Annotated in this window: 59 protein-coding genes and 3 pseudogenes (1 of these 62 running past the window's edge); 27 read left to right on the forward strand and 35 right to left on the reverse strand. The window is 32.3% G+C overall.

Going from position 1 to position 57,671, the window contains the following annotated elements:
* Both KA909_RS02630 and KA909_RS02635 read left to right on the forward strand, forming a co-directional pair.
* Positions 1–378, forward strand: a 378-nt coding sequence (locus KA909_RS02630; protein WP_481906435.1) for a TniB family NTP-binding protein, incomplete at its 5' end; no start/stop codon positions are given.
* Positions 379–584: 206 nt separating this feature from the next.
* Positions 585–1,793, forward strand: a complete 1,209-nt coding sequence (locus tag KA909_RS02635) for an ApeA N-terminal domain 1-containing protein (protein ID WP_193839807.1) — start codon at positions 585–587, stop codon at positions 1,791–1,793.
* 140 nt (positions 1,794–1,933) lie between these two features.
* Here KA909_RS02635 and KA909_RS02640 read toward each other — a convergent pair whose 3' ends face one another.
* The 3 genes from KA909_RS02640 to KA909_RS02650 all read right to left on the reverse strand — a co-directional run bounded on the left by KA909_RS02640 (position 1,934) and on the right by KA909_RS02650 (position 3,188).
* Complete coding sequence (locus KA909_RS02640) at positions 1,934–2,035, reverse strand: type I toxin-antitoxin system Fst family toxin (RefSeq protein ID WP_000228874.1); 102 nt, start codon at positions 2,033–2,035, stop codon at positions 1,934–1,936.
* A 169-nt stretch (positions 2,036–2,204) separates the two neighbouring features.
* Entirely contained in the window at positions 2,205–2,552 is a 348-nt protein-coding gene (locus KA909_RS02645; RefSeq protein WP_193839806.1) for an ArsR/SmtB family transcription factor, read from the reverse strand.
* 18 nt (positions 2,553–2,570) lie between these two features.
* Positions 2,571–3,188 carry a CadD family cadmium resistance transporter gene (locus tag KA909_RS02650; RefSeq protein ID WP_002454671.1) on the reverse strand — a complete coding sequence of 206 codons (618 nt, stop codon included), beginning with the start codon at positions 3,186–3,188 and terminating at the stop codon, positions 2,571–2,573.
* A gap of 488 nt (positions 3,189–3,676) precedes the next feature.
* On the opposite strand from KA909_RS02650, the gene KA909_RS13450 reads away from it, so the two are divergent.
* Genes KA909_RS13450 through KA909_RS02665 form a run of 3 tightly spaced genes read left to right on the forward strand, consistent with a single transcriptional unit; the run spans position 3,677 to position 4,439 of the window.
* Complete coding sequence (locus KA909_RS13450) at positions 3,677–3,877, forward strand: hypothetical protein (RefSeq protein WP_193839805.1); 201 nt, start codon at positions 3,677–3,679, stop codon at positions 3,875–3,877.
* Positions 3,810–4,241, forward strand: coding sequence for an SHOCT domain-containing protein (locus KA909_RS13740; protein WP_228481696.1), 432 nt, complete (start codon positions 3,810–3,812; stop codon positions 4,239–4,241). The genes KA909_RS13450 and KA909_RS13740 overlap by 68 nt, the downstream gene beginning before the upstream one ends.
* Before the next feature lie 30 nt (positions 4,242–4,271).
* Entirely contained in the window at positions 4,272–4,439 is a 168-nt protein-coding gene (locus KA909_RS02665; protein WP_162837505.1) for a hypothetical protein, read from the forward strand.
* A 73-nt stretch (positions 4,440–4,512) separates the two neighbouring features.
* Here the strand turns inward: KA909_RS02665 and KA909_RS02670 are convergent, their stop codons facing one another.
* Complete coding sequence (locus KA909_RS02670; protein WP_021459086.1) at positions 4,513–4,650, reverse strand: hypothetical protein; 138 nt, start codon at positions 4,648–4,650, stop codon at positions 4,513–4,515.
* A gap of 290 nt (positions 4,651–4,940) precedes the next feature.
* Between KA909_RS02670 and KA909_RS02675 the strand changes: the two genes are divergently transcribed.
* Positions 4,941–6,659: an ATP-dependent nuclease gene (locus tag KA909_RS02675; RefSeq protein ID WP_193839804.1), complete on the forward strand. Its 1,719-nt coding sequence runs from the start codon at positions 4,941–4,943 to the stop codon at positions 6,657–6,659.
* A gap of 15 nt (positions 6,660–6,674) precedes the next feature.
* Positions 6,675–7,541: a DNA adenine methylase gene (locus KA909_RS02680; RefSeq protein WP_193839803.1), complete on the forward strand. Its 867-nt coding sequence runs from the start codon at positions 6,675–6,677 to the stop codon at positions 7,539–7,541.
* A gap of 134 nt (positions 7,542–7,675) precedes the next feature.
* Here KA909_RS02680 and KA909_RS02685 read toward each other — a convergent pair whose 3' ends face one another.
* Positions 7,676–7,771 carry a type I toxin-antitoxin system Fst family toxin gene (locus KA909_RS02685; protein WP_193839802.1) on the reverse strand — a complete coding sequence of 32 codons (96 nt, stop codon included), beginning with the start codon at positions 7,769–7,771 and terminating at the stop codon, positions 7,676–7,678.
* Positions 7,772–8,284: 513 nt separating this feature from the next.
* Between KA909_RS02685 and KA909_RS02690 the strand changes: the two are divergent.
* Positions 8,285–9,973 (forward strand): annotated as a pseudogene (locus tag KA909_RS02690) (IS1182 family transposase).
* A gap of 129 nt (positions 9,974–10,102) precedes the next feature.
* Here the strand turns inward: KA909_RS02690 and KA909_RS02695 are convergent.
* From KA909_RS02695 to KA909_RS02750, 12 genes are all read right to left on the reverse strand, one after another.
* On the reverse strand, positions 10,103–10,774 hold the full coding sequence (locus tag KA909_RS02695; RefSeq protein WP_228480700.1) for a DUF6994 family protein: 672 nt from the start codon (positions 10,772–10,774) through the stop codon (positions 10,103–10,105).
* Positions 10,775–10,994: 220 nt separating this feature from the next.
* Positions 10,995–11,216, reverse strand: a complete 222-nt coding sequence (locus KA909_RS02700; protein WP_031884145.1) for a hypothetical protein — start codon at positions 11,214–11,216, stop codon at positions 10,995–10,997.
* Positions 11,217–11,229: 13 nt separating this feature from the next.
* Positions 11,230–11,733, reverse strand: coding sequence for a DUF1643 domain-containing protein (locus KA909_RS02705; RefSeq protein WP_031884144.1), 504 nt, complete (start codon positions 11,731–11,733; stop codon positions 11,230–11,232).
* Between the two features lie 15 nt (positions 11,734–11,748).
* A complete protein-coding gene (locus KA909_RS02710; RefSeq protein WP_031884143.1) occupies positions 11,749–12,060 on the reverse strand; it encodes a DUF960 family protein in 312 nt (103 codons plus the stop codon).
* A gap of 86 nt (positions 12,061–12,146) precedes the next feature.
* Positions 12,147–12,497 (reverse strand): SAUGI family uracil-DNA glycosylase inhibitor, encoded by a 351-nt coding sequence (locus KA909_RS02715; RefSeq protein WP_174841446.1) that lies wholly within the window; start codon positions 12,495–12,497, stop codon positions 12,147–12,149.
* A gap of 134 nt (positions 12,498–12,631) precedes the next feature.
* Positions 12,632–14,275 carry a recombinase family protein gene (locus KA909_RS02720; RefSeq protein WP_174841445.1) on the reverse strand — a complete coding sequence of 548 codons (1,644 nt, stop codon included), beginning with the start codon at positions 14,273–14,275 and terminating at the stop codon, positions 12,632–12,634.
* A gap of 38 nt (positions 14,276–14,313) precedes the next feature.
* Positions 14,314–14,610 carry a hypothetical protein gene (locus KA909_RS02725; RefSeq protein ID WP_174841444.1) on the reverse strand — a complete coding sequence of 99 codons (297 nt, stop codon included), beginning with the start codon at positions 14,608–14,610 and terminating at the stop codon, positions 14,314–14,316.
* On the reverse strand, positions 14,588–15,979 hold the full coding sequence (locus tag KA909_RS02730) for a recombinase family protein (RefSeq protein WP_210129941.1): 1,392 nt from the start codon (positions 15,977–15,979) through the stop codon (positions 14,588–14,590). The genes KA909_RS02725 and KA909_RS02730 overlap by 23 nt, the downstream gene beginning before the upstream one ends.
* Before the next feature lie 173 nt (positions 15,980–16,152).
* Complete coding sequence (locus KA909_RS02735) at positions 16,153–17,781, reverse strand: DNA primase family protein (protein WP_193839797.1); 1,629 nt, start codon at positions 17,779–17,781, stop codon at positions 16,153–16,155.
* 1 nt (position 17,782) lies between these two features.
* Positions 17,783–18,253 carry a hypothetical protein gene (locus tag KA909_RS02740; protein ID WP_031884136.1) on the reverse strand — a complete coding sequence of 157 codons (471 nt, stop codon included), beginning with the start codon at positions 18,251–18,253 and terminating at the stop codon, positions 17,783–17,785.
* Between the two features lie 5 nt (positions 18,254–18,258).
* A complete protein-coding gene (locus KA909_RS02745) occupies positions 18,259–19,395 on the reverse strand; it encodes a DNA polymerase (protein WP_193839796.1) in 1,137 nt (378 codons plus the stop codon).
* A gap of 192 nt (positions 19,396–19,587) precedes the next feature.
* Complete coding sequence (locus KA909_RS02750; protein ID WP_210129942.1) at positions 19,588–21,105, reverse strand: hypothetical protein; 1,518 nt, start codon at positions 21,103–21,105, stop codon at positions 19,588–19,590.
* A gap of 176 nt (positions 21,106–21,281) precedes the next feature.
* On the opposite strand from KA909_RS02750, the pseudogene KA909_RS02755 reads away from it, so the two are divergent.
* Positions 21,282–21,656, forward strand: a pseudogene (locus tag KA909_RS02755) (GNAT family N-acetyltransferase); the annotation flags it as partial.
* Positions 21,657–21,985: 329 nt separating this feature from the next.
* Here KA909_RS02755 and KA909_RS02760 read toward each other — a convergent pair.
* From KA909_RS02760 to KA909_RS02770, 3 genes are all read right to left on the reverse strand, one after another.
* Positions 21,986–23,701 carry an ABC transporter permease/substrate binding protein gene (locus KA909_RS02760; RefSeq protein WP_210129943.1) on the reverse strand — a complete coding sequence of 572 codons (1,716 nt, stop codon included), beginning with the start codon at positions 23,699–23,701 and terminating at the stop codon, positions 21,986–21,988.
* Positions 23,688–24,929, reverse strand: coding sequence for a quaternary amine ABC transporter ATP-binding protein (locus tag KA909_RS02765; RefSeq protein ID WP_210129944.1), 1,242 nt, complete (start codon positions 24,927–24,929; stop codon positions 23,688–23,690). The genes KA909_RS02760 and KA909_RS02765 overlap by 14 nt, the downstream gene beginning before the upstream one ends.
* Before the next feature lie 140 nt (positions 24,930–25,069).
* Positions 25,070–25,822, reverse strand: a complete 753-nt coding sequence (locus KA909_RS02770) for a DeoR/GlpR family DNA-binding transcription regulator (RefSeq protein WP_193839793.1) — start codon at positions 25,820–25,822, stop codon at positions 25,070–25,072.
* A 147-nt stretch (positions 25,823–25,969) separates the two neighbouring features.
* Here KA909_RS02770 and KA909_RS02775 point away from each other — a divergent pair, with 147 nt between their 5' ends.
* From KA909_RS02775 to KA909_RS02800, 6 genes are all read left to right on the forward strand, one after another.
* The gene (locus tag KA909_RS02775; protein ID WP_193839792.1) at positions 25,970–26,725 is read left to right on the forward strand and encodes an ABC transporter ATP-binding protein; all 756 of its coding nucleotides are present in this window, start codon (positions 25,970–25,972) and stop codon (positions 26,723–26,725) included.
* Positions 26,715–28,340, forward strand: a complete 1,626-nt coding sequence (locus KA909_RS02780) for an ABC transporter permease subunit (protein WP_193839791.1) — start codon at positions 26,715–26,717, stop codon at positions 28,338–28,340. Before KA909_RS02775 ends, KA909_RS02780 begins: the two co-directional genes overlap by 11 nt.
* On the forward strand, positions 28,341–29,348 hold the full coding sequence (locus tag KA909_RS02785; protein ID WP_245339337.1) for an extracellular solute-binding protein: 1,008 nt from the start codon (positions 28,341–28,343) through the stop codon (positions 29,346–29,348).
* 13 nt (positions 29,349–29,361) lie between these two features.
* The gene (locus tag KA909_RS02790) at positions 29,362–30,447 is read left to right on the forward strand and encodes a 2-aminoethylphosphonate--pyruvate transaminase (RefSeq protein ID WP_193839790.1); all 1,086 of its coding nucleotides are present in this window, start codon (positions 29,362–29,364) and stop codon (positions 30,445–30,447) included.
* A 13-nt stretch (positions 30,448–30,460) separates the two neighbouring features.
* On the forward strand, positions 30,461–31,237 hold the full coding sequence (gene phnX / locus KA909_RS02795) for a phosphonoacetaldehyde hydrolase (protein WP_193839789.1): 777 nt from the start codon (positions 30,461–30,463) through the stop codon (positions 31,235–31,237).
* Positions 31,238–32,047: 810 nt separating this feature from the next.
* Positions 32,048–32,605, forward strand: coding sequence for a GNAT family N-acetyltransferase (locus tag KA909_RS02800; RefSeq protein WP_210129954.1), 558 nt, complete (start codon positions 32,048–32,050; stop codon positions 32,603–32,605).
* A 62-nt stretch (positions 32,606–32,667) separates the two neighbouring features.
* On the opposite strand, the gene KA909_RS02805 is transcribed toward KA909_RS02800, so the two are convergent.
* Together KA909_RS02805 and KA909_RS02810 are read right to left on the reverse strand one after the other, a co-directional pair.
* Positions 32,668–33,054 (reverse strand): VOC family protein, encoded by a 387-nt coding sequence (locus tag KA909_RS02805; RefSeq protein ID WP_204185389.1) that lies wholly within the window; start codon positions 33,052–33,054, stop codon positions 32,668–32,670.
* Between the two features lie 36 nt (positions 33,055–33,090).
* A complete protein-coding gene (locus tag KA909_RS02810; RefSeq protein WP_193839785.1) occupies positions 33,091–33,558 on the reverse strand; it encodes a bacillithiol transferase BstA in 468 nt (155 codons plus the stop codon).
* A 259-nt stretch (positions 33,559–33,817) separates the two neighbouring features.
* On the opposite strand from KA909_RS02810, the gene KA909_RS02815 reads away from it, so the two are divergent.
* Positions 33,818–34,591 (forward strand): inositol monophosphatase family protein, encoded by a 774-nt coding sequence (locus tag KA909_RS02815; protein WP_193839784.1) that lies wholly within the window; start codon positions 33,818–33,820, stop codon positions 34,589–34,591.
* A gap of 116 nt (positions 34,592–34,707) precedes the next feature.
* Here the strand turns inward: KA909_RS02815 and KA909_RS02820 are convergent, their stop codons facing one another.
* The 5 genes from KA909_RS02820 to KA909_RS02840 form a co-directional block, all read right to left on the reverse strand.
* Positions 34,708–35,451 (reverse strand): cyclase family protein, encoded by a 744-nt coding sequence (locus tag KA909_RS02820; protein WP_075108894.1) that lies wholly within the window; start codon positions 35,449–35,451, stop codon positions 34,708–34,710.
* A 260-nt stretch (positions 35,452–35,711) separates the two neighbouring features.
* Complete coding sequence (metE, locus tag KA909_RS02825; protein ID WP_193839783.1) at positions 35,712–37,961, reverse strand: 5-methyltetrahydropteroyltriglutamate--homocysteine S-methyltransferase; 2,250 nt, start codon at positions 37,959–37,961, stop codon at positions 35,712–35,714.
* Complete coding sequence (locus KA909_RS02830; RefSeq protein WP_193839782.1) at positions 37,958–39,796, reverse strand: bifunctional homocysteine S-methyltransferase/methylenetetrahydrofolate reductase; 1,839 nt, start codon at positions 39,794–39,796, stop codon at positions 37,958–37,960. The genes metE and KA909_RS02830 overlap by 4 nt, the downstream gene beginning before the upstream one ends.
* On the reverse strand, positions 39,750–40,925 hold the full coding sequence (metC, locus tag KA909_RS02835; RefSeq protein ID WP_210129945.1) for a cystathionine beta-lyase MetC: 1,176 nt from the start codon (positions 40,923–40,925) through the stop codon (positions 39,750–39,752). Before metC ends, KA909_RS02830 begins: the two co-directional genes overlap by 47 nt.
* Positions 40,922–42,025 carry a PLP-dependent transferase gene (locus tag KA909_RS02840; RefSeq protein WP_210129946.1) on the reverse strand — a complete coding sequence of 368 codons (1,104 nt, stop codon included), beginning with the start codon at positions 42,023–42,025 and terminating at the stop codon, positions 40,922–40,924. Before KA909_RS02840 ends, metC begins: the two co-directional genes overlap by 4 nt.
* Positions 42,026–42,825: 800 nt before the next feature.
* Between KA909_RS02840 and KA909_RS02845 the strand changes: the two genes are divergently transcribed.
* The 4 genes from KA909_RS02845 (at position 42,826) to ychF (ending at position 46,051) form a co-directional block, all read left to right on the forward strand.
* Positions 42,826–43,653 carry a ParB/RepB/Spo0J family partition protein gene (locus tag KA909_RS02845; protein WP_053030278.1) on the forward strand — a complete coding sequence of 276 codons (828 nt, stop codon included), beginning with the start codon at positions 42,826–42,828 and terminating at the stop codon, positions 43,651–43,653.
* 182 nt (positions 43,654–43,835) lie between these two features.
* Positions 43,836–44,717 carry a mechanosensitive ion channel family protein gene (locus KA909_RS02850; RefSeq protein WP_053030277.1) on the forward strand — a complete coding sequence of 294 codons (882 nt, stop codon included), beginning with the start codon at positions 43,836–43,838 and terminating at the stop codon, positions 44,715–44,717.
* Positions 44,718–44,738: 21 nt separating this feature from the next.
* A complete protein-coding gene (locus KA909_RS02855) occupies positions 44,739–44,942 on the forward strand; it encodes a DUF951 domain-containing protein (RefSeq protein WP_075108899.1) in 204 nt (67 codons plus the stop codon).
* Positions 44,943–44,953: 11 nt separating this feature from the next.
* The gene (ychF, locus tag KA909_RS02860) at positions 44,954–46,051 is read left to right on the forward strand and encodes a redox-regulated ATPase YchF (protein WP_193839779.1); all 1,098 of its coding nucleotides are present in this window, start codon (positions 44,954–44,956) and stop codon (positions 46,049–46,051) included.
* A gap of 111 nt (positions 46,052–46,162) precedes the next feature.
* Here ychF and KA909_RS02865 read toward each other — a convergent pair whose 3' ends face one another.
* Positions 46,163–46,354: a hypothetical protein gene (locus tag KA909_RS02865; RefSeq protein WP_011276869.1), complete on the reverse strand. Its 192-nt coding sequence runs from the start codon at positions 46,352–46,354 to the stop codon at positions 46,163–46,165.
* A 64-nt stretch (positions 46,355–46,418) separates the two neighbouring features.
* Positions 46,419–47,225 (reverse strand): glycoside hydrolase family 25 protein, encoded by an 807-nt coding sequence (locus tag KA909_RS02870; protein ID WP_075108900.1) that lies wholly within the window; start codon positions 47,223–47,225, stop codon positions 46,419–46,421.
* A 287-nt stretch (positions 47,226–47,512) separates the two neighbouring features.
* Here KA909_RS02870 and rpsF point away from each other — a divergent pair, with 287 nt between their 5' ends.
* Genes rpsF through rpsR form a run of 3 tightly spaced genes read left to right on the forward strand, consistent with a single transcriptional unit; the run spans position 47,513 to position 48,633 of the window.
* Positions 47,513–47,809, forward strand: a complete 297-nt coding sequence (gene rpsF, locus KA909_RS02875; protein WP_053030273.1) for a 30S ribosomal protein S6 — start codon at positions 47,513–47,515, stop codon at positions 47,807–47,809.
* 21 nt (positions 47,810–47,830) lie between these two features.
* Positions 47,831–48,343: a single-stranded DNA-binding protein gene (gene ssb / locus KA909_RS02880; protein ID WP_053030272.1), complete on the forward strand. Its 513-nt coding sequence runs from the start codon at positions 47,831–47,833 to the stop codon at positions 48,341–48,343.
* A gap of 47 nt (positions 48,344–48,390) precedes the next feature.
* Entirely contained in the window at positions 48,391–48,633 is a 243-nt protein-coding gene (gene rpsR / locus KA909_RS02885; protein WP_002447994.1) for a 30S ribosomal protein S18, read from the forward strand.
* Between the two features lie 240 nt (positions 48,634–48,873).
* Here rpsR and KA909_RS02890 read toward each other — a convergent pair whose 3' ends face one another.
* A complete protein-coding gene (locus KA909_RS02890) occupies positions 48,874–49,131 on the reverse strand; it encodes an XRE family transcriptional regulator (protein WP_193839777.1) in 258 nt (85 codons plus the stop codon).
* A gap of 216 nt (positions 49,132–49,347) precedes the next feature.
* On the opposite strand from KA909_RS02890, the pseudogene KA909_RS02895 reads away from it, so the two are divergent.
* Both KA909_RS02895 and KA909_RS02900 read left to right on the forward strand, forming a co-directional pair.
* Positions 49,348–50,090 (forward strand): annotated as a pseudogene (locus KA909_RS02895) (amidohydrolase family protein).
* A gap of 186 nt (positions 50,091–50,276) precedes the next feature.
* Entirely contained in the window at positions 50,277–50,525 is a 249-nt protein-coding gene (locus KA909_RS02900; protein WP_011276862.1) for a GlsB/YeaQ/YmgE family stress response membrane protein, read from the forward strand.
* A 346-nt stretch (positions 50,526–50,871) separates the two neighbouring features.
* Here the strand turns inward: KA909_RS02900 and KA909_RS02905 are convergent, their stop codons facing one another.
* Positions 50,872–51,105: a hypothetical protein gene (locus KA909_RS02905; RefSeq protein ID WP_193839775.1), complete on the reverse strand. Its 234-nt coding sequence runs from the start codon at positions 51,103–51,105 to the stop codon at positions 50,872–50,874.
* A 455-nt stretch (positions 51,106–51,560) separates the two neighbouring features.
* Here KA909_RS02905 and KA909_RS02910 point away from each other — a divergent pair, with 455 nt between their 5' ends.
* A complete protein-coding gene (locus KA909_RS02910; protein ID WP_210129947.1) occupies positions 51,561–52,190 on the forward strand; it encodes a LysE family translocator in 630 nt (209 codons plus the stop codon).
* A gap of 23 nt (positions 52,191–52,213) precedes the next feature.
* The gene (locus tag KA909_RS02915) at positions 52,214–52,792 is read left to right on the forward strand and encodes a histidine phosphatase family protein (protein WP_193839773.1); all 579 of its coding nucleotides are present in this window, start codon (positions 52,214–52,216) and stop codon (positions 52,790–52,792) included.
* Between the two features lie 241 nt (positions 52,793–53,033).
* Here the strand turns inward: KA909_RS02915 and KA909_RS02920 are convergent, their stop codons facing one another.
* The 4 genes from KA909_RS02920 to ahpC all read right to left on the reverse strand — a co-directional run.
* Complete coding sequence (locus KA909_RS02920) at positions 53,034–53,660, reverse strand: NDxxF motif lipoprotein (protein ID WP_053030267.1); 627 nt, start codon at positions 53,658–53,660, stop codon at positions 53,034–53,036.
* Positions 53,661–53,796: 136 nt separating this feature from the next.
* Positions 53,797–55,482 carry a hypothetical protein gene (locus tag KA909_RS02925; protein WP_210129948.1) on the reverse strand — a complete coding sequence of 562 codons (1,686 nt, stop codon included), beginning with the start codon at positions 55,480–55,482 and terminating at the stop codon, positions 53,797–53,799.
* Between the two features lie 185 nt (positions 55,483–55,667).
* Complete coding sequence (ahpF, locus tag KA909_RS02930; RefSeq protein WP_210129949.1) at positions 55,668–57,191, reverse strand: alkyl hydroperoxide reductase subunit F; 1,524 nt, start codon at positions 57,189–57,191, stop codon at positions 55,668–55,670.
* Between the two features lie 14 nt (positions 57,192–57,205).
* Positions 57,206–57,671: the 3' portion of an alkyl hydroperoxide reductase subunit C gene (gene ahpC / locus KA909_RS02935; protein WP_053030264.1), read on the reverse strand. Its footprint extends 104 nt past the window's final position; only the last 466 of its 570 coding nucleotides appear in the window; the start codon falls outside the window, past its right edge — the gene reads right to left on this strand; the stop codon is at positions 57,206–57,208.

Raw genomic sequence — 57,671 nt, forward strand, 5'->3', positions numbered from 1 at the left:
CAATTAAGAGCTATTTATGATGAACATAATTTAGCAATGATATTTATTGGTATGCCGGGCATAGAGAAAAAACTATCTCGTTATCCTCAACTATATTCGCGCATAGGTTTTGCGCATGAATTTGATAATCTAAGTAAAGATGAGACGCATCATATATTAGAATATAAGTGGCAAGATTTAGGATTTGATTTAAAACTCGAAGACTTTACTGATTATGAAGCAATAACGACGATTATTAAAATCACAAAAGGGAATTTTAGGCTGATTCATCGTTTATTTGCGCAGATAGACAGAATTATGGATATAAATGGTTTAGATAAAATAAGTACAGAAGTTGTAGAAACAGCTAGAGATAGTTTAGTTATAGGTATTCGATAATAGAAAAAGCAATGTACTTTAATATAGGACATTGCTTTTCTCATTTACTAGGTAAAATCATTCTCATATATCAAGTAAAGTAACAGTTGCTGTAAATTCAATAACTATATCTGTATGATTAGGGTGTACTCTAAAAGCACATACACTCTGAAATTAAATGATATAATATAAATACTATTTTATATTGGTAAGCAAGGAGTTTATTAATGAAATTAAAAAAAATTAGTAATACTGATACTTTTGAAATATCTGGAACATTAATTATATCTGATTTTAAGGAAGCTGGAATTTTAAAAAGTGATGGTAGTAATTATCAATTATTATTTAATACTGATATGGATTATGAAGAAAGAATAAACCAATGCCAATTTATTACTGCAAAAGGAGAAACATTGTATCTTAGAAACGGTATTTTATCGAGGCATACTATAAATTTTCCAGGAAGTAACGAATATGAGTATTTATTCACTCAAATTTGGGTATCTATTTCTCATACAGAGATTCCTAAAACTTTTGATAGCATAAGTGTTAAATTTAGTGATCTAAAAGAAAATATAAATCACATACCATTTGATATTAAAAGGGATCAAACAAATAATGAACATACTATTTCTATCGATAAAGCTAATCTAAAGAAAGAAATAATTTCATTGAATGAAGTTCGTCTTTCTTCAGCTTGTAAAATAAATCGTAAAAGAACTAGATTTAACGAAATCACCTTTCAATATGAGAATTCACTAAAACTTGAGTATAAAAACAATTTAACTAGTGATAAATGTATTTCAGATGCCCTTAATATTGCTTACATTTTTAGCTTTATAACTAATGAAAAACATAAAATTGAAAGTATCATATTGTATTCTAAAAAAGAAGCTTTTAGGGTTTTTGTAGATTTACCATTCAATTTTAAGGAGCACCATAAAACAAAAATTACGTACGTTACAAAAGATTTCCTTAATAAATATTTATCAAATATTTATTCTTTTTTTTATAATAATCATGATTCGTTTCAAGATATATTTTCAAATTATATTAAGTTAATGTATACGCCAAAATTTATTGAACATTATCTAGTTGACTTATTAAAAATAAATGAAGGTTTGCATAGAAGGCTCGTATCAAATCAGCAAATCATTTTAATAGATAGATATAAAGATTTATTTCACTCATTAGATAACGAGTTACAAAATTATTTAAAAAGCATTGTTAATTATGACGAAAAGTTACATGATTATTTGAAGGATTATAGACATTATTATTCTCATTATTTTCCACCATCAGAAAAACCTACATATCAAAAAGATAATATATTTAATATCTCCAATTTTGTTCTTCAACTTCATAAATCTTTTATAATGTTTAAGATAGGCATTCCCTCTAGTGAAATAGTATCTTTATTAAAGATCACTCACTAGTTAGTAATCAATAAACTATTTTTGCATTCCTCTACTAACCAGTGTTATAATTTAGATAACAAGAGCTTCGTGCATTATATGCACCAACCCCCTCACTATTGCGAGTAGTGAGGGGGTTTTTAGGTGTTGGCTAATATCGCCTATTTTTTCTTATTGTTACGTGTACGTAGCCAATGCGTAAATAACGCAACAATACAACCACTGATGACTGTGGTCGTGATGTGAACAAGAGCTTCGACCATCTGATATGCACCTCCTCTCTGCGTCTAAATTGACGCCTGAGAGATAGGCGACCTGTATATTATATCATCTGTACTAGATGAGTTACATATAACTTCCGATAAGTCATTTTATGTTATATCTTTGCTTATTTTATAGTATCAAGACAAGAAGAAACTCGTTTCACTCGTTTCAAAAACCCTCCTGACTTTTAGAGAAAAACTCTCTTATTTCATCGTCTTTAATAAAATAATATGCCATCTTTCCCTTTTTATAAAAATCAAGCACATCATTTTTATATAAAAGTCTTAAATGATGTGAAGTTGAAGCAACACTCATTTTCAATATCAAAGAAATATCACAAACACACAACTCATCTTCTTTAATCAAAGATAATATAATTTTCAATTTCTTCTCATCACAAATCTTTTCTAAAATGTTAAGTAATTTCTTAGATTTATCATCTTCTAAAAAACTTAAGGCATTGTTAACTTTATCCTCATGTACACAGATCACATCACAAGCATTTTTATAGCTCATATAAAATCACACCCTAAATTAAAATATAAATCCTAAAATTGTTTGAATAGTGTCATTTTCTATAATGATAAATAAACCTAAAGCTATATAAATAACAGCCATAATCCAACGACCAAATTTCTCAACAATTTCTCCAACTCCTGGAATATTAGCTAATTTTTGTGCAGTAAATACCAAGACGAAAATTAAAATTAAAAAGACAAACAAAGTAATTAATAAATTAGTAACACTTAATGTCACAAAATAGGGAACAAATACACCAATATTATCAGCGCCACAACTTGCTATCGTAATAATTGCAATCGTACCAACTAGTTTAGACAATCCTTTTTCATTCAATTCTTTTTTAGCTCTCTCTTCTCCGTCACTATCACCATAAATAGCCACTTTAATTCCTAAATAAATCGGTATTAACCCTAATAATCCTAATATCCATTTTTCAGGAACATAATTTAAGACAAAGGCAAAGAATAAACTTATGACAATCAATGTCACAGATCCTACATATTGACCAATATAAATATCGCGATATTCTTTCCTAGTCTTTGCTCTAGCAAAGAACATTAATAAAATCACTAATAAGTCTAATGCTGTCACAATATAAAGAATAGCAGCAGTTACAATAGTCTGAATCATAATTACACCTCATTCAAAAATATTTTTGAATATATTATAACTTATTTTTTTTAATAATCATAGGTGCTTTATTCCAATTGCTTTATTGACGTTGAGCCTCGGAACTTTTAACAAACTCAAAAAATAGTCGAATGGTTGGCATATAATCATGAATTTTAAATGTTTTCTTTAAACCAAAGATAATATGGAATCAATATGTTCACTCCTTTGGTATATTCGCTGATATTTTATGCGTGCCTTGAGTGGAGATTTTTTGAGTGGCTTTTTCAAAAAATACTACCCGTCCCTTGATGATTTCCAAACGGTTTTCAAGTGCCCCTTGCTGAGATGGCAGGAGGTTTGTTTAAATTCAAATGTTCTTATTTTGAATTTTAAGGGGGTATTTTAAAGAATTAGGTATAAATCATATAGTTTTTAACCTAAAAACATACATAAGCTCTTAAAACGCAAATATGAGCCAAATAAAGATATTGATTTGGAGCGTTCCCATGAAAATATTACGCTCAAAAATTGTGAAACCAAAAAATAAGCATAGGTCAGATATTCAATCTCCCGTTGATGAAACGGCAAAATATCCAATAAAAGATACAGATTATATGACAGATGATGAGGAAAAAGCAGATGAGGAAGCTTTTAGTATTATTGCTTTCTGGAATTGGGAACGTAGGAATTATTTTATTAAAAAATAGTTCAATAATCGGGCCATTTTGCGGTACAATGAATTGCCTTCTGCTACTAATATTAAAAACACTTTTTTGGGATACTAATACCTCATATGGTATAATTGTAAAACAAGAAAGAAGGAAAGGACTGACAAATTGTATGGGTATAGGAAATATGATGGGCGGAATGGGGTTCATTGGCATGATTTTTTGGATTATCATTCTTGGCTTGTTATTTTATGGTGTATATATATTAATTGCAAAAGCTTCAGAAAAACCAAAAGGTGTAAGATCAGATGATTCTTTACAAATTTTAAAGGAAAGGCTGGCCAAAGGGGAAATTAATGAAGATGAATATGAAAAATTAAAGAAAGTGTTAAAAAAAGATTAGGGATACTTTGAATGAAAGGGGAAATAAGCGATGAAAAAGAAGTTACCTTTAGTGCTGTCGTTTGTACTAGCTGGTTTAATCGTCATTGGACAAACTGGTTTTACCCAAGGTTCTGATTATGACCAGAGAATGGATAATATGATAAATGCATGCACGAACTTCATGCAGTCCTTTGATGATAACAAAGAAAATAAGTAGTAAAGTATATAAAAACACAATAACTACAAGGCACTGAACCCTTAAAATGGGAACTTAATAAAAACACTATGTTCTAGGCTGCTAATTCTCTGTATTTTACAGGGGATAAGTAGCCTAGTTTTTGTTTAATTTGTTTTGTTGTTTCCATATGTTCCATCATCATTTGTTGCATCTGCTGCATTTGCTCCATATTCATTTCGGGCATGTTCATTTCAGAACGTCCCATGTAGTAATAAGGGTAAAATCAATGTACTACATTGGGATAAACTTCTTATTACTAAAAAAGGAGCTTTGTATCATTTCAACAGCCTACTATCTTCTTATTTATTAGATAAACTTATTCTCATATAACAAGTAAAGTACTAACCACAATAATTTCAATGACTTATTTTGTTTGATTAGGGCGTAGTTAAAATAGACAAAAAATTTTTATTATAAGACTTATATTTAGTATCAATTTGTTTGTTATAATTGTTAAAAATAATACTAGGAGAAGATAACATGAGGTACTTTGCAGATACTTTAAATATTGAACAGTTTAGAAAATTAAAAAATGAAAGCATTTCTTTATCGAAAAAAATTAATGTTTTTTCTGGACAAAATGGAGTAGGTAAATCGAATCTTATGTCATTAATAGCTACAACATTCGGAAAAAGTAAGCAAAGAATTGGAAGTGGTAACTTTCAACCAGAGTTTTATGAATATTTTACTATTCCTAAAGATGAAAATTATAATGATTATAAAACTTATATAAAAATTGTAACTGATAGCCAAGATGAAGATTTTATTCAAAAAAGACACGGGTATAAAAACGATTCTAAAAGTGATCGTGGTATTAGAATAATACCTCGAGCAACAAACTATTATAGTAGCGACTTAACCATTAAAGATGTGAGTAAAAATACCAAAGAAAAATATTCTATTGGTCCTTCTGGTAGAATTCCAATACCAACTATTTTCTTAAGTTTATCAAGATTATATCCTGTTGGTGAGACAAACCTATCTAGTAAAAATATTACTCATAAAAACAAACTTTTCCAGAATCACTCTGTAAATAAATTTATAGAGTGGTATAACTGGGTTTTACCTGAATCCATCTCTTCTAATAAGACAAAAGCCACAATTTTAAATAAAGAAAAAATAGAAAGTGATGGAATATACGTTTCACCTGAAAATACTACAGAATCGACTCAGTCAGTCGGTCAAGATAATCTTAGAAGTATAATAAATGCACTTGTTGACTTTTACAATATTAAAATGAAAGAGAATGAGCATTACTCAGGAGGAATTCTTTGTATTGATGAAATAGATGCTTCATTACATCCAAGTGCACAAAAACGTCTCTTTTCTTTGTTAAATACTTTAAGTGGAGAGTTAGATTTACAAATATTTTTAACAACCCATTCTCTTACAATACTTAAACAGATAATTAATTTAAAAAAAACCAATCCTGAAGATTATAACTTAATCTACTTAATAGACCCTATAGAACCTAGAATAGTAAATATAGATTCTTATAAAGAATTAAAAGCAGACCTATTTGACAAAGAACTTGTATACCAACCTGATGTAAAATTCTATTGTGAAGATGAATACACAGAGTTTCTTTTCAAAGAATTAATACGAGCTTATAAATGCTTATTTCCTGATAAAACTAGTCAAGAAAATTATAATATAATACCAGTTCATTTGGGAGCAGATCATTTAATTAATTTGCCAAAACATGACAATCATTTCTACAAAGTAGGTATTATACTTGATGGAGATGCTAGAACAAATAAAAAATATTTACTTAATGACTATATAAATCATAAACATAAAATAGAAGGATTAAATACAAAAAAAACCAATAATAATCACTTAATGTTTTTACCTACTTTTTTAGCTCCTGAATCGTATATGTATTTTATTATTTCAGAGCTTTTTCATGATTCAAAATTTGATTCTTTTTGGACAGATATTTTAAATATACCAGAAACAAGATATTACACTAAAAGTAGAGTTCAATCAAAAATTCTTTCAAAAATAAAAATAAATGACACTACCTCTAATGAAGAGATAAAAAATGCTAATATAACAAAAATAATGAAAGACTTTATAACAAAAACACAAGCACTAGCTAATTATTATAAAATAAATAATAATGAGTTAATAGAATTCTTTAATAAAAAAAATGAAATCGTTACAAGCATTTCAAATAGTATAAAATCTAATTATTAAGGAGATATAGATCTTTTGAAGAATCATACACCTTTAAGATACCCTGGTGGCAAAAGTAAAACTTACTATTATATAAAAGAACTTATATATATTAATAATTGTAGAACTTATATAGAACCTTATGCCGGTGGTGCTGGAGTGGCAATAGCATTACTTTTAAATGGAGATATAGATAAAATTATGCTGAATGATTATGATAAAGCCATTTATGCGGTTTGGTACTCTATTTTAAATCATACAGATGAGTTAATAAAATTAATTAAAAATACAAATATAACTATAGAGGAATGGAATAAGCAAAAAAATGTCTATTCTCAAAAAGAAAAAATAGTGGACTTATTAAAGTTGGGTTTTGCTACACTATTTCTAAATAGAACAAATCGATCAGGTATATTGAAAGCGGGTGTAATAGGTGGAAAAAAACAGAATGGAAAATATAAACTAGATTGCAGGTTTAATAAAGAAGATATATGTAATAAAATAAGAAGAATTTCTAAATTTAAAAATAAAATAAAAATTTACAATTTAGATGCAGAAATTTTTATAAAAAATTCTATTACAAAAACTAAAAATAGTTTTACATTTTTTGACCCGCCATATTATAAAAAAGGCCCCGAATTATATACAAACTTTTATAGATACCAAAATCATAAAAGCCTTTCAAAAACTATAGATAGGTTTATGAAAGATAAATGTTGGATATTAACGTATGATAATTGTCATGAAATTTATGATATGTACAGTCATTTGGATTTCCAATTTTATTATATTAATTACTCTATATCAACACCAACTAAAGGATTAGAGTATATGTTTTATTCACCTAACTTAAAAAAAGGAAATATATCGAAATATTTAAACATACCGTTAAATAATTTATGAGAGGGCTATTATATAACTTTGCCTTTCTCTACTAACCAGTGTTATAATATGATTAACAAGAATTCTAGCGTGAATACGCTAATCCCCTCACTATTGCCGTAGTGAGGGGATTTTTTAAGTGTGGCTATAGTCGCCTATTTATCGTTGCGATTACGTAGCCAATGCGTAAATAACGTAACAATACAACCACTGATGACTGTGGTCGTGATGTGAATAAGAATTTCTAGCATGAATAACACCCCTTCTCAGCGTCTAAATTTGACGCCTGAGAGATAGGCGACTCTATTATTAAACCACTGTGAATATACAAGCATATCTACTTCCGATAAGTTGAATTAAGTAAGTTAATTTACCCTATCAAACTTTTGCTTCCACGATTGATGTGGTGAATCTAAATTATTCTATATAAAGATATAATTTTAAAATATCCAATAAGTTAAAAATATAAGACTAGCACTTTTATTAATGAGCAGAGGCTGGGACATAATTCCTAACAAAATAGCCAGTAAATGAGTTTATTATAAATTCATTTACTGGCTTCTTTATTTACGATACTACGTATTATTGGCTCGCTTTCTTAGGGGACAGCTTCAGCCTGTAGTCTTCAGCTTGTTCTGTTCCCTCAAGAGTCTCGCCAAAATACTTTGTATTTATATGTAATTTTACATTGAAATACTTTAAAAAAATAAGGCACTTTCGTATAATTTAATAAATGTCACTAAACTAAATTAACGAGGCGCCCTATGTATAAAGATTATAACATGACTCAACTTACTCTACCATTGGAAACTTCAGTTCTTATCCCCACAAATGATATTTCACGACATGCCAATGATATTGTAGAAACCATTCCTAAAACTGAATTCGATGAATTCAGACATCATCGTGGTGCAACCTCATACCATCCAAAAATGATGTTAAAAGTCATTCTATATGCCTACACACAATCTGTGTTTTCAGGACGTAAGATAGAAAAATGACTTAATGATAGCATTCGGATGATGTGGCTATCACAAAATCAAAAGCCTTCTTATAAAACGATTAATCGATTTAGAGTCAATCCAAACGTAGATGCTTTATTAGAATCATTATTTATTCAATTTCATAGTCAGTGTTTGAAACAACATCTTATAGATGATCAGGCCATTTTTATTGATGGTACGAAAGTTGAGGCGAATGCCAATCGATATACATTTGTATGGAAAAAGAGTATTCAAAACCATGAGACAAAGATGAATAAAGATTCTAAAGCACTCTATCATGAATGGGTAAAAAATAAAATCATACCTGAGATTAAAAAAGATCACGATAATGACTTAACAAAGGAAGAAATAGATTTGATTGGTAGTCATTTGGATAAAGACATCGAAGATTTAAATCAACATATCGATAATGAAAAATGTACTAAAACAAGAAAACAAATACGGCTCAAAAGAACTAAAATTAAACAATACAAAAAGAAAATTAATGAGTACTCTGAGCGAAAACATAGATACGACGTCCAAAAATCTATTTTAAAGGATAGAAATAATTATTCTAAAACAGACCATGATGCCACATTTATGAGAATGAAAGAAAATCATATAAAAAATGGACAACTCAAGCTAGGGTACTATTTACAAATAGCGACAAATTCTCAAATTGTTTTATCTTATAATGTGTATCAAAATCCGACTGATACAAGAACGATGATACCATTTTTTAATTCAATTCAAGAGACCTACGGTCATTTACCTGAATATATTGTAGCTGATGTAGGTTATGGTAGCGAACCCAATTATATAGCAACTATAGATGATTTTAATCGAATACCACTTATAACCTACGATATGTTTATAAAAGATAAAACTAAAAAATATAAAAGCGACATCTTTAACACTCAAAATTGGGATTATGACGAAATTAACGATGAATATATTTGTCCAAACGATAAGCGATTGGGTTTTAAAAGATATGCCTATCGCCATGATAAATATGGATTTAAGAGAGACTTCAAATTATATGAATGTGATGATTGTTCAGAATGTCCTCTAAAACACCAATGCATGAAATACAATTCAAAAACGAATAAAAAAATAATGAAAAATTATAATTGGGAATATTTTAAAGCCTAAATTAATAAAAAGCTTTCAGAACCAAAAATAAAAACCATCTACAGTCAAAGAAAAATTGATGTGGAGCCTGTTTTTGGATTTATGAAGGCTATTTTGGGTTTCACTCGAATGTCCGTTCGAGGGATAAATAAAGACAAAAGAGAACTAGGATTTGTGCTAATGACACTTAATATAAGAAAAGTAACAGCTCAACGAGCTGAAAATAATCAAAAAAATTATAAAAAAGACAATTTCTATATTATTTCAATAGAAATTGTCTTTTTTCACTTATCCAGAAACTTTATGTCCCGGACTCTGCTCTTTTTATTTTATACATAATAATCATTCATCAAGTCAACAGTAGTAGATAATTCTTTGCCATATTTTTTTATATAATTAAGTATATTCGTAATATAAGCATCTTCAAGCTCAATTTTTTTTGGAATTTCTTTTAAGCAATGTGACTTATCATATATTATATGGCAATGATAAGTCAATAACACCATATTTTAAGGTGGTGGGATCTTTATAGACGAAGTAATTCAATTGCATACGCTCTATAAATTGATAAAAAGTGCCAAATGACATTAGCCAATTTCGTGTTGGTTCTTGGTCATAAGCTTTCTGTAGTTTTAAATGAGCTGTATTTTCATAAAATAGTTTAATATCAAATAGAGTATAATCGATTCTATCTTTTAATAAAATTCCTCTTAGTTGATTAAGAGAGTTTTTTTGTACAGGAAAAGCTAAATGGCCCATTTTGTTTCCTCTAATAAGTTCTAAGTCATCTAACCATTTTTTATCACCTTTTCTATATTGGAAAAGTGGTTTCCATCCGATAAGAGCATCTAGGCTACATTTTTGATGATTAATACTAAGATAATAAGACTCTTTGATGTATTGTGATTCTTGCATTTCGTTATAGAAATCTTGCATTTCAGCTGCAAGAGCTTTATCAAAGCCATCAGGATCTACATATATAGATTCAATTAGAGATTTAAGTTTACGGAAAGAATTATCTCTCTTTAATTTATTATTTTTACGATAATATTCTGCGTCTTCTTTTATTATTTTCCAAAAATCGCTCTCGTATAACAAATTTATTAAATTAATATTATTTTGATACACATATTGTTTCATTAATCGATCTCTACCTTTTAATAGTACAATTGCTTGATAATATAATACTAGTTAATAGTGAATTTACTACATATTTCTTCATGTGAAAACTAATAATTTAATTGTACAATATTTTTAAATTTAAAAGTAATATTTCCTAAGTCAAATATTAATCAAAAAAATAAAGATAAGAGCATCCCTCACCACAAAAGTGAAGGATGCTTTGATTTTAATGTACATTTCATTTTGTTAAATAGTGATTAATAATATCTTGAAAATCATTGTTAAGTACCGTTGTTATAGAGTCATCATTCATAAAATCGTTATAAATCTTATTAAGAATTTCTTCATCTTCGATAGCTGTGAAATGATGCACTAATCCTTTTACAATTGAAGTGTAATTATGTGATGCTAAACAACTAGCAACTGTTCGCCAATCTGATTGTTTAGTTTCACGGTTCATAGATAATCCTCCCTTATTTCAATGTCCATTTTTGTCTCGCTTTAGGGTTGAGTGGGTGCATGATTTCATTCGTTATTGGATTAATGAGCTTTTTTACTTTCTTTTTATGAGGTTTTAACATTTCCATCACTTGTTCAACACGTTTTTCGACACCAGGACGTTTAGCATAAGCACCATAAGCTAGGATAATTTTTTCACTTTCAGATACTGCTTTCATAATATGAATATCTGTATGCTTATCATAGGGTTCTTTTATATGCTTAAGATTTTCAGGTGTTTTAATGTTCGAAAATAAATTAACAAGATAAACTGAACCATAATCGTTTTCAGATGATAATTGATTTAGAATTAGTACAGTTGTTAAGTCAAGAGATAATATTCCATCTAAATGAGGATACATCGTTATCACTGTACAAGTTGGCAATTTTCTATCCCATGTTTTTTTAAGTAAATAACGATGTTTTTCATCGTCACTGAAGATAGCTTTAGTTTCTATAATACTTGTAATTGCGTTCATACTCGTCTCTCCTTTTTAGTATTCTTCTGGCAAAAGCATCACATAATAAAAAGCGTCTATATCATCTTCACGAATGACGTAGACTTTCTTAGGTAATGCATTTTGATTTTTTACATAGTTTGTATAGTGATATTCCAATTTGTAGGCGGGTTGTTCTTGTTCATGTGTGACTGAGAGCATATTATTATCTTCTTGCAATCTAAAAATGTGTAAGTAGTCTGTCTGAGGTTGATTCTCTCTTTCTTTTACCATATTCCAAAGTAATATTTGAAGGTCTAGAGAAAGTTGTTCGCTAATGCCTCTTGTAATATATCGATTGATTTTCATATTATTTTACCTCATTCTGAATTTCTTTCATGATGATAATCGCTTGGCTAATAATCGTAACAGATATTTGTGCCACTTTGATCCAATTATTCATGACAATTACCTCCTTGTTTTAGTAAATGACGTTCATCGATAAGTGTGTTTTTAGTATCAGTGAGGTACAGAAAATCCATATCAAAATGATCTAAATAACCAATACTGATGAGTTGGTTGTTTGCATACATCAGAAATGGATAGATACTTAATTCGTGTAGCTCATTATTATAGTAGGTATAAGTTTCAAGTGTAAGATGCGCAAGGGGAGAATTATCAACGAAACGAGCAGGAAGTATATTTTCTGCTGCTTCATCTAGTGTTTCACATTCCCATTCCTCTTTATTAGATAATCGAAATAAGTGAGTCATATATTGTTTGAGTTCCTGAGTCATTGTTTTCATCATATAACCTCCAAGATATTTATAATGTGATGTAGTTGATGAGCTACATCATTGAGATAATATATATTTGAAGGGTGACTTGTTACGTTAGAAATAGTGACAGAAGTGACGATAGTGATATAGAAAAAAATGGTTTATAGACTAAATTCGAGGAAGAATGTTTCAGAATATATTTGAGATAAAAAAGAAGACGAACAATTGAGTAATTGTTCGTCTGGATTAATATTATTTAATAAGGTTGCTACGATATCTTTGTTGAATTTAAAAGTAATGTAAAACTGCTTTTTATTACCTTTATCTGCTTCAACATAGATATGATCGATGACTAAGTGATAAATATTTTTTAAAGAAGTTTTATTTGTGCTTTCTAGATTTTTAAATAAAACAGCAAAAATATCAATCACTGTATTTGTATCTATTTTTGGATGTTCCACTAGTTGTTTACGTTCTAGGTGTGTAATACTGTTTTCTAATTCGCGTATTTGTTGAGTATATTTAAGTAACGCTGGCTGAATTGATTCGATAATGCTGCTATCTTGTTCAGTAGCTTCAATTAAGTTATCGTATTTAGATCGCAACTCTTCTATTTGGAATTGTTTATTAGCAATTTCATGTTTAATTTGGGTAGTATCTGGTGTTCTTTTTGAGTTAACAGCATTGACCACTTTTTGAATTAAATCAGGTTTACGAATCAAATTCTTAATATTTTGAAATACATAGTCTTCTATGAAATCAGCACGAATATTTGGAGCTTCTTTACAATCAGAGCCTTTTTGTTTACGTGTTCGGCAGATATAGTAACGAAAACGGCGTTTACTCCCATCCTTAAGCGTATTTACAGTATTTGAAATGACGTAGTTCGCATTACAACTTTTACATTTTAACAAACCAGTAAGAAGGTTGTCTGTTTTGTTATTACCACGTTTATAACATTTTCTTGCTTTATGTTGCGCTTGAACTTTATTCCATAGTTCTTGAGACACAATGGCTTCATGCTTGCCTTCAGTAATAATAGGTTTATCATTATATCCTTTACGACCTTTTTTCTTCCAGTCAACATATTGATTATAAACAACTAAGCCACGATATACTTTATTTTTAAGAATATAAGATATAGAATCTTTGGAATGTGGCTTACCTAATTTTGTGACTTCATGTTTGTCATTTAATGTTTTAGCAATTGCAGTGTAATTCATGCCCTGACTATACATTTGATATATCTCTTTTACAATCCTACTTTCATGTTGATTAATAATTAAGTTACCATCAATACGATCATAGCCATAAGGTGTTTGGCCACCAACGGATTTTCCTTCGTTAGCCTTATTAGAAGAAGCGAGACGAATATTATCTTTTAATATAGCACGCTCGTATTCACCAAGAGACCCCATGATATTCAGCATTAATTTATGCATATCACTGTCTATACCAAGGTGTTCACTTACTGAATAAAAAGATACATTGTTTTTTTCACATTCTTCAACAATTTGAAGTATGTCCTTCATACTTCGACCGAGACGAGAAAGTTTCCACACGACTATTTTATCAAACTTATTCATTTTTAAATCTTTAAGCATTTGTTGTAAAGCGGGTCGGTTATTCATTTCGGCACCACTTATCCCGTTATCTATATAAGGAGATGTCATTTCATAATCATGTAATGTACAATACTTTTCTACTTCAGCAAGTTGAGCGGCAATAGAATAATTATCAACCTGTTTCAAAGAACTTACTCTAGCATAAGCGGCTACTCTAATTTTATTTGTGACTGTGTTCATTTTATCAAACCCTTATTTATTAATATTTTAACTATTTATCAAACTTTGAAAGTGGGAAGCGTATCAATATGTGAGTAATAATTCAGTTGTGATTGTTCTAAACTTGGATAATCTGAAATGTGACCCCACACTATGATGGGTATATTAGTAACGATTCCATATTTTATGTCGTTAATTAAGTGATCTACAGTAGTGTAAGCTTTAGTAACTTTAATATTTAAATTTTGACACTCTTCTTTTAACATATCGATATTATCGTCAGGCATTAGTTGTCTTTCATCTATTTCATTTTCATGAGCTAAAATAAGTACTTCACTTGGTTTTTGATACAACATTTATATCATCCTTTTCTTTTAATAGGTTAATTGGGTAGTCTTTTAGAAAGACACCTGTGATATTTTTATCTTGATCTACGGTTACTCGAGTAATCATTTCAGTTAGTTGGTCAAGATACAGTGTATAATTATTTAAAATATTTTTTGTGATTTTGTGAACGTTTATATCAGAATTAGATTGTTGATAGTAGTTCATTTTATATTGCCAGATTTCCAACTCGTTGATTTTCATTTTATAGTCCTCAATGCTGATTTGTTTTTTAGACAATTCTTCAATAAGGGTAGCTTTACTAAAATTAGGCTTACTTCGATGAATTTTAGTAGCCAATCTCTTTTGAACCATAGATTCTAAACATTGTAGTGTAGGCTTAGTTAGAATATTATCTTCAATAATGTCAATCGTTTGTTGATCTATCTCGGAGGCTACAAGATATCCCATATCACACTTTTTATAACCTACATTTTCATTCAGAGGACAAATGTAATACGTAATAGGATACGTCATATGCTTTCTCTTCATACGTATGGGTGTCATTGTCGTACCACAAATACATTTGATTTTCTTACGAAGTAAAACCATAGGGTGTTGATGTTTTAGTGTTTGTTTAGAAACGCGTATCGTTTCAGCTTGATGAAATATTGTCTCATCGATAATAGGTTTAAAGTTTCCTTTATATTCACCAAATTGATTGCGTATTAGACCAGCATACTTTGCATTAGTAAGAATACGCTTAACCTGTTTAGGTGTTCTATTAAATAATTCAATGTGATTATTAAGTGCTTGGGATATTTTTTTATAGCCCCAACCTTGTTGAATATATGAGTTAAAAACAAATTTAATTGTTGCAACCTTAGTTGGATCGATATCGAAGGATTTATTCTTATATATATAACCAAATGGCGCGTTTGTACCTAATAATTGATGATTCTTAGCTTTCAGTGCATTAGCTGAATTGACGTTTTCTGAGATAATTTTACTTTCTGTTTCACCAAGAATTGCTAAAAACCTTATCTTGAAAGCTTGAGTTTTATCAGATAAATCAAACTGACCATCACATAACGAGGTAATTAAAATTTGGTGCGTTTCACATAATTCCTGGAATTCTAAAAAATCATGGTAATTTCGATTCAAACGATTGATACGAAAAACAATAATATGTTGGCATTCATTGTTTCGTATCATATCTAACATAGACTGATAGCCATCACGTGTAGTAGTACGACCACTTTTTACATCGCTTAGAAATGTAACATCTTGAAGATGATGTTTATTTGTATAGGCTTGGATTGCTTTTATTTGAGATTTAACAGAATTTTCTATCTTCTTTTTATCTATGGATTGACGTGCATAACCAATAATTTTATCCATTGTAGGGCCTCCTTTCCAATATGATAATATACATTTAAATTTACATTTAATGAGCTCTAACTCCTTCTAAGAGAGTTAGAGCGACAATTTTATTCAGACTGTTCGTCGAGATATTCAATTATAATATCCGCTAACATATTTATAAGTTCTTCCACTTTTATCACCTTTCTTAGTTAGTTATTTTTAACGTCACTATCATCACTACTGTCACTTTTGAACTTAATACCTTTAACGACTGTTTTACCAGAAGATTTAGTTTTAGTATAATTAATACCTAGTTTTTGCATTTCAACACTAAATTCACGCCAGAATGCAATAGGTGATAATAAATGAGTTACATTATAGTTATGCATCTCTGACCACGATTTGAAAGTGGCTATCAATTCGTTGCCCAATATATTACTATTATTAGAATTAATGTCTAAGCAATTTCTTATGAAGTCCATCATAGGTGAAATTTCATTAAAATATTTTTGCTTAATTACATTCATACTTTTAGAAGTTGTAAATTGATAATCGTTTTGATCTAAGCGACGTAACCCGTCTAAAGCCCAATTCAATATACCTGATAACTCTTTTTCAAGCTGCTGAGGTAAATTTTTATTTTGCGAACTTAGAGGTATCGGTTTAGTCATGGGTAAGATTAGAAGTCTACGTTGGAGTCCATTGCTTTTATCTTTAAGTACTGGTAAGTCATTTAATAGGAATATCATTTTAGCAGAGATTACAGTTTCGATTTCTTTAAGTCCTTTGCGATTAACCGTTATTTTTTCACCAGCTGTAATAGCTTTGAGTTTATCTGTACTAAATTCAGTGTTTGATGATTCAGTAGCTAAATTAAGTTTTTTGTGTAATAAAGGCTCAAGTCCAAAACTTTGATTGAAGTTGCTCAATGAAATGGCAGTCGTGTTAGGTATACCAACAATATGTTCTAATAAACCAAATAATGTCGATTTACCTTCTCCTCCCTGGCTATATACTAACAAGAAAACATTAGCTTTAAACTCTTTGGAGAGTACATAGCCAAACCACTCTTGGACAAATGCAATATCATCGTTATCATCAAACCACTCACGCAAAGACTGTTGAAATACTGGGGCTTTAGCGTCTGGATTATATTCTACATGTGATTTAATGGTTGAAAGGTGTAAGGGCGATGTAGGCTCTATTTGTAATGTATTATAATTAAAAGCACCATTTTCTAAAGTAAGTGCTCTCTGATTGAAATCTCTAGGATCATAGACCTTAATACGTCGCTTAATTTGGTCTAATAAAGCAGTTTCAAGATTTTTCGACCAACTTGTCTCTAACGTGTAACAAAGTTCATAGATAAACCTTTGCAAGGGAAGATCAGTGTTTTCCCACACGCCTTTTTCATAATTGTAAATCTTCACTTTATTTGGGTCATCGGAAGTACTAGCAATGTTAAAACAAGCATCGATGAATTTTGCCGTTCTTCCTTTTTTTATAAATGTTTCTCCCTTTTGCGTTTCGTAAGACAGAAACTCTTTTAATACATTTCGAATATTTTGATTAAAATTACAGCTTTTTTGTGATAATTCCTTTTTCGGAATTGATGGTACATCGATGCATTGGTTTGCATGATACATGTAAAATGGCTTATTTAAGGTATGGCGCAATATCCATTCCCGATCTTGACCATTAAGGTCTGATAAATGATAAATAGGAGAAGACGCAGTAGTAGCGTCTTCCAATTTGTTAATTAAGGTGGTTTTATCTGGTTGTTGCTTGATAAATGGATTAACAATGTTTAAATTTTCAGTTGACTTTACGTTAATCAAGTTAATCATCCTCCTCTGCATCAGCCCATGGATCAAAAGAATCCACTTGAGGTTGACTAGAGGTAGTTTGTTGACTATTAATATACTCTTGAATCATCTGCTCGCTTTGATTAAGCGGTATGATGAATTTCCAATTGGTTAGGACAGGATAGCCTTTATTATTAATATAGTAATTTGCTGTGCCATTTAAATTCTTTAAATCAATAGAGTCAAAGTCAGTTTTTCTTAGAGCATTAGCTACTGACTTAACAAATTGCCCGTATATTGAGTTTGTATTTGTGTCAACAAAGATAAGATGGGAAAGTAAATTTTTAGAATTATGATTACTATCTTTTATAGTTACATCTAGCTTAATAACATCTGCTTCTCCATTGGATGTAGGGATTTTATCATCTATTGCATTATTAATTGTTATTGAGACCATACCTTGCATTACTTCATCTGTTAAATAATTTACACTGTGTTTAACCATAGTTACTATTCTCCTTTTAATTGATTAAATTTTAAAATATTATTCAATGGGAACCCATTATGATAACTATTGATTGTTTTTTCGAAATTTTGTTGCAATAATTCTTGCCAATTTGAATAACTTGGTTTGACTTCAATCCACAGCTCATCATGAATGACATGAACGATATCTAAATCAAGTTTGTATGCTTCCAACATGAGTAACTTAATCGCGGTCGCGACTGATGATTGAAGTGCGAAGTTACGCTTAACGCTCTCTTTCATTTTGACAAGTGGCATAACTCTTCCAAAGAAGGTTTGCACTTCATTTTGACTTGAGCATAAGTCTAAATAATGAACTGCTTGTGGTATTGTACGCTCTAATTGTTGTAATATGTGGTTTACATTAACTGAAGTAATATCAAAACCGTTCTTCCTTAACTTTTTCATCAATGTGTTAGTACTTGCTCCATAAAGCCAAGCAAGGAAGAAGGTTTTACATATATTACGCAATCGTTCAGATTGTGCATTACGATTGTAGGGAGTAATCAAGCTACCAATATAGCTGTACATGTCCTGATCAGTACTAAAATGATTTAGTAAAAACTGATCGTTAGCATAATATGCTAAAAATCGTAATTCAGCTTGGTTTAGGTCTATTGACCACAACTCTTTGTGTGAACTACTTGCTATAGCATGCTTTCGCATAGACTTAGGTATAGAAGTTAATGGCATCTTCTTAGCAGTCATACGCCCACTATATGAAGAATAAAGGTTCCATTCACCTTGAATTTTGAAGATAGAAGCTGATTTATTTGAAGTCATTTCAAGAGGAATTATCCATTTTTTAATATGGGATAATTCTTTATCAACAATACTGTTACCTTTTCTTTTTTTCGAATTTAAGAAAGTAATTAGTGAATTTAATTCGTGTGAAGTATCAAATAAGTTGTTTAGACGACTTATTTCACTTTCCATCCAACTAGAACTTATAAACACCCCCTTATTTTCGATAAAACTAATAATGGGTGATATCTTTTCTTCTAATAAATACAAATTATTAAATACTGAAGAAGTATTTATCAGGTTGTCCAAATTACTTTCAATTACATTTGGAGATATATTGCTCGGTAGTAAAAATAGTTTCGACAAATTTAAATTCATTTTGCCTCCTCCAATATTTAGTTTTCAATGTACAAGCTTATCTACTAAAAGTAGACTGAGTTAATTAGTGATTGTTTACTAATTAACTATTCATAGAATATAGCAATTAAAATAAAAAAATTAGACCTTTAACTTTTGGTAATAGTTAAAGGTCTAGACACAGTGAACTTTGTTATGAAGAGCTTCATGGTCTTATTTATTATAAAAATCTTTTCTGAAATTATTTTTTTCTAAGAGTCTTAAAACTTTTAGGAAAGAATATGATGTCTCATTATTTAGGGTGAGATTTAAAGACATTAAGTTATTAGGTGAAGTAATTCCATTGGTATTAAAAGCATTACTATCTGCTTTATCTAAGCTTTTACTCCAATCAGTAAAAATTGTCTGCAGCTTATTGGCTAATATCAAAAGTTTAGTAGGATTATTTTGATTCAATATATAAAGATTATTAGATATGAAATTTTCATAATCTCTCAACGTAATTATTAAGAATTCATAATCTCTCAACGTAATTATTAAGAATTCATAATAAGGTAAAGAATTTAAGTAAAATATTTCATAAATTAAGTATGTTATATGAGGCTCTAGATATTGCTTTATGTTTTTTTGATAATTGTAATAAGTTTTATTGTCTTTTGAAATTTCCAATTTGTTATGTAGATAATCAATGATGTCTTTCTGGAATTGAAAAATTGATTCATTAAATTCTGATTTTAATGAACTATTAGTATCGAAAGTGCTAGCAGATTTATAACTTTTTAAAATTTCATTTGTTTTTTTATTTACAAAAGATGACGTATAAAGAGTTGCAAAATAACTGTTGGAAAATGAAGCATTATTAGAGTTATTTAACCTATATTTTTCTCTGAAAAATGTAATAGTTGTAATTATCAATAAATCTTTAAAAGTGTATTCGCCTTTAGGAATTATCTTAGAAAACCTGTCGAAAAATTTACTTTTTTCTGCATCCTCCTTAAATTTTAATGAGGTAGTAGATTCTAATGTATTAATAATATCTTTTCTAGTAAATGTTAAATCTAACTTTTTAATTGCATTTTTTGAATTGTATATCCAATTGGTATGAGGAGTTAGTAAACGTTGTAACTTTTGTGAAACTTCAAGATTTGATGGTTTAAATTCATTGCTATACTGTTTTTCTAACGAATGGTTAAGCACATTCTTTATAATATGAAAAAGATTAACCTGTGGGTCAACTTGATTGAACTCATCACTAAAATCTTTGAATCGAAAGTTAATAGATGAGTTACGACTAAAAGTGATGTATGTTTTCATATTTTTATATTGTTTATTTTGTAAACTTACTAAATTTTCTTCATATAGATTGTTTAGAAGGAAAGGGTTTAAATTCCTGCCATAAAACACTGTGCGATTCAAACTTCTCTTAAATTCTTTAAATTGTTCATTAAAATTTGGTAAGTCTAGTTTGGAACCTAATATCAGTTCTAAGCTATCTAAAATTCTGTTGAGTACAATAGAGGAAGCTTCTTCAGGGTCCAAATATTCTAACAGTTCTGACAAATTATCTTTGAAGGCTATTCGATTATTTTTTACTTTAAAATAAGGATACTCCAATTTTGAATCAGATATAACTTCTATTTTGCTGTTATCATTTAAGAATTCAAAAGTATCATTAATATTTTTAAATATAATGTCGTAAAATTTTAAGGTACTATTATAAATTAATTCCATTATTGTATTATATACTCCTCGTCGAGTTGATTATAAGTTTGATACATTTAATTATAACTTAAAATTAAATGTACCAAACTTATAATCTAAAATGGATAACCTATCATTATTGAATATGACAGTTCAAATGTAACGAGTCTAAACCGAAGAGTGTCATTTAAAAACCGCAGTGATGAGGAGATGGATTTCATTGTGGCATATGGTATGACGATGAACTTGTAGGTGTCATCGGCTTGCATTATTTAGACCTTGTTAACAAACGTACGTCTATCGGTTATTATTTGGCTGAGCATTTTCAAAAAAAGGGAATTATGACGACATGCACAAAGGCGTTGATTCGCTACGTGTACGAAACGTTTGATATTAACCGCGTAGAAATTCAAATGTCGACACGAAATCCGAAAAGTAAGGCCATACCTGAACGACTTGGCTTTACGCAAGAGGGTGTGTTGAGAAGTAACGAACGTTTACGTGGCGAGTTCTCGGATAGTTATGTGTATAGTTTGTTGAGAGAAGAGTATGAAAAGTTAAGACAGACTTTTGAATTATAATTTTTCAATTATAAAAGAAAATGTGAGGGCTTGATGCCTAGAGAAAAACGTCAAAGTTGTCTTTTGATTACTACAACTGCTTACTTAATTTCATTTAGCATACTGGTTCCTCAAGCATCTCACTGTATGTATCTTTCTATTAAAATAACAAATAAGGCACTCCCGTATCATTTAGTACATATCACTAAACTCAATTAACGAGGTGCCTTATGTATGAAATTTATAACATGATGTCACATATGCTACCAATGCATACTTCAATACTTATTTCCACAGATGATAAATCACAACATATGAACGATATTGTTGAAACAATGTCTAAATCATTCTTACTTTTCAGTCCATTTATCAACTTTGTCTCTGTTATTATCAATCCACTCTTTAGTAGCTTTTTCAGGATCTTTACCATTTTCAATTTCTAACATGATAGATTCCATATCCTTAACAGACCATTTAAAATTATCAAGGATTCTATATGCTTCTGGTTCATCTTCTTTTAATCCTTTTCGAGCTATCGTATTGATACTTTCTGCTTTACCCATAGAACCTTTAGGATCATCTAGGTATTTCAAGTCATAGCGTTGGAAGATCCAATAAGGATTCCAGCCTGTAATAATAATATCGTCTTTGTTTTTAATTGCACGTTTTAATTCTGCATTCATTGCACCTGTAGAAGAATTAATTTGTTCCCAACCCTTTAAATTAGGGTAAGCCTTTAATGTTTCATTAGTGGCGTCTACGATCTCTGCACCAGGTTCTATACCAGTTATTTTTTTATTGGCTTGGTTATTTAAATCTTCAATGGAATTAACGTCCATATATTTAGGAACGACTAAACCTAATTTTGCTTCTTTATCTATATGTGGCCCTAAATTATCGATATCGTTTTTAACTTTCTTGTACTCAGCACCATGTGTGATTGGTAACCAGGCACCAGTCATAGCATCAACTTCACCTTTAGAAACAGCTTCCCATGTAACTGGTATATCGAGGGAAGTCGTATCGACTTTATAACCTTGTTCTTCTAATACTTGTGCAATAACGTTTGTAGAAACAATTTGGTCATCTTGTTGTGCATATGCGAGTTTGATAGTACCTTTATTGGCTTCTTTATCATCAGAAAACATATGCCCTAGAATGGTGCCTAATATTGCAACGAGTAATATGATTATAGTAAGTAATATCTTAGTCTTTTTAGGTAATTTTTCCTGACGAGAGTGGTTCATAGCCTGTGTAAATCGATCAACGATAATCGCTAACACGACGATACCTATACCGTATACAAAGCCATTACCTACTTCTGAACGTTGTACAGCAGCTAAAACGCCTTCACCTAAACCTGGCGTTCCAATCATAGATGCGATAACGACCATAGAGAGCGTTAACATAATTGTTTGATTGATACCCGCAAAGATGTTTTCTTTAGCCATAGGTAAATCAAGTTTGAACAATCTTTGCCAAGAAGTTGATCCAAATGAATCGGATGTCTCTACTAATTCTTTTGAGATTGAACGTATGCCTAAATTTGTCATTCTCACTGTTGGAGGTAATGCAAATATAACTGAAGCGAATACACCAGGTACCATTCCTATACCGAAGAATGCCACTGCAGGTATTAAATACACGAATCCTGGCATTGTTTGCATCAAGTCTAGTAATGGTTTAACAATTTTTTCAACGGTATCGCTTTTAGACATTAATATACCCAATGGAACACCAATAATTATAGAAATAAGACTTGAAATAAGAACTAATGTAATTGTACTCATTAAATCATCCCACATATTTTGGTTATAGATGAATAATAAGCCAATTAAAATAAATATTGGAAAACCAATTTTACGTTTGAAAACAAAAAATCCCAGTAAAACTAGAAGTAATATCATAACAAATGGTGGAATGGCTAATAGTATATTAGTTGTAACATTCATCACAGCATTTCCAGCTGTTTGTAAAAATGAGAAAATGCCAGATAGATGCTCAGTTAACCAATTAACAATCGTATCAATCCAATTAGAGAAAGGTAATTGTTTAAACATTTTCATTCACTTCCTCTTCAGTTGAATTTTCTTGAGAATGATTCGTTTCTCTATCTTTATTATTAGTAGTCATTGCACCTATGACACTTCCACGAACCACAACACCAACTAAGCGATTATTTTCATCCGTGACTGCTAATGGTGTAGGAGAATCGTAAATAATATTGAAAATATCTGTCACGAGCATGTCTTTATTAATGGTCTGTACATTATTTTGGTAAATATGCTTTAAAGAAATACCGTCTTCTCTTGCCTTCAAAGCATTGTCTGCTGTAATACTTCCTTTTAATAAACGTTTATTATCAATCGCTAATAACATACTTACTTCTTCTTGACGCATTCGTTGTAAAGCGACATTTGGACCTTCTGTCTCAATATTTATAGTTAATGGAGACTCCATTATGTTTTCTGCGGTAAGTATTTTAGAACGGTCCACATCTTCGGTAAATTCACTAACAAATGCATTTGCTGGATTGGTTAAGATCTCTTCTCCGGTACCAATTTGCATAATTTTTCCATCTCTCATTAATGCAATACGATCTCCAATACGTAATGCTTCATTTAAGTCATGAGTGATGAAGATTATGATTTTTTGCATTTGTTCCTGTAAGTTTAGTAAATCGTTTTGCATATCTTTTCTAATCAATGGATCTAATGCTGAAAATGCTTCGTCCATTAGTAAAATGTCAGAATCATTAGCTAAGGCACGGGCCAAACCAACACGTTGTTGCATACCACCTGAAAGTTGATCTGGATATTGGTCTTTAAAAGATAATAACCCTGTATCGTCTAATGCTTTTTCAGCTCTTTTTTGTCTTTCTGCTTTTTTAATCCCTCTAATTTCTAAACCGTATTCAGTATTTTCTAATACAGTTCTTTTCGGAAAAAGACCAAAGTTTTGAAACACCATATTAATTTTTGTACGACGAATTTCACGTAACTCTTTTTTAGACATATTGGAAATGTCGTCTTCACCTATGTAAATACTTCCTGATGTTGGTTCAATTAATCGATTGATTAATCGAATTAAAGTGGATTTACCACTACCAGATAAACCCATAATTACAAAAATTTCGCCATCATTTACGTCAAAGTTAACGTCATAAACCCCAACTGTAGCCCCAGTTTTTTCAAAGATTTCTTGTTTAGATTTACCTTCTTGTACTAACTTTAACGCTTCTTTTTGTTTTCTTCCGAAAATTTTTGTTAAGTTTCGTACTTTAACTTTGCTCAACTTAAAACACTCCCTATAAAAACTGTTTGTACATATTTGACTGTATCATAGGAAATAAAAAAGGCAACTTTATTAAAAGTTAAAATAATAAATTTAACAATATTTGCATTATTTTAATGACTTAAAAATTATTTGTTTTATTAAAGCACATTGATGCTTAACTTTTTCATTTTAACTTTAAAATCATTTTCTAAGTTATCATCAGTAATAAAGGCATCAATATCTGTTAATTCGCATATTTTCACTGTAACTATCTGATTACACTTGGAACTATCTGCTGTTAGAAACTTGAGATTTGAAATATTTAATATCTTTCTTCTTGTCTCTATTTCTTCTAAATTATAATCTGTAATCCCTTTTTCAAAAGATATTCCACTACAACAAATAAAGGCTTTATCTATATTTAAACGATCGAAATTAAATAAGAAGTCATAACTTGTAATAGATTGTTCAGATGCTCGTACTTTTCCTCCAATACTAATGATAGTATGGCCTTGATTTAAAATTTCCATCATAACAGGAATCGAGTTCGTTATAATTGTTAAATTTTTTCTTTTTTTCAATTCTTTAGAAATTTGTAAAGTTGTAGAACCACTATCTAAAAATATACAGTCCCCATCTTCAATCTGTGTTAAAGCTTTTTCAGCGATTTGTTGCTTCATAGCTAAATTTTTATTTAATCTTTTTTCAATAATTGATTCACCATTATTCTCTTTTTTTATTCTAATACCACCATATTCTTTGGATACCAAATCCTCTTTGACTAATTGTTGAATATCTCTTCGTAATGTTTCCATAGAAATGTTCAAAGACTTATGAAGATGTTTCAGCTCTAAAAATTCTTCTTTTTCTAATTTTTCAATAATTTTTTCACGTCGTTCAGTAGGAAGCATTCATTTTCTCCTTTTTATTGTATTAATGAAGTTATTAAATAGTTTTTAACAAGTTTGTCAAAAGTTAATCAAATTTTACAACTAATTTACTAATAGTTAATAAAAAGTTACTACAATGTAAGTATAACAAATAGTGAGGTGTGAGTTATGCTTGAACTCAAAGATGTTTCGAAAAGTTTTGGGAGTAATGAAGTATTAAAAAATATAAATTTAAATATTGAAAACGGAGAAATTGTAAGTTTACTTGGACCAAGTGGATGTGGGAAAACAACGTTATTAAATTTAATTTTGGGATTAGAACATGTGACATCTGGGAGAATTATTTTCAATAATCAAGAAATCCAAGAGAAATCTATGCAAAAAAGAGGATTTAATATTGTGTTTCAAGATTTTTGTCTGTTTCCTCATTTAGATGCCTTCAATAATATCATTTATGGCTTAAAGAATCAGAAAAAAGACCCTCACAGTAAAGAAGTGACAGATTTAATCGAATTATTAGAATTACGTCCTCATTTACGCAAAAAAATTCATGAATTATCAGGAGGGCAAAAACAAAGAGTTTCAATTGCTCGTACAGTAGTTATGGAACCTAAGATTTTATTAATGGATGAACCATTGAGTGCCTTAGATGGAGTCATTAAAGAATCAATAAAAGATATGATTCAAAAAGTATCGAAATCAATGGGTTTAACAACGATTATCGTTACCCATGATCCTGAAGAAGCATTAACGATGTCAGACAAAGTTGTCGTCATTGAAGATGGCCAAATTGCACAATTTGGTACGCCGTCAGAAATTATTTATAGTCCAGCTAATGCATTTGTAGAAAAGTTCATTATTAATCAACTACGAATTAAACGTGGTAATATTTACAGATTATTTGGTGAGAATTATGGCGCATAAAACTTGGAGTCAGCGTATTATATTTACGCTATTAATTATCTTTTTCTTATTATTTTTAGTCATACCAATTATAGGTTTATTAAGCCAATCATTTTATCGTGATCATCACTTTACATTTGCAGTCTATAAAGACATCTTTATGAATGACGAGATTACAACTTCATTCTTTAATAGTTTAAAAGTTGCAAGTTTAGCTGCATTGATTACAACTATTCTCGCATTTTTTATGTCCTATGCGATGAATATGACACAAGCCCATTCTTTAGTAAAAGGCTATAACAAAATAATGGTGTTACTACCTATGCTTGTGCCAACAATTACTTATGGATTTATTTTAATGTACATTTTCGGGAATGAGGGTTTGATTAAAGCTATCTTTGGACATATACCTTTCGAAATTTATGGTAAAAATGGTTTGCTTATCGGCTACGTTATCTACACGTTACCAGCAGCATACTTAATTATTTCAGACGCTTTTGAATATGTGAATAAGCGCTTCTATTATGTTTCTCAGTTATTACAAGATAGTCCGATGAGACGTTTTTATCACACACTACTTAGACCACTGATTGTACCCATAGGTAACGCGTTTGTATTGTCATTTATTTTAAGTTTTACTGATTTCGGTATTCCGGCGTCTCTAGGCGCAGATTATAGTATGGTTGCGACGAGTTTATATCAAATGATTTTAGGATCAATTCCAAAATTTGCTGAAGGTGCTGTTATTGCAGTTATGATGTTAACTCCTGCAATTATTGGATTTATCTTATTAACTATTTTAGATAAATGGAATGTAAAACAAGAATCATTAAATTATACATCGCTTCCAAAAAGGCCAGTACATGATGTGATTATTAATATTATCGCTGTAGTGATAAGTACATTAATTTTATTAATATTTGCAGTGATGTTTGTCGTACCATTCCTTAAAAATTACCCATATAACAACACATTTACTTTGTCGCATATCATTAATTTATTTAAAGATGAAATATTAGTGCATATTTATATTCAATCTTTATTTGTAGCGATATGTACAGCAATATTTGGCGTGATTATTAGTATGGCAAGTGCGATTATCGCTGTGAGAACCAGAATTAAAGGTCGTAGAACGATGAATGTCGTTTCATTAATCGCAAATACTGTCCCTGGTATGATTCTAGGTTTATCGTACTTAGTATTTTTTAAAAATAGCTCAATAAAAAATACATTTTTAATTATTATTATCAGCATTATTGTGCATTACTATACAACACCATTCTTATTAGCGAAAAATGCCTTAGAAAAACTAAATCCCTCATGGGATATAAGTAGTTCATTAATGAAAGATAAATGGTACGAGACGGTCTTTAAAGTTGTAATACCAAATATGAAAAAGACAATTATCGAAATGATGAACTATTACTTCATTAATGCAATGGTAACAATTAGTGGTGTCATTTTCTTAGTTGCAACGGCAACACAACTCGTGGCTACAGAAATTAACCAATTACAACATTTTAACCGATTTATCGATATTTTTATTTTATCGATTTTAATCTGTATAACAAATATTGTCGTTCGTGGCGTTGCAAGTTTTATACTTTATTCTCAAAGAAAAAGGGAGGGGAGATAAATGAAAATAAAAATAATGCTAGTACTTGGTGCACTCGTTTGTCTTGCCCTCTTATGTTTATCATACTTTGGACTTGGGTCGAGTACAGATAAAGTCATTATTGCTACAAATGCTGATGAAGAAGCCATCGCTATTATGAAAGAATCTTTAAATCAGCATGGTTACAAAGGACAATATATCATCCAACCTCAGGGAACCTCAGAATTAGGTGGGAAAATTATGGCGGAAGGATCAAATATTGAAGCAGATATTATTACTGAAGCAAGTTACTACTTAAAAAGTGCACAAGACCAAAATCACATGTTTGTTCCTATGAAGAATAAAACTCAACATAACACAATTGATAAATATCCCAACTACATTATCCCATTATTAGGTAACACAGGTTCATTATTTATTAATAAAAAAGCACTAGAAAAACACCATTTAGAGGTGCCGCATTCAATTAAGGATTTAACTAAACCAGAATATAAAGGACAGGTCTCTATGCCGAACGTTATGGAATCCTCAACTGGATGGCTAGTACTACAAGGTATTTTAAATGAGTATGGTGAAAAAGAAGGACAAGACGTGATTAAAAAATTATTAATTAATGTTGGTCCACATTTAGAGGATGGTGGTTCCGGTCCATTACAAAAAGTTGAATCTGGGGAAGTAGCTGTCGGAGTTGGTTTACGTGCGCAAGCTATTGAACAAGAGAAGGGTAATATCATTAAACACATCGATCCTAAAGAAGGAAACTTCTCATTAGTTGAAGGCGCTGCTGTCGTTAAAAAAGGTGGCGAAAAACAGAAAAAAGCAGAAAAAATGGTTGAAGTGATTCAAAAATACGGTCGAAAAGATTTAATGAAACAATACCCAGTAACACTATATAAAGGTGAACATATTGCAAAAGATCAAAAACCAGAATATCCAAAAAAATGGAAAGATCCATTGACTGTAGATTTATTACAAAAACATCAAGATATATTTAATGCAGCTAAAAAAGAAGCGGAAAATGAAAAATAAAGGAGATTAGAAAATGGAAGAATATAAATTATTAACACCTGGTCCATTAACAACTTCAAAATCAGTTAAAGAAACAATGATGAAAGATCGTTGTACATGGGACAATGACTATAAAGAATTAACACAACAAATAAGACAAGATTTACTTCAATTGGCCCAAGTTTCAAAGGAAAATTACACCGTTATTCTTCAGCAAGGTAGTGGTAGTTTTGTGGTAGAAAGCGTCTTACAAACTGCACTTTCGAATAAAGATCATGTGCTTATCATTTCAAATGGTGCATACGGAAAACGTATTGCTCAAATGGCAGAACGTATTGGAAAAAATTATACACATTTAGCATTGTCATTCGATAAAGCACCAAATATTGAAGAAATTGAAGATGTTTTAAACAGCAATGATGCTATTTCTCATATTGCTTTCGTTCATTGTGAAACAACTACTGGAATACTCAATCCTTTAGAAGATTTATGTGAGTTAGCACATCGCTATAATAAAAAATTAATTGTAGATGCTATGAGTAGTTTCGGAGGCTTAGAAATTAACGTAGAACAATTAAATATTGATTATTTAATTAGTAGTGCGAATAAATGTATTCAAGGTGTGCCCGGTTTCGGGTTCGTGATTGCTAAAACAACAACTTTAACTGAAACAGAGGGTAATGCTTCAAGCTTAGCACTTGATTTATATGATCAATGGCAGGTGATGGATGTTGATGGCAAATGGCGTTATACATCACCAACTCATGTTGTAGCTGCATTCAAACAAGCAATTAATGAGTTGCATGAAGAAGGTGGCATTAAAAAACGTAGTGAACGCTATCACTCTAATAATCGATATATGAGAGAAGCATTAGCACAGTTAGGTTTTAAAGCATATATTGATGAGGAATGGCAATCACCAATTATTACAACATATCTATATCCTAATGAAGCTTTTGATTTTAATCATTTCTATGAATCAATGAAAGAAAAAGGTTTTGTGCTATATCCAGGAAAATTAATGGAAACCCCATCTTTTAGAATTGGTAACATTGGAGAATTATACCGAGAAGACTTTGAAACATTAGTTAAACATATTAAAGAATATATGAATTATTAAGGAGTGTATAATTATGAGTAATATTAAAGGAATTATCTTAGACTGGGCCGGTACTACAATTGATTTTGGATGTTTTGCCCCTGTACAAGTATTTGTAGAAATTTTTAAAAATGAAAATATTGATGTAACAATTGAAGAAGCCAGAGAACCTATGGGCATGTTAAAACGTGATCATATCGAAGCTATGTTAAATATGGACCGTATCGCAAATGAATGGAAGTCTGTTAAGGGACGTTCACATACTCAAGAAGATATCGATCATTTATACGCTAATTTTGAAAAATCATTAATGGAAACATTAAAAGACTATACAACACCTATTCCAAATGTCATAGATACTATCAATGAACTAAGAAATAAAGGCTATAAAATTGGTTCAACGACAGGTTATACAAAATCAATGATGGAAGTGGTTACGGCTGAAGCAAAATTGAAAGGCTATTCGCCTGACTACTATGTAACTGCCGAAGCTGTTAATGGATATGGTAGACCTTATCCATACATGATATTTGAAAATATGAAACAATTAGAACTGGAACGTGTTGCTGAAGTAGTAAAAGTAGGTGATACTGTCTCTGATATGAAAGAAGCAGTCAACGCAGGTGTTCTTGCTATAGGAGTAATTAAAGGCAGTTCTGTTGTAGGACTTAGTGAAGACGAATGGAATGCATTAAGTGATAATGAAATAGATGAACATCGCCAAAAAGCAACGAAAAAATTCAAAGAAAATGGCGCATCATATGTCATAGACGATATTACTCAATTACCTCAATTATTAGAAAAAATTTAATTAAAAACCATATTCTAAAATTAAGCTTTTTTATGAAAATAAAGAGTGAACTCCCATATTTGGAAGTTCGCTCTTTTTATTAATATATCTATGATGTTTTAAATTACGATGTAAAAATCTAGCAATTTTAAATATTAAAGTAAGATAATAAAAATTTTTTATACATAGTTCAAGAATTTAATCTTATTGATTTTTAAAAGAAAAAATATAAATAATTAAATAGATAATCAACATTGTAATCAAACTAATTATCCCTAAACATATGGGGAATTAATCTGTAGAAAAAATTTTGAAATATCTAGAAGAGTGATATATATCCATAAATAAATGAATACTTATACAAGAAATAATAACGCCTAGTATTCTACGTATAAATAAACTCAGACTTTTTTAAAGCCAATTTTAAATATAGAGTAGCTTATGATAATTAAAACTAATAAAAATGGTATATATTCAACCAATGACTGAATATGATAATCAGTATATAAACCTATAAGTTTTGATGGTAGTAAAGTTAGAATGATTGAAATGATTTCCATATTTAAATTCATTTATAAATACCCTTTCAAGTTTTATCTATGGCAAAATCGCAATCATTATCCCCTCTTAGATAAGAAGCATTAAAGTGAGCTTCCCCAAAAAAATGGTATTAGTATAGAAAAAAATAACACATCTAACTGTTCCAATAAATTAGATGTAGATTAATAACATAATCACTTATACAACGTTATAAAATCTAGTTACATTTGTGTTACTATATATTTAATTTACCGAATAATTTGAAAATTTTAACTAGAGGCGATAGATATGATGTTTGGTTATCAAGTGAATGAACATGTGACGTTAAAGATATTAGAAGAACGTGAAGCGGAGCAACTTTTCAAATTAGTAGATAGCAATCGTGAATATTTAGGCGAGTTCTTACCATTTGTAGAATATACAACTGAAGTTGAACATAGTAAGAAATTTATTCAGTCGGCACTAGAACAGTTTACGCGTGGTAACGGATTTCATTGCGGCATCTGGTATGACAAAGAACTTGTAGGGGTCATCGGCTTGCATTGTTTAGATCTTGTTAACAAACGTACGTCTATTGGTTACTATTTGGCAAAGCATTTTCAGAAAAAAGGGATTATGACGGCATGCACAAAGGTATTGATTCGCTACGTGTACGAAGAATTTGGTATAAACCGTGTAGAAATTCAAATGTCGACGCGCAATCCGAAAAGTAGGGCCATACCTGAACGACTCGGCTTTACGCAAGAGGGTGTATTGAGAAGTAGTGAACGTCTACGTGGCGAGTTCTCAGATAGTTATGTGTATAGTCTATTACGTGAAGAGTTTGAAAATGTTAAAGCAGAGTGGTAAAAAAGAATATAAAAACGCTTAGCAGTTTGCATAAATAAAAACTGTTAAGCGTTTATAATTCTTTATTGTTCTACAATTTGAATTAAATTACCACATGTATCATCAAAAATGGCCATTTTAGCGCTACCCATTGTCGTCGGTTCAACGGTAAAATGCACACCTTTTTGCGTTAATGTGTCATACGTTTGTTGTACATTGTCCACGCCAAACATCGTAATAGGTATGTTGGCTTCGAATAGACGTTGCTGATAGTCACTTGCAATAGGATTGCCATTAGGTTCTAAGACCAATTGGGCACCTTCTGGTTGATTAGGGGACACTAAAGTGAGCCATCTAAACCCTTCGCCTACAGGTTCGTCAATTTTCTTTTCAAAGCCTAGAATATTTGTATAAAACTGTAAGGCTTCTTCTTGATTCTCTACAAAAATACTGTTCGCGATAATGTTCATACGTACCCCTTCAATTTATATAATATGGCGTTTAAATTAGTTGTCTTGTTTCAGAACGCGGGCCATTTCTTCAATTTTACCCGCATGTAATGGGACATGAATGGCATTTAATACTAATAATTCGTCGACTGTTTTACAACCAGCAATCGGTTGGTCTAATGCTTGAGATAATTGTTCATCAGTAAGTTGACGCACACGCTCTGGAATCGTTTTTAAGTCTTTTTTAATTTCTTCAATAGTTGGGACATCTTGTCCATCCCAGTTAGCAGGACTAGAACCATAACCAAATAATTTCGTATATTTGGCGATATCTACCGCATTTTGGCCACCCATCGATAAAGCTGAATCAAAGATTGTTAAGACATGGCCGAATTGCCAATGTAGTGTATTTGGAAATACATCATTGTCTTTATCTAATACTTCCTCAATGTTCCAATTATCATAAACGGACAGTAAGTAGTTCACACCAGTATCAATCACATCATAGACTGTTTTATTACTCATTTGCGTTTCCTCCCACTTGTTTAAAGAATTGACTATTAAGCGTCTACCCGTTAAACGTGCTTGTCAATCAAGTAATACGATAGTCTTATTAAAGAAAATGACTAAATGGCAGCGTATTTAATAGATGTTTTATTAGAAAAAATATATAAACTTCATATAAGAACTTAATAGGTTAACGAATCTTAGGTATATTTATAAAAAGGATAATGTTAAATCTAAAAAATTAGTTGTTAGATAAGAAAGTAAGAGGTGATAAAAAATGTGCGCAATTCAAGAGATTGATTGTCGTATTGAAGCATGGATAGCACATATTGCACGTAAGGTTGATATGATGTTGAATGATGTGGCGGTTGAAACAAAAAAGCATGATTTAGATTTAGTGACGAATATCGACAAAGAAGTTCAAGCTGATTTCACTAAGTTTATCGAAGAAAATTATCCAGAACATCAGATTATGGGTGAAGAAAAAAGTAATCATGAAGTTGATATGTACCGTGGCTATGCTTGGGCGATAGATCCCATTGATGGTACAACGAATCTTGTGAAACAACATAAAGATTATTGTTTAATAGTGAGTTTGTTCTACAATGGAGAGCCTTTATTAGCTTATACATATGAATTTTATCAACAGAAGTTATATAAAGCTGTAAGGGGTAAAGGTGTGACGGTTAATGGCGTGCCACTACGTGTAGACACGTATCATCATCTCAAAGATGCGTTGATTTCTATTGATCCGAAACGTGCGCATTCCGAGTTATTAAAGGCATTGATTTCAAAATCACATGGCTTTCGATTTATTGGTGCTGGTGGCATTGGTGCGTTGCGAACAATTACAGGGGGTTTCGGAGCAAGTATCGATATGGGTGCAAACCTGTGGGACATGAGTGCACAATTATTATATGCGAAAGAGTTAGGACTAATTGTGACAGACATTCAAGGCAACGCTATTGATTTAAATCACGTTAAGGGTGCAATTATTGCGCATCCAGATATTCATGAAGACATTATCAATATTATAAAAACGTATCAATAAAATAATCCTGCCACATACCGGTGCTTACGCGTAACGGTTGATGTGACAGGATTTTTATAATATTAGGAAAGTTTTGGCTTTGATCGCTCAATATCAAGCCTAAAATGTGTCATTGATTAAGGTTTAATCGCAAATGCACGTACTGGGAATCCAGGTGCATCTTTGGGTTTAGGACTCATTGCGTAAATGACCGCACCACGCGTTGGTAATTGGTCTAAATTCGTTAACAATTCAAGTTGGAATGTGTCTTGTCCAAGAATATAACGTTCTCCAACGATATCTCCATTTTTAGCAGTATCCACTGACGCATCTGTGTCGAATGTTTCATGTCCGATTGATTTCACACCACGTTCTTCGATTAAGAACTTCAAGGCATCTAAACCCCAACCTGGTAAATGTTGATTACCTTCAGCATCTTTATTTTCAAATTGTTCAATATCTGGCCAACGTTTTGACCAATCTGTACGTAAAGCGACAAACGTACCGTCTTCAATACGCCCGTGTTTCGCTTCCCATGCCTCTAAATGGTCACGTGTGACGATGAAGTCAGCATTTTCTGCAGCTTCTTTTGAAAAGTCTAACACAATAAGGGGCAATACTAATTCTTTTAAGTCTAAATCTTCCAAGTAACGTTTATTCTCAACAAAGTGAATAGGGGCATCAATGTGTGTGCCATATTGTGTGACAATATTCCAACGTTGCACGTAAAACCCATGTTCTTTAACGGTAAAGAGTGTCGAAACTTCACCTTTTTCAAATTCACTAAAGCGAGGTATTTCCGGGTCAAAGGTATGTGTTAAATCCACCCAAGTTGCTTCTTTCAGTTGATTTAGTTGGTTCCATAATGGATAGTTTGGCATGTTTCATACCTCCAATAGTAATAGTTATTCTATGTTGGTTTTGGCCGTGGCTGACTGAACTGCCGCATCGCTTTAAAAAAGCTTGCTTCAGTTCTAGTCAACTGTGCCGTGCCCGACTAAACATTCAAAGTCTCAATAGTTTAATAAAATTTGGCCGTGGCTGACTGAACTGACCCATCGCTTTAGAAAAGCTCGCTTCAGTTCTAGTCAACTGTGCCGGGGCTGTACGACGAAATCACAAGTGATTTCTGTACAGCTCCCTATGCGGGTTTGTTTTGGTTATTTGCTTCGCGTTTTTTACGAACGGTATTTACAAGTACAGTTAGAGCGTCTTTAACTTCTTCTTCTTTACGTGTTTTTAAGCCACAGTCAGGGTTAACCCAGAATAATGAACGGTCAATTTGTTGTAGAGAACGATCGATTGCTGTAGCAATTTCATCTTCAGTAGGGATACGTGGACTATGGATGTCATATACACCTAACCCAATACCTAAATCATAGTTGATATCTTCAAAGTCTTTGATTAAATCACCATGACTACGTGATGTTTCAATTGAAATAACATCAGCATCTAATTCATGGATGGCATGAATGATTTGACCAAATTGAGAATAACACATATGCGTATGAATTTGTGTTTCATCTTGGACTGATGAAGTTGCTAATTTGAATGAATTGACTGCATCAGCAAGATATTGTTCATGGTATTCAGAACGTAATGGTAAACCTTCACGTAAAGCTGGTTCGTCTACTTGGATGACTTTAATACCCGCTTCTTCTAACGCTAATACTTCTTCATCAATCGCTAGAGCAATTTGATCTTGAACGACTTTACGTGGCACATCGACACGTTCGAATGACCAGTTTAAGATCGTTACTGGACCAGTTAGCATACCTTTAACAGGTTTGTCAGTTAAACTTTGTGCATATACCGTTTCTTTGACTGTTAATGGCTCAGTCCATTTAACATCTCCGTAAATCACTGGTGGTTTAACAGCACGTGAACCGTACGATTGTACCCAGCCGAACTTAGTGACTAAGAAACCTTGTAGTTTTTCACCGAAGAATTCAACCATGTCATTACGTTCGAACTCACCATGAACGAGTACATCTAGACCGATATCTTCTTGAATTTTAATCCAACGTGCAATTTCACTTTCTAAGAAGTTATTATACGCTTCATCTGAGATACGTTTATTTTTCCAATCAGCACGATATTTACGTACTTCTTGAGTTTGTGGGAATGAACCAATCGTTGTTGTTGGTAAGTCAGGTAAGTGTAAACGTGCGTCTTGTGCTTTTTTACGTTCAGGGAAAGGTGACTTACGGCTTGTTGGTACGCTATCAAAATCATATTCAAGATTTTTGAATGATTGACTTTGGAAACGTTCATAACGTGTTTTGAATTCATCATATTTCGCACTGTCGTTATGATTAAATAGGCGACGTAGTGCGTCTAATTCGTCTAACTTTTCAGTAGCGAAACTTAAGCCATCTTCAATAGATTCATCTAATGTTTCATCATCTAATGATACTGGTACATGTAATAAAGATGATGACGGTTGGATAACGATATGTTTCGCATAGGCTTGTAATGATTCGATTAATTGTTTCTTAGCTTCGATATCTGCCGCCCAAACGTTACGGCCATCAATAATACCAGCATATAATGTTTTAGATGCGTCGAAGTCACCTGCTTGAATTTGTTGTAAGTTATAACCGTGATCATGTACAAAGTCTAATCCTAAGCCACCTACTGGTAATGAACTTAAGAATTTAACATTGGCACGCTCAAAGTAAGTTTGAATGACTAATTTGTCTGCTAAGCCTGCTGTATCAAAGTAGTTATAGGCTTCTCTTGTAATCGCTTCATAGGCTGCGCTCTCATCTGTTACTAATACTGGTTCATCCACTTGGATATAGTCTGCGCCAGCATCAACGAGTGCTTGAAGCACTTCTTTATATAATGGTAAAAGTGTTTGAACTTTCTCCTCGAAAGATTGATGACCACCTTTAGACAATTTCACAAACGTAATTGGTCCTACGATGACAGGATGCGCATTGACGTTAAGTGATTTGGCATAATTAAAGCGATCTAATAATACATTGTGATTCACTTTAGGTTCAACGTTATCCCATTCTGGCACGATATAATGGTAATTCGTATTGAACCATTTAATTAAAGCGCTCGCTACATGTTCTTTATTACCACGTGCAATATCAAATAATAAATCATCATTGACTTCGCGACCTTGGAAACGTTCAGGAATGATGTTGAATAGTAATGATGTATCGAGAATGTGGTCATATAGTGAGAAGTCACCGACAGGTACACTGTCTAAATTATAATGCTTTTGTAATAATAAATTTTCTCTGTGAAGATCACTTAACGTTTGATCTAATTCTGCTTTATCAATTTTTTTAGCCCAATAGTTTTCGATGGCTTTTTTCCACTCTCTTTTTCTACCTAATCTTGGGAATCCTAAATTTGAAGTTGTAATTGTTGTCATGATATTGCCTCCTTGTTTTGGGTAATTGCTTTAGAATACGCTGCGAGTTCTAATGAATAATCGACACGTTGGAACGGTGTGATGATGTATAAACCATTGAAGTACTCGTGTACTGTATCAATCAATTCTTTAGAGAGTCTCAAACTTAATGCTTTAGTTTTTTCTTTATCATCTTTTACTGCTTTAAATTGGCTTAAGACGTCTTCAGACATTTTAATGCCAGGCACTTCGTTATGTAGGAAAAGTGCGTTATTATAGCTTGCGATAGGCATGATACCTATAAATAGAGGGACATTCAGATGTTTCGTCGCCTCGTATACTTCTTTGATTTTTGCTTTACTGTATACAGGTTGCGTAATGAAGTAATTCATACCTGCAGCTACTTTTTTCTCAAGGCGTTTGACCGCACCGTCGAGTTTACGTACATTAGGGTCAAATGCACCAGCGATGTTGAAGTTTGTATGTTTCTTCAGCGCATCACCATCCGTGTTAATACCTTGATTGAATCTTAATGCTAATTCGGTTAATCCTTTTGAATTGACGTCATAGACATTTGTGGCACCGGGTAGATGACCTACCTTTGACGGGTCGCCTGTAATTGCTAAAATTTCGTTAACGCCGATAAGTGATAAGCCAAGTAGATGTGATTGCAAGCCGATTAAATTACGATCTCGACATGTAATATGTACGAGTGGCTCAATATCGTAACGTTGGCGTATAATACTTGCCGCTGCAATATTGCTAACACGCACGGTAGCTAGTGAATTATCAGCTAGTGTTACTGCATCAACTTTGGCCTCATCGAGTTTGCCGATATTTTCAAAGAAAAGATCTGTATCTAAATGCTTCGGTGTATCGAGTTCGACGATGACTGTCGGTCCATTTTTAACCTTTGTCGTTAAGTTATGTTTATACGTACGCGTCACTGCTCGATTCGTTTGGCGATTAATTGGAATTACTTTTTTATTGGTAACAGGCTTCAAATCTTTGACGGATGATTTGATATAAGCAATGTGTTGTGGTGTTGTGCCACAACAACCACCAATCAACCGTACACCTTCATTTATGAGTTCTTGCGCAACATCGCCAAAATATTGTGCGTTATCACTATATTTAAATTCACTATTCTCGATATCCAGTAAGCTCGCGTTCGGATAACATGATAGGTATGCGTTCTCTGGTAACGCAATATGTGAAAATGACCGTTGCATGTGATGTGGACCGTGATGACAATTAAGTCCTACAACATTGGCACCACAAGCAACTAATTGTTGTAACGCTTGATTAATTTCGGTTCCATCGACTAAGTAATTCGTATTTGAAGCGGTGAGTTGAGCAATGATTGGAATATCGTACTTACGACGCGTTGTTGTAACGATGTTCGTAAGTTCTTCTAAATCGTAGTAAGTCTCGAATAATAATCCATCAACACCTTCTTCAACGAGTGTATCGATTTGATTTTCAGCATGGTATTGAATGGTGGACAAAGGTAACTCCTCTTGTTGTAAACTTCTAAAACCACCTACCGTACCAAGTATGAAAGTGTCCGGTTGCGCTGCACGTTTCGCAATAGCTACAGCTGCTTTATGAATATCCTTCACTTTATGTTCTAAGCCAAAGCGTTTTAGCTTTTCGAAGTTCGCACCGTACGTATTCGTCTGGATGATATCAGCACCGGCCTCAATATAAGAACGATGTATTGACTCTACTTTCTCCGGATGTGTTAAGTTATATGCTTCTGGACATGTATCGAGTCCCTCTGAATAGAGGATTGTTCCCATTGCACCATCAGCTACTAAAACGTTGTTCTGTAATTGTTTCAATAATCGACTCATTGAAAGCCTCCTTTAATGCGTAGTTAAGGTCAGCAATTAATTCTTGAGGTTGTTCTAGACCTACGCTTAATCGGAATAAGCCAAAGGTAATGCCACGTTCATTTCGAACATCTTCAGGAACAGCAGCATGTGACATCGTGGCAGGATGAGATAAAATGGTCTCAACACCTCCGAGACTTACGGAAACGAGAGGTAACGTTAAGGCATCTACAAAATCTTGTGCCTTCGTTTCATCTTTTAATCGGAAACCGATGACGGCACCACCGCTATTTGCTTGTGACAAGTGTAATGAACTGTTCCCTGGATAATATACTTCGGCAATTTCTTCTCTTTCATTTAAAAATGTGACAAGTTGCGCTGCATTAGCTGTTGATTGTTTAAAGCGAACGGGTAATGTTTTTAAATGTTTGGCTAACGTCCAACTATCATGTGCTGATAATGCAGTACCAGTCCCATTCTGTAAAAGATATAATGCATCTGCGACGTCTTTGCGATTTGTGATGGCAGCACCAGCGATAATATCACTGTGTCCACCTAAAAATTTAGTAGCTGAGTGAACAACAATATCAGCACCAAGTGCAAGTGGGGATTGACCCAATGGAGTCATGAATGTATTGTCCACTGCTAAAAGTAACTGATGACGTTTCGCAATCGATGCGACGGCACGTATATCTGTAATTTTGAAACACGGATTGGATGGTGTTTCAACGTAGATGAGTTTAGTGTTAGGTTGAATCGCTCGTTCAATTTCCTCAGGGTGTGTGGCATTAACTGTCGTAAATTGAATATTAAAGCGATTGAGAATTTGTTCGGTAAGTCTGAATGTACCGCCGTATACATCGTCAGGAAGAATCACATGATCATTTGCTTTTAGTGTTAATAGCACCGCTGATATTGCAGCAATACCTGACGCATATGCAAATGCGTAGTTGCCACCTTCAAGCTTTGCTAATTTCTCCTCAAGAAGTTGACGGTTGGGATTACCACTTCTGGCATAATCGAATTTTGCATTGCCACCCAGTACCTGTTGGTGAAATGTTGAAGAGTCATAAAGCGGTGGGTTAGCTGAATCGTAATCAACACCTCTATGTTCATCAAAAATAACTTCAGTTTCTTTTGATAAGGTCATGAAATCACTCCTACTTTAGAATTCTCCAGTGCGCGTAAAATATCTGACTCAATATCGTTATAATCCTCAATACCTATGGATAAGCGTATGAGATGTTCATCTATGCCACGTTTATCTCTTTCTTCATCAGGCATATCGACATGTGTTTGTGTGTATGGGAAAGTGATAAATGTTTCGGTTCCACCTAAACTTTCTGCAAAAATACAAATTTCTAAATTTTCCAAAAATTTAGCAACGCTAAAGTCTTTGTTTAGGCGTAAACTTAACATGCCCGTTTTTCCACTGTATAGAACTTCATCTATAGCATTTGAAACTTTACATCGTTTAGCTAATTTCTTAGCATTTGCTTCTGACCGTTGAATACGTAAATGTAGTGTTTTTAAACCACGTTGTAATAAATAACTATCAATAGGGGACAATGTTGCACCAATCATATTATGCAATTGTCCAAGTTGTTCGGCTAACGCTTCATCTTTCACTGTTACAACACCTGCGAGCACATCGTTGTGACCGCCAATGTATTTAGTTGCTGAATGAAGCACGATGTCTGCACCCTCCTCTAAAGGAGTAGATAGATACGGTGTTAAAAATGTATTATCGATAATTGTTAACAGATGATGCTTTTGACTCAAGATGTAATACGGTTCAACATCAATTTCAATCATTTGTGGATTCGAAATGGGTTCTATGAAAAGTGCTTTCGTATTTGGTGTAATACTGTCAACTACTTCCTGATAATTCAAAAAGTCGACATACTTAAATTTGATACCATATTGTTTTTCGTAAAAGTCAAATAATCTAAATGTACCACCGTATAAGTCGAAGGCGACTAATATCTCATCACCTGGTTGAAACAAGTTACAAATGAGTTGTACTGCAGCCATGCCACTTGACGTAGCAAACGAAGCAATACCACCTTCTAATTTCGCGAAGGATTCCTCAAATGCAGAACGTGTTGGGTTCTTAGTTCTTGTATAATCATAGCCTGTTGACTGACCAAGGTGAGGATGTTGATATGCGGTAGACAAATAAATCGGATTGGCTATTGCGCCAGTAACATCTTTAGTTAATGATATTTGTGCTAATTGTGTATCTTTCATGTCAAATCCTCCATTCATTTATAATCCAATAAAAAAAGCTTCCGTCCTTTAAACCCGATATGTATCGGATGTAAAGGACGAAAGCTTGTTTCGCGGTACCACCTTTGTTTATTACTTTATTGCTAAAGTAACCTCAAACAGTACGCCATTATGTGAATAACGTGTACTGAGATGGTAGACGCTAATCCATTCGTTATCTGAAACTTCGGATAAATGATAGTTCCCATTAAAAAACTCATTTAACTTGATTAAAATTAAATGAGTATTAACGATGAATAGCGACGTCTAGAATTCCAGTACGCCATTAAACAATAAATGTTAATACTGTATCGCTATAACGGGCGAACCCGTTGACACCTCGTATTGGCATCAACACTCAAAGGCCATTTTCAAACTTTCTTTCAATGTCTCTTCTCAGCTATGGAGACTCTCTGTATTAGCAGTGTAAGTTCTACTTTCCTTATTACAGTGTGTAATTTGTGTTTTTTTAAGTTAATTCATAGCTTACAGACCTAAGTCATATTTGTCAACAACTTTTCTGAAAATTAAGATTATAAAGTCAAATCAGAAAACGCTTAAAGCATTGATAACATCATAATATGCGCACATAAAAAATTATTTTTTTATTTCATCGACCTAATCTACTTGTTAAACCTATTCTATATTTTTTAAAATAGATAAGTGCTAATCAAATGCGTGTCGTAATAGTTATAATGAGAAGGTAAGTGGGTTTGTTGTAATCGCATTAAGCCTAGTACAAAGATAAAGTATTAAATGTTGATTGAAAGGGGTGAAAGATAGTGGATCACAAACAAGATGAACGATTGGCCTTAAGTCAAAATGAACAAATTCAAAACGTTGATATTTCTCAAATTAAAGCCAATCCATACCAACCTCGCAAAACCTTTGATGATGAAAAGTTAAGCGATTTAGCAACGTCAATACAGACACACGGTATTTTACAACCCATTGTATTACGCCAAACTGTACAAGGTTACTATATCGTGGTTGGTGAAAGGCGATTTAGAGCATCTCAATTAGCAGGGTTAACTGAAATACCAGCAATTATCAAAGAATTATCTGATTCGGACATGATGGAATTAGCGATTATCGAAAATTTACAACGAGAAGATCTTAATGCTATTGAAGAAGCGGAGAGCTATCAACGTTTGATGAAAGATTTAGGATTAACGCAACAAAAAGTAGCTGAGCGATTAGGTAAATCACGACCTTACATCGCTAATATGTTGAGATTGCTGAATTTGCCACAAGATGTTTCAAAGCAAGTCAAAGAAGGTGCTTTATCCGGTGCGCATGGACGGACATTATTAGGAATTAAAGATGTTAGTAAGATGAAGAAGATAAGTCAACAAGCAATACGTGAAAAGTGGAGCGTTAGGTATCTTGAACAAGTTGTAAATGAACTGCAAGACGGCCGGCAGTCTAAAGAAAGTAAAGAACCAACGCCAATGAAACCCAAATTCATTCAAAAACAAGAACGTCTATTAAAAGAAAAATTTGGCACCAAAGTAGAGATTTCAACGCGTAAAAATACAGGTAAAATAACATTTGAATTTAAATCAAAAGAAGCGTTTCAGCGACTCATTCAACAACTTAATGAAGATTAATGGTACATATCCAAATGTACTGTTAAAATGGGATCTTTGAGTTAGTGAGCAAAGTTATGTTACATTTTAAGCTTTAGAGAGAAAATAATATTGAAAGTAAAGCTTAAGACGGATACATATTGTGCAATAAATGCGTATAATAATTAAATTATAAAATAGTTAAATAGGGAGGTTGCTATTATATGAATCAGGTCAAAAATGTGTTGTCTTCATTATTTGAACCATTAACAAAGATAGAAACATATGAGAATTTAGCTATCAAAATAGCATTAATTCTCATATATATTATTGTTGCGTTGATTGTTATAGCAATATTAAACAAAGCAATTGAACAAGCGTTTAAAATACAAAACCGTAGTAGCAAAGGAAATAAAAAGCGTTCTCGAACATTAATTTCACTAGTTCAAAACGTAGTGAGTTATATCGTATGGTTTATTGTGATTACTACCATCTTAAGTAAATTTGGAATTAGTGTTGAAGGCATCATTGCGAGTGCTGGGGTCGTTGGTTTAGCTGTTGGTTTCGGTGCGCAAACCATCGTTAAAGATATTATTACAGGCTTCTTTATCATATTTGAAAATCAATTCGACGTTGGTGACTATGTTAAAATCAATAGCGGTGGTACAACTGTAGCAGAAGGAACTGTGAAATCTATCGGCTTAAGATCAACACGTATTAATACTATTACAGGTGAATTAACGATATTACCAAATGGTAGTATGGGCGAAATTACGAATTTCTCTATTACTAATGGATTCTCTATAGTAGAAATTCCAGTATCTGTGGAAGAAAATTTAGATAAAGTTGAAAAACGTCTAAATAAATTATTTACAGCAATGCGTAGTAAATACTACTTATTTATTACTGATCCAGTCGTGGAAGGTATTGATTCGTTAGATGAAACGAAAGTAACGTTTAGAATATCTGCCGAAACGATTCCTGGTGAAGGTGCATCTGGTTCAAGAATATTACGTAAAGAAATTCAAAGAGTGTTTGTCCAAGAAGGTATTAAATTACCACAACCAATTTACATTAAAAATAATAATCAACAAGGCAAATCTTAATTATTATTGAGGGGTAATTTCATGACGTCAAATTATGGAATAAATGATATAGTAGAGATGAAAAAGCAACATGCATGTGGAACTAATCGATTTAAAATCATTCGTATGGGTGCTGATATTCGTATCAAATGTGAGAATTGCCAACGAAGTATTATGATTCCACGTCAAACGTTCAATAAAAAAATAAAGAAAATATTAGTATCAAATCAAGATACTGAAAGTTAGGAGAATGATTAATGGCTTTAACAGCAGGGATTGTAGGCTTACCAAACGTAGGTAAATCTACCTTATTTAACGCAATAACAAAAGCGGGAGCATTAGCCGCTAACTATCCGTTCGCAACAATTGATCCAAACGTAGGTATCGTAGAAGTGCCAGACACACGTTTAAATAAATTAACAGAAATGGTTGAACCTAAAAAAACAATTCCAACGACATTTGAATTCACAGATATTGCAGGGATTGTAAAAGGTGCCTCTAAAGGTGAAGGTTTAGGAAACAAATTCCTTTCACATATCCGTGAAGTAGATGCGATATGCCAAGTTGTACGTGCGTTTGATGATGAAAACGTTACACACGTATCAGGTCGCGTCAACCCATTAGATGATATTGAAGTCATTAATATGGAGTTAGTATTAGCAGATTTAGAATCTGTCGAAAAACGTTTGCCTAGAATTGAAAAAATGGCACGTCAAAAAGATAAAACTGCTGAAATGGAAATTAGAATACTCTCTAGAATCAAAGAAGCACTTGAAAACGGTGACCCTGTACGTAGTATAGACTTCAATGATGAAGATCAAAAATACGTTAACCAAGCGCAACTACTAACATCTAAAAAAATGTTATATATTGCCAATGTCGGTGAAGATGAAATTGGTGACGAAGATAATGATAAAGTAAAAGCAATTCGTGAATATGCGGCGAAAGAAGATTCTGAAGTTATTGTTATTAGCGCGAAAATTGAAGAAGAAATTGCTACATTAGATGACGAAGATAGAGCGATGTTCCTTGAAGATTTAGGCATTGAAGAACCAGGATTAGATGTACTTATCAGAACAACATATGATTTATTAGGCTTATCAACATACTTTACTGCAGGTGTACAAGAAGTACGTGCTTGGACATTTAGACAAGGTATGACAGCACCACAATGTGCAGGTATTATTCATACTGACTTTGAACGTGGATTTATTCGTGCTGAAGTGACTAGTTATGATGACTATGTAGAACATGGTGGCGAACAAGGTGCTAAAGAAGCGGGTAAACAACGTTTAGAAGGTAAAGAATACATTATGCAAGATGGCGATATCGTGCATTTCAGATTTAACGTTTAATCATTTCTCAACGGATTATGTGAGTAAAATAAAAAGCAATGTAAGTTTCGCTTAGCTTAAGTGACAAGAGACTTACATTGCTTTTTTTATATCATTTGTTTCATTTATATCTTAAAAGAACGGTATAACTTTACTTGCTTCAATAATGTCTTTGGTGCTAAAAAACTGTTTACCTTCTCCAGTATAAGCAGGTTCAAGAATCATATTGGCTTTCGCACAGTATAACCATTCTGGATTGATACCGCAATTTAAGACTTCTTGAAATTCTTGAAAATCTTTATTCCAATCTAAATCTAATTGCATATTTTACACCTCGACTTCATTATAGAACAAGTGTTCGTAAAAATAAAGTGTTATGTATGCATTTTTAATCAATAAACCAATCAGCCGTAACATTGGCATCTAAGTAATTCGCATCAACATTTTGGTTTAACTCTGGTGCATAGTAACGATCAGTGTATTGCCATAATACTTTCTCTCTATTAGGTTCTTGCGTTTGATATGCTGCTAACCAATAACCATCATAAGCACTCACTGCATTAGGAACATTGTTAATCATAAAATTCTCATAAGAATAAAATAATATTTTTTTATTTCCAGCAAGTTGTCGCATTTCATCTGCCCAAGCTTTTGTGGCAGTGTCAGCATCACCAGAAGTGATGGAATTTTGCTCAAAATCATTAACATAGAATGATGCTTTAGGTGCACGATTATAAAGCGTTTGTGCTTCATTTCGAGCGTCATCGGCATTTTCATACATGCTGTATGAGTACACACCAAATTTCATATTATTGTTATCTAGTAAAGTTGAATTGTTCTCTAAACATTTATCGACATATTCGGAGCCATATTGACCTCGAATAATAATAAAATCATAATCTTGTTTTAATTGTTTGACTTGGGCGTCAGTTAAGTTGCCTTGCCACTCTGAAATATCTAATACACGTTCACCATTTTGTGTGGTCACTGCTTTGGATTTTGATGAAAAGGTTGAACGATTACTTGTTGAAGCATCTTGTTGGTCGGGGTTATTTTCAAGATATTGTTGATATCCATACCCCATTGTCCCTTTTTGGCTACCTCCAGAATGCTCAGAAGCGTTTGCATTTAACGCACCTACAGAAGTCGCCATAATAGTTAAACATGCAATAGATGATGTTGCCTTTTTAAACATTTGAGCTCTCCTTTAGATATTATATTTTTTAGAAATAATACTATGTAAAATGCAGTTGTGATATTAGTATAAAAAGTTCTAATTCGCAACTTTATATAAGACGCGATTCATATATAAGAAAATTAAGTTATAGGCAATACAAAATAGTGAGGCGGAGGATACATAAAATATATTGTAAAAAGTAATACTCTGTGCTATAATTCTTGATTGTGAGTAATGAAAATTATTCCTTGCTTATCGTTAGTATTCGATAGGCCGCATAGACCACAAGGAGGTGCAAGTATAAAATGAGAACATATGAAATTATGTATGTCGTACGTCCAAACATTGAAGAAGATGCTAAAAAAGCACTTGTTGAACGCTTCAACGGTATCTTAGCTTCAGAAGGATCAGAAGTTTTAGAAGAAAAAGACTGGGGTAAACGCCGTCTTGCTTATGAAATTGAAGATTTCAAAGAAGGTTTCTATAACATCGTACGCATTAAAACTGATAACAACAAAGCTACAGACGAATTCCAACGTTTAGCTAAAATCAGTGACGATATCATCCGTTATATCGTTATCCGTGAAGACCAAGATAAGTAATAAAGTAATGGGGGCGTTTTAATGATAAACAGAGTTGTATTAGTAGGTCGTTTAACTAAAGATCCAGAATACAGAACCACTCCCTCAGGCGTAAGTGTAGCGACATTTACTCTAGCAGTTAATCGTACTTTCACGAATGCTCAAGGGGAACGCGAAGCTGACTTCATCAATGTCGTTGTGTTTAGAAGACAAGCAGAGAACGTGAATAATTATTTATTCAAAGGTAGTCTAGCTGGCGTTGATGGTCGCATACAATCACGCAGTTATGAAAATCAAGAAGGTCGTCGTATCTTTGTTACTGAAGTTGTAGCAGATAGTGTTCAATTCCTTGAACCTAAGAATGCGCATGGTGGCCAACGTAATCAAAGTAATAACAATGATTTCCAAGACTACGGTCAAGGATTTGGTGGTCAACAATCAGGACAAAATACGTCTTATAATAACAATAATGCATCAACTAATAAACAATCTGATAATCCATTTGCAAACGCAAACGGACCGATTGATATTAGTGATGATGACTTACCATTCTAATAACAAAATGAACGTATAAAAATTTATTCCAAAGGAGGTAATTAACCATGGCAGGTGGACCAAGAAGAGGCGGACGTCGTCGTAAAAAAGTATGCTATTTCACAGCAAATGGTATTACACACATTGACTATAAAGACACTGAATTATTAAAACGTTTTATCTCAGAACGCGGTAAAATTTTACCACGTCGTGTAACTGGTACTTCAGCTAAATATCAACGTATGTTGACTACAGCTATCAAACGTGCTCGTCATATGGCTTTATTACCATATGTTAAAGACGAAAACTAATATATAATTAGTGTTTAAACCCCGTAGGCTTAAAGCTTACGGGGTTATTTTTGTGCTTTGAATTGTAGAATATATCTAATGACTTTATAAAAGTACGTTTTTTTAATAGAATCTTCTTAATATCTTTGAGTGGAATTTGTACGTTAATCGAACCCTACAAGAAGGAAATTTCGAAAAAATTACATCTAACTACACAAAAAATCCGACTTCTTTATCGAAGTCGAATTTAATAATTTTAAATTATAAACGAATATCGATATCATCAATTTGTTGTTGATATTCTTTATATTTACTTTCGACTAACATTTGATAAGGCGTGTCGAAGAAGTCTGCAAGAATCATTGCATCTTTAAACTTAGGTTCGTGTTGGTGATTTTCCCATTCCCATAATTGATGGGATTCATAATGTGTACCATATTTTTCGTTAATTAATTCAGTTAATTCGTTAATTTCAAGATTTCGTTTAGTTCTTAAATTAAAAAGTGTATGTGAACTCATGAAACATAACCTCCTAAAATTCAAGTTTGAATTTAAATTATTTTTTCTTACTTTCCATGTTTATTTATTATAAGTAAGTTTTTTTAGTCTTTTATATATAACCTAAGTTATTTTACTATACTAGTCCTGTTCACAATAATTATCAAGTCTTTTAGCTGATAAATATTAATTATGTTATCTTTATTTCAAGAAATATAAATAAAGAGGGAATTTATAATGAAACTATTTGATTCGCATTTTCATATCATTGATTTTGATTATCCGGTTAAAGAGAATAATGGCTACATACCCCCATCATTTAAGGTTAATGATTATTTAAATCATACTAAGCCATTAAATGTTGTAGGAGGTGCAATTGTATCAGGGTCATTTCAAGGGTTCGATCAAGATTATTTAATAACGGCATTAGATCAACTTCAAGGTCAATTTGTTGGGATAACGCAGCTACCTGCATCGACCTCTGACGATGAAATTCTCCGATTAAATGATAAAGGGGTTAGAGGTATTCGATTTAATGTTAAGCGCGGTGGGTCTGAAGATATAGCGCTTATCAAGACGTTTGCGCAAAGGGTATATGATTTAGTTGATTGGCATACTGAAATTTATATTGAATCTAAACAATTAAAAGACTATCAAGAAATTATAAGCTCATTATCCCAAGTATCAATCGATCATCTCGGCTTGACTGTAGAGGGCTTTGAGGATTTAAAAACGTTAGTTAAACAAGGTGTTTATGTTAAAGCAACTGGATTTGGACGTATAGAGATAGATCCCATTAAAGCCATTGAGGAACTAATTGAAATAACCCTGAGGCCATTATGTTTGGTACTGATTTGCCCTCTACTCGAGCAAAGCGTCCTTTTAGTGAACAAGATATTGAGTTAATTCAAAAGCATTTTGATGAAGAGACACAAGAGAAGATCTTTTATAAAAATGCATTAAAATTTTATAGAATTTAAGCGTAAAAATCGTATTTGTAGTAGAGAGTAAATAAGTGTTTATAAATTATCCATATTGCTTAAAGCGCAATTGGATATGAGTTTAATTAAAAATATAATAAAATTTAATTTTAATGTTTATTCATGTTGGCGTGTGGTATATATAAGAAGTATACAAAAATAGAAGATGTAAGGAGAGTTCTGAATATGGGCTTTATTGTTATGTTAATAGTCGGAGGATTAATCGGCTGGGTTGCCGGTATGATCATGGGTAAAGATATCCCAGGTGGTATCATCGGTAACATCATTGCTGGATTAATCGGTTCAGCAGTAGGTAGTAAATTATTAGGTACTTGGGGTCCTGTATGGGGCGGCGTACCAATCATTCCAGCACTAATCGGTGCAATTATTGTTATTTTCGTTGTTTCTTTAATTTTAAAAGCATTAAGAAAATAAGAGTAATATCTAAAACAGTCTGGGACATAAATAATATAATAATGCTATTTAGCAAGTTCGCAGTAGCTGACTGAACTGAGAAGGCGCTTAAATCAAGCTTTTCTCAGTTCTAGTCAGGGGCGCCAACACAAAAAATCACGAAAGTGATTTTACAAGCTAAGCAAGTTGGGGTTCGGGGCCTCAACAAAGAGAATTTCACTAAGAAATTCTACAAGCAAAGCAAGCTGGGAGTCGGGGCCCTAGCAAAGAGAATTTCATCAAGAAATTCTACAAGCAAAGCAAGCTGGGAGTGGGACGACGAATTCAAAAGAATTCCGTCCCGCTCCCTTTTTTTGTTTTATGCAATTTAGTTAATCAAAGCTTGATGATTGTGAATCGCATCATAATCATAGTTCTTAATAATCTCGCATCCTAATGGATGTCTGCCATTATCAACATGTTGATTAACTTCTTCTAGTATTTCTAAAATTTCATATTCTGGTGTTTCAATATTAAATGAATATCTAAATATATGTCCGTGATCAGATTTAACAGTTGCCATGAGTTCGTCATTAATCATTTTATAGCCTAGCAATTCCATTATTGATTCCCCCCAATAAGTGTGATTACTTAGTTATAATGTAGCATGTAAAAATGCATGATGACAGTAATTTTACTTAAATGCTAATGATTATCATTTCGGTGTTTATTTTGTGAGGAGTACTAGGAAAAGGGATTAAAATTGGGCATAAAAAGAGGGTGACGTCGGGTTAAGGCGTCACCCAGGAGTATTATGTTCATGAATATAAAAGACTTTGTAGTTATTATTTAACTACACCCTTATACTACCATGTAACCGACCATAATGACAATGAAAAGTACTTAAAATATTAAAAAATTTCGTTTAGTCCTATGATTTGTAAAAGTCGTATTTAAGTTAAGTATTAAACGCTAAAGAATCGTGCTACTTTTGGAATTTTAGACTACCCGTAGACTTACATTTACAATTTAAGTATGCCATAATCTATATAATATTAAATTGAAGTGGGTGTGTATATGGAAGGTATCTTAACCTTTATTACTATTACGTTACTTATCATTATAGTGCCTGGTCCCGATTTTTTAATTGTTATGAAAAATACAATCCATTCGGGTAAAGTAAATGGGGCAATGTCAGCATTAGGTATCACTTTTGCACATGTCATTTATTCGTCATTAGCTGTGTTGGGCATTATATATATCCTTACAAGTTTATATTACATATTTTTGATCATTAAAATACTTGGTGCGTGCTATCTAGTGTATTTAGGCGTACAAAGTATTCGCACCGCACGTCAGTCGATGAATTTTAATACAACTCGTATTGGCATAGATGATATGAGCTATTTTACTTCGTATCGTCAAGGCTTTATTAGCACTATTTTAAATCCTAAAGCACTACTGTATTATGTGAGTGTTTTACCTCAATTTCTATCAACGGGTGGTATTGAAGTAAAGTCACAAGTAGCCGTTTTATCTATAATTGTCATCATCGTTATCTTAATTTGGTTTTTATTCTGTGTATTTGTATTTCAATATATTAAGTTACTATTCAGTCAACCGAAAATAAAAGCTGCATTCGATTATATGGTAGGTATCATTTTAATTGGGTTATCCATTCATTTATTATTAAGCAAGAGTAGTTAAATTAAAGTAAAGGATTGTAGTATATGAAACTATATTTAGTGAGACATGGTGAATCACAATCAAATTATGACAACAAACATAAAAGAGCTTATTTCTGTGGTCAATTAGATGTACCACTAACTAAAAAGGGTATTGAGGGTGCACAAAATTTAGAAAGTTATTTTAAAGAAAGACAAATTGATCACGTCTATGTATCCGACTTAACGCGTACGCAAGAAACCTATCGCTATATCTTTCCTTATGAGATACCGACGACAATTACGTCATTGCTTCGTGAACGTTCACTTGGCGTGTTTGAGGGCGAGTATAAAGATACGTTGATGCATGATGCGGAGTATCATCGTTACTTTAATGATCCGGAGTATAAAGATTTCCGTCATAGTTTCACTCAAAAAGCGCCTGAGGGTGAGAGTTATAGAGATGTATATCAAAGAGTTCATCTATTTTTTGAACAATTGAATCGTCATGATGATAAAACAATTGTGATTGTAGCACATCAAGTCGTTATTCGTTGTATATTTGCATATTTCAATATGATTGATGAGGATGAAGCATTAGATTACAATGTCGACAATTGTAAGCCATACTTTTTAGAAATATAATATGTATGAAAATAATTGCTTAACAATTAAAAGAGGTTGGGACATACATAATATAATGGTGTTATTTTGTAAATTCGCAGTAGCTGATTGAACTGAAAAAGCGCTTAAATCAAGCTTTTTCAGTTCTAGTCAACCTTGCGGGCGGGCTTCACCAAAGAGAATTTCACTAAGAAATTCTACAAGCTAAGCAAGCTGAGAGCGTACAGTCTACTTCTCTCTACAGCTAATCTTAGTATGTTTTTTATTTATCTAATACGTCAGACTTAATATTTTTATCATCTAGGAATTTTTGGATTTTATCTTGTTGTTTACCATTCACATCACCTGCATAATGCGTAGGCACATCGACGACATTAATTGTATTTTGAGGTTCATAATTAAGTTGTTCAATACTCTTATCTACATCCGCAATCGTACTATTTAAGGCGTGGAAGTAGTTAATAATTCGCTCCGTATTTTCTTTATAACCAGAAGGTAACGTATTGTTTTTTACGAAATCTTTGAAATGTATATCGTTTTTAACGGCCAAATTTGATAAGTTGCTAAGTTTTTTGGCTTGTTCATCCGTAACGTGTGTTTGACCTGTACTTTGACGGTCAATTTGGCTTTGCATTACATATTTATTATCTAAAATATCACTATTTACATCTAAATATTTTTTAATGGCTTTATTCATTTCATCTTCAGTTAGTTTTTGATTCTTTTTATCGGAAGTGAAAATATCGCTCTCTTTCAACGCTTTAGCATTTTTAGGTGCATTAACACCATTACTATGATGGTCTGTTGAATCATTATTCTCCTTAGGTGCACAAGCACTTAATGTTAGTAATAATGATAAAAAGAGACCTATTATTAAACTTTTCTTCATAGGTTTCTAAAATCTCCTTTATTAGTAACGCAACTATAATTTTACATAGTAATAGATTATCATTTATTGAAAAATAATTGAATGTTAAGTGCTTAAAATCACAATTATCTATGAACAATTTGTGGCATTTATCCATCTACATATTTTGTATTTCTACTATTGTATTACCTTTTGCAAACCAAAGTCTTAAATGAGTCCAAACCTGTTCTACTTGCTCGGTTAGTTTATCCTCGGGAATAGGGTACAGCATATCTCCTGCAATCATAACTTCAATAGCCATAATCGCTTCATCTAAGTCTGAAGATGAACGTAATTCGTGGAATAACATAGTCATATCCGTGTGTATCTCTTCTTTATCATCAGTAGTGAAGTAGTGTTTTATGAACGTTTTAAATTCTTTAATCACTTTGTCCGCTTTATAATATTCATGGACATCGAAAGAAAGTAACTCTTTTAATGTCTTTGGTTCATAATAATCAAGATCTAATGATTCAACATAAGTTGGATCAATATAATTTGCCATTACTGGATGGACTAAATACCCTTGCTTAATAACTGTGAAGTGATGCATATTTAAAGATTGAATATGGAATTTAATTTCATTGCTTGATTTTGATGTGTTTAATAATCGTTTTAATAATTTTGAAACGAATTGCAGTGATACGACACCATATAAATTTGTTGCTGCAGTATAAAATCTAAATAAGGTAATTTCTTTATCACTTTTATTTTGATCCTTCATTTCGCTTATTTTATATTCAACATGTGCTTCTTTTAACAAATTATTAACACTATTCGTAAATGTAGAATCTAGAATCTCATCGCTTAATAATTTTTCTAAATCATGCTCATCGATGTTTTCAACGCCCATATCTATAAGTTTGTTAATATGATCGCTATTTACATCGAATAAAAGATTCAATTCTTCATCAATATAGTCATCTTCATCTAAGAAGGGGACGTCGTTATTAATAGTCAGTAAATCGGGCAAAAGATTATCTAACCCACCAATATCATTCACATATTGTGAAAAATGATTCATAACATCCTGTGGTATGATAATAACTTCGCTACGTATATCAAATCTTAAAATAAATAGATGTCTTTCTAAGACCTGGAAATCCATACCTAAGTATGCATTTAATGCATTGAAGTCATAATTCGTATCAACATTTTTACCAGATTTATATGTATCTACAAAGATATCTAGTATTCTACGGGGCATTCGTCCGAATTCCTGTTTTAAAATTGAAAAATCTCGGAAGAAAGCGTCATTTATTAAATCGATAATTGAGGCTTTGTTCTTATTAGAGAACCCTTTAATTTTATAAGAACGACAAATATCTTTTAGACTTTCCATATTATATTCAGCCATTTCCTCTTTAAGAGAAACGTTTTTATACTTTTCAATTGCTGTATATTGCCCATGAAGTTTCATAACATAATCTTCTTCTCTGATGGTTTTTGGTGGAAACTCAGGGTACTTTTTGTTTAAAACCACTTCGTTCAACATAGTCAGTATGAGATTATTTACGACAAACGTATCTTCTTTTACAAATGTAACAATGCCATATTTATAACAAATAGGTAACTTTTTTAATTTTCTCTTATTAATTAGAATGAGTGATTCACCATTTTTTAAAAAAGTACTAATATAATTTTTCTCAGATTGACTCATCTCATTGTAAAGTCGCGTTAATGTTTTAGGTTGTGAAGCGAGTTCAAACAACATATCGGCTTTGCTGTAATAAGATGGTGGATTTACAAGTTGCTTCAAGTTACTCGTTTGTTCCTCTGAAATTAGAGATAGCGATTCATACATAAAGAAGACCTCCAATGTTATTTATCTGCATAAGTTTAGATTATCATAGATAATATGAAAGTCACACAAAAAACAGAGACCCTTACATGGGTCTCTGTTATATATGAAGATATTTGATAGGTTAAGTGATTGATAGGGATAAGAAGCAAGGTCATAAAGACCTTACACCTATCCTTAGATAGTAATTAATTTCTAATGATATAATCGAATGCATTTAATGCCGCATTGGCACCAGCACCCATAGAAATAATAATTTGTTTATTTTTTTGGTCAGTAACGTCACCAGCCGCAAATATACCTGGAACGTTTGTATTGTTATTACGATCAATAACAATTTCGCCACGGTTATTTAATTCTACTGCGTCACCAATCCAATGTGTGTTTGGTACTAATCCAATTTGTACGAAGATACCATCTAAGCTTAATTCTTTCATTTCGCCAGTAGTTAAATCTTCGTAACTAATACCAGTTACATGATCTTCACCTAATACTTCAGCAGTTCTTGCACTCGTGTGAATGTCTACGTTTGATAGTGAACGTAAACGATCTTGTAATACTGTGTCTGCTTTAAGTTCTGATGAATATTCAAATAAAGTAACATGTTTAACAATTCCTGCTAAGTCGATAGCAGCTTCAACACCAGAGTTTCCTCCACCGATAACTGCAACGTCTTTATTTTCGAATAAAGGACCATCACAGTGAGGGCAGAAAGCAACCCCTTTATTAATTAAACGATCTTCACCAGGAATGTTAAGCTTACGCCAACTTGCACCTGTTGAAATAATAGCAGTCTTAGTTTCTAAAACAGCATCATTTTCAAGTGTGACACGGATGGCTTGATCTGTCTTCTCAATATTAGTAGCACGGATGCCTGTCATTGTATCAATGTCATATTCATCAATGTGTGCTGCGAGATTAGCTGAAAATTGAGAACCTGTTGTTTCTTTTACAGTGATAAAGTTCTCGATACCAGCAGTATCATTAACTTGACCACCAATACGGTCAGCAATAATACCAGTACGTAGTCCTTTACGAGCAGTGTAAATGGCTGCACTACCACTAGCTGGACCACCACCGATGATTAAAACATCGTAAGGGTCTTTACCTTCGAATTCAGAAGCGTCTTGTGTGCTGCCTAATTTAGTTAAGATATCTGAAATGGTCATACGTCCATTACCAAATTCTTCACCATCTAAGAATACTGCAGGAACAGCCATGATATCTTCTGACTCTTCACGGAATACAGCACCATCAATCATCGTATGCGTGATGTTAGGGTTAACAACACTCATTAGGTTTAATGCTTGGACAACATCAGGACATTTTTGACACGTTAAACTAACGTATGTCTCGAAGTTGTATTTACCTTCTAAACCTTTAATTTGATCAATGATAGATTGTTTCTCTTTAGGGGCACGACCACTAACTTGTAAAATTGCTAATACAAGTGAATTAAATTCATGACCTAAAGGAATTCCGGCAAACGTGATATCAGCTTCTTCATCAGGTTTGCTAACTGAGAAACTTGGCGTACGTTTTAATTCTTTTTCTACGATTGTAATGTGCTCAGACATTTCAGCGATTTCGTCTAAAAGTGCTTTAAGCTCTTTAGATTTATCATCAGAACCGATACTTGCTCTGAATTCTACATCGCCTTCCATAAGTCCTAAAAGTTGCTGTAATTGTTGTTTTAAATCAGCATTAAGCATTCTTTAATGCCTCCTTAAATTTTACCTACTAAGTCTAATCCTGGTTGTAATGATTCAGAACCTTCTTCCCATTTAGCTGGGCAAACTTCACCTGGATGTTGACGTACGTATTGAGCGGCTTTGATTTTATTTACTAATGTGCTTGCGTCACGGCCAATACCATCTGCATTGATTTCAGCTGCTTGAACAACGCCGTCTGGGTCAATAATGAATGTACCACGTTGAGCTAATCCAAGTTCTTCGTCTAATACGTCGAAGTTACGAGTGATTGTTTGTGAAGGGTCACCAATCATTTGATATTGGATTTTGCTGATAGCATCTGAATGATCATGCCAAGCTTTGTGTACGAAATGTGTATCAGTTGATACTGAGAATACATTTACACCTAAGTCTTGTAATTTGTCATATTGGTTTTGTAAATCTTCTAATTCAGTTGGACATACGAATGAGAAGTCAGCTGGGTAGAAACATACGACACTC

It is taken from the genome of Staphylococcus sp. GDX8P54P (assembly GCF_017893165.1).
Lineage (GTDB): Bacteria > Bacillota > Bacilli > Staphylococcales > Staphylococcaceae > Staphylococcus > Staphylococcus borealis.

What these genes read in the sequence shown, in the direction of transcription:
- phnX (WP_193839789.1), top strand. Translation starts at nt 30,461, where the DNA reads ATGAGTAATATTAAAGGAATTATCTTAGACTGGGCCGGTACTACAATT.
- rpsR (WP_002447994.1), top strand. Translation starts at nt 48,391, where the DNA reads ATGGCAGGTGGACCAAGAAGAGGCGGACGTCGTCGTAAAAAAGTATGC.
- KA909_RS02685 (WP_193839802.1), bottom strand. Translation starts at nt 7,771, where the DNA reads ATGCTAGAAATTCTTATTCACATCACGACCACAGTCATCAGTGGTTGT.
- KA909_RS02890 (WP_193839777.1), bottom strand. Translation starts at nt 49,131, where the DNA reads ATGAGTTCACATACACTTTTTAATTTAAGAACTAAACGAAATCTTGAA.
- KA909_RS13740 (WP_228481696.1), top strand. Translation starts at nt 3,810, where the DNA reads ATGAGGAAGCTTTTAGTATTATTGCTTTCTGGAATTGGGAACGTAGGA.
- KA909_RS02915 (WP_193839773.1), top strand. Translation starts at nt 52,214, where the DNA reads ATGAAACTATATTTAGTGAGACATGGTGAATCACAATCAAATTATGAC.
- KA909_RS02905 (WP_193839775.1), bottom strand. Translation starts at nt 51,105, where the DNA reads ATGGAATTGCTAGGCTATAAAATGATTAATGACGAACTCATGGCAACT.
- KA909_RS02815 (WP_193839784.1), top strand. Translation starts at nt 33,818, where the DNA reads ATGTGCGCAATTCAAGAGATTGATTGTCGTATTGAAGCATGGATAGCA.
- KA909_RS02650 (WP_002454671.1), bottom strand. Translation starts at nt 3,188, where the DNA reads ATGATTCAGACTATTGTAACTGCTGCTATTCTTTATATTGTGACAGCA.
- KA909_RS02640 (WP_000228874.1), bottom strand. Translation starts at nt 2,035, where the DNA reads ATGGTCGAAGCTCTTGTTCACATCACGACCACAGTCATCAGTGGTTGT.
- KA909_RS02810 (WP_193839785.1), bottom strand. Translation starts at nt 33,558, where the DNA reads ATGAGTAATAAAACAGTCTATGATGTGATTGATACTGGTGTGAACTAC.
- KA909_RS13450 (WP_193839805.1), top strand. Translation starts at nt 3,677, where the DNA reads ATGAAAATATTACGCTCAAAAATTGTGAAACCAAAAAATAAGCATAGG.
- KA909_RS02750 (WP_210129942.1), bottom strand. Translation starts at nt 21,105, where the DNA reads ATGGAATTAATTTATAATAGTACCTTAAAATTTTACGACATTATATTT.
- KA909_RS02820 (WP_075108894.1), bottom strand. Translation starts at nt 35,451, where the DNA reads ATGCCAAACTATCCATTATGGAACCAACTAAATCAACTGAAAGAAGCA.
- KA909_RS02865 (WP_011276869.1), bottom strand. Translation starts at nt 46,354, where the DNA reads ATGCAATTAGATTTAGATTGGAATAAAGATTTTCAAGAATTTCAAGAA.
- KA909_RS02760 (WP_210129943.1), bottom strand. Translation starts at nt 23,701, where the DNA reads ATGAAAATGTTTAAACAATTACCTTTCTCTAATTGGATTGATACGATT.
- KA909_RS02700 (WP_031884145.1), bottom strand. Translation starts at nt 11,216, where the DNA reads ATGAACCGTGAAACTAAACAATCAGATTGGCGAACAGTTGCTAGTTGT.
- KA909_RS02770 (WP_193839793.1), bottom strand. Translation starts at nt 25,822, where the DNA reads ATGCTTCCTACTGAACGACGTGAAAAAATTATTGAAAAATTAGAAAAA.
- KA909_RS02805 (WP_204185389.1), bottom strand. Translation starts at nt 33,054, where the DNA reads ATGAACATTATCGCGAACAGTATTTTTGTAGAGAATCAAGAAGAAGCC.
- KA909_RS02790 (WP_193839790.1), top strand. Translation starts at nt 29,362, where the DNA reads ATGGAAGAATATAAATTATTAACACCTGGTCCATTAACAACTTCAAAA.
- KA909_RS02840 (WP_210129946.1), bottom strand. Translation starts at nt 42,025, where the DNA reads ATGAAAGATACACAATTAGCACAAATATCATTAACTAAAGATGTTACT.
- KA909_RS02705 (WP_031884144.1), bottom strand. Translation starts at nt 11,733, where the DNA reads ATGAACGCAATTACAAGTATTATAGAAACTAAAGCTATCTTCAGTGAC.
- KA909_RS02925 (WP_210129948.1), bottom strand. Translation starts at nt 55,482, where the DNA reads ATGTATGAATCGCTATCTCTAATTTCAGAGGAACAAACGAGTAACTTG.
- KA909_RS02665 (WP_162837505.1), top strand. Translation starts at nt 4,272, where the DNA reads ATGAAAAAGAAGTTACCTTTAGTGCTGTCGTTTGTACTAGCTGGTTTA.
- KA909_RS02780 (WP_193839791.1), top strand. Translation starts at nt 26,715, where the DNA reads ATGGCGCATAAAACTTGGAGTCAGCGTATTATATTTACGCTATTAATT.
- KA909_RS02715 (WP_174841446.1), bottom strand. Translation starts at nt 12,497, where the DNA reads ATGAAAACAATGACTCAGGAACTCAAACAATATATGACTCACTTATTT.
- KA909_RS02740 (WP_031884136.1), bottom strand. Translation starts at nt 18,253, where the DNA reads ATGGTTAAACACAGTGTAAATTATTTAACAGATGAAGTAATGCAAGGT.
- KA909_RS02920 (WP_053030267.1), bottom strand. Translation starts at nt 53,660, where the DNA reads ATGAAGAAAAGTTTAATAATAGGTCTCTTTTTATCATTATTACTAACA.
- KA909_RS02745 (WP_193839796.1), bottom strand. Translation starts at nt 19,395, where the DNA reads ATGAATTTAAATTTGTCGAAACTATTTTTACTACCGAGCAATATATCT.
- metE (WP_193839783.1), bottom strand. Translation starts at nt 37,961, where the DNA reads ATGACAACAATTACAACTTCAAATTTAGGATTCCCAAGATTAGGTAGA.
- ahpF (WP_210129949.1), bottom strand. Translation starts at nt 57,191, where the DNA reads ATGCTTAATGCTGATTTAAAACAACAATTACAGCAACTTTTAGGACTT.
- KA909_RS02720 (WP_174841445.1), bottom strand. Translation starts at nt 14,275, where the DNA reads ATGAACACAGTCACAAATAAAATTAGAGTAGCCGCTTATGCTAGAGTA.
- KA909_RS02710 (WP_031884143.1), bottom strand. Translation starts at nt 12,060, where the DNA reads ATGAAAATCAATCGATATATTACAAGAGGCATTAGCGAACAACTTTCT.
- KA909_RS02775 (WP_193839792.1), top strand. Translation starts at nt 25,970, where the DNA reads ATGCTTGAACTCAAAGATGTTTCGAAAAGTTTTGGGAGTAATGAAGTA.
- KA909_RS02635 (WP_193839807.1), top strand. Translation starts at nt 585, where the DNA reads ATGAAATTAAAAAAAATTAGTAATACTGATACTTTTGAAATATCTGGA.
- KA909_RS02670 (WP_021459086.1), bottom strand. Translation starts at nt 4,650, where the DNA reads ATGAACATGCCCGAAATGAATATGGAGCAAATGCAGCAGATGCAACAA.
- KA909_RS02725 (WP_174841444.1), bottom strand. Translation starts at nt 14,610, where the DNA reads ATGTTGTATCAAAAACCAAGTGAAGTACTTATTTTAGCTCATGAAAAT.
- KA909_RS02645 (WP_193839806.1), bottom strand. Translation starts at nt 2,552, where the DNA reads ATGAGCTATAAAAATGCTTGTGATGTGATCTGTGTACATGAGGATAAA.
- KA909_RS02855 (WP_075108899.1), top strand. Translation starts at nt 44,739, where the DNA reads ATGACGTCAAATTATGGAATAAATGATATAGTAGAGATGAAAAAGCAA.
- KA909_RS02800 (WP_210129954.1), top strand. Translation starts at nt 32,048, where the DNA reads ATGTTTGGTTATCAAGTGAATGAACATGTGACGTTAAAGATATTAGAA.
- KA909_RS02785 (WP_245339337.1), top strand. Translation starts at nt 28,341, where the DNA reads ATGAAAATAAAAATAATGCTAGTACTTGGTGCACTCGTTTGTCTTGCC.
- ssb (WP_053030272.1), top strand. Translation starts at nt 47,831, where the DNA reads ATGATAAACAGAGTTGTATTAGTAGGTCGTTTAACTAAAGATCCAGAA.
- KA909_RS02910 (WP_210129947.1), top strand. Translation starts at nt 51,561, where the DNA reads ATGGAAGGTATCTTAACCTTTATTACTATTACGTTACTTATCATTATA.
- rpsF (WP_053030273.1), top strand. Translation starts at nt 47,513, where the DNA reads ATGAGAACATATGAAATTATGTATGTCGTACGTCCAAACATTGAAGAA.
- KA909_RS02870 (WP_075108900.1), bottom strand. Translation starts at nt 47,225, where the DNA reads ATGTTTAAAAAGGCAACATCATCTATTGCATGTTTAACTATTATGGCG.
- metC (WP_210129945.1), bottom strand. Translation starts at nt 40,925, where the DNA reads ATGACCTTATCAAAAGAAACTGAAGTTATTTTTGATGAACATAGAGGT.
- KA909_RS02675 (WP_193839804.1), top strand. Translation starts at nt 4,941, where the DNA reads ATGAGGTACTTTGCAGATACTTTAAATATTGAACAGTTTAGAAAATTA.
- KA909_RS02850 (WP_053030277.1), top strand. Translation starts at nt 43,836, where the DNA reads ATGAATCAGGTCAAAAATGTGTTGTCTTCATTATTTGAACCATTAACA.
- KA909_RS02830 (WP_193839782.1), bottom strand. Translation starts at nt 39,796, where the DNA reads ATGAGTCGATTATTGAAACAATTACAGAACAACGTTTTAGTAGCTGAT.
- KA909_RS02695 (WP_228480700.1), bottom strand. Translation starts at nt 10,774, where the DNA reads ATGAAACAATATGTGTATCAAAATAATATTAATTTAATAAATTTGTTA.
- KA909_RS02730 (WP_210129941.1), bottom strand. Translation starts at nt 15,979, where the DNA reads ATGGATAAAATTATTGGTTATGCACGTCAATCCATAGATAAAAAGAAG.
- ychF (WP_193839779.1), top strand. Translation starts at nt 44,954, where the DNA reads ATGGCTTTAACAGCAGGGATTGTAGGCTTACCAAACGTAGGTAAATCT.
- KA909_RS02900 (WP_011276862.1), top strand. Translation starts at nt 50,277, where the DNA reads ATGGGCTTTATTGTTATGTTAATAGTCGGAGGATTAATCGGCTGGGTT.